Origin of the sequence: Shinella daejeonensis, from assembly GCF_024281235.1 — a bacterium.
Classification (GTDB): domain Bacteria; phylum Pseudomonadota; class Alphaproteobacteria; order Rhizobiales; family Rhizobiaceae; genus Shinella; species Shinella daejeonensis.
On the sequence record NZ_JAHWXY010000011.1, the window covers coordinates 1 to 54,673 of the forward strand.

Sequence of the window (54,673 nt, forward strand, 5' to 3'; positions counted from 1 at the left end):
CCCCGCCCCGACGATCACCACGTCGAATTCCATGCTTTCGCGTTCGGGAAGTTCCATCTCGTCGCTCATTCGTCTTCTCCATTCCGCCGCCCCTCGAAAAGCGCGGAAACCCCTCTTATCGTGTGCCTGTCATGACAAATGCGATCCGGCTTGTCGAGCCGTTGCATGACAGAGCGTCCTCCTTTTGCGCATGACGTCATACGCTTGCGAGCTTGCGGAAAAGTTTTCTTCCCCGCCGTCACGCACGCGTCAGCAGATGCTCCCTCCCCGACCTGCCTCCGTGCAGGCGGAGAAAAACTCCGGGGAGCGGTTTGCGCGGCCGTTTGCGCGCGATGAAATATGCGTTACCCATGGGCCCACCGCCGCAGAGGACCGTTCCATGATGGAGATTATCGCATCGCTTCGCCGCGAACTTGACGGTTTCGGCGAAAATCTTGTCCTCATCGGCGCTGACGCCTTGAGAGAACGGCACCCCGGCGAGCATCCGGACAATTTCGGCGCCGGCGTCATGGCGCAGCCGGCCACGCCGGAAGCGGCAGCGGCCGTGGTGCGCTGGTGCGCGACCCATGGCGTGCCCGTCGTGCCGCAGGGCGGACGCACCGGCCTGGTCGGCGGCGGCGTCAGCCGGCCCGGGGAACTGATCCTGTCCACCGGCCGGCTCACCCGCATCGAAGCGATCGATCCGCTTGCCCGCACTGCGGTCGTCGAGGCCGGCGTGACGTTGCAGGCCTTGCAGGAGGCCGCCGCCGCCTTCGGCCTCGTTCCCGGCATCGATCTCGCCGCACGCGGCAGCGCCACCATCGGCGGCATGATCGCCACCAACGCCGGCGGCATTCTCGCCTTCCGCAACGGCGTCATGCGTCATCAGGTGCTGGGTCTGGAGGCCGTGATGCCGGACGGCAGCCTGTACAGCGACCTGACGCAGGTGGTGAAGGTCAGCGCCGGACCGGACATCAAGCAGCTGCTCATCGGCTCCGAAGGCGCTTTCGGCTTCGTCACCCGCGCCGTCCTCAAGCTGGACCGTTTCAATCCGATGCGCGCCACTGCGCTCGTCGGCCTGCCCGACGCCGCTGCGGCGCTGTCGATCATCGGTCATTTCCGCTCGAACACTTCCGTCGAGCTTGAAGGCGCGGAACTGATGTGGTGGCCGTTCCTGCGCGACAGCGCCACGGAAAGGGGCTTTGCCCTCGACTGGCTGGAGGCCGGAACGCCGGCCGTGCTGCTGCTGGAGATTTCCGCCGCAAGCGAGGCGGAGGCCCGCGAGACGCTGGAAGACGGACTGGCCACGCTCTGGAACGATCTCCGGCTGTCGGGCGCCACTCTCGCCGCCTCGCTCGATCAGTCCCGCCGGTTCTGGGCGCTGCGCGAGGAAAGCGACTTCATCTATCGTTTCGCGCCCGCCGCCCCCTCCTTCGACATTTCCGTGCCGCCGGGTTTGCTCGACACCTATGTTGCCGCCTTGCTCGGGCGGCTGAAGGCGGCCGACCCGGCCTTCGACGCCTATGTCTACGGCCATGCCGCCGACGGCAACCTCCATCTTTCCGTCACCGGTCCCGGCTCGGCGGAACCGGAACGGCGCGACGCCATCGAGGATGCGGTCTATGGCGGCATCGCCGAACTCGGCGGCAGCTTCTCGGCGGAACACGGCGTCGGGCAGGAGAAGCGCCGCGCCTATCTGACCTATGGTAACGCCGCCCGGCGCGCCGCAGCCGGGGCGGTCAAGGCGGCGCTCGACCCGCAGGATCTCTTCAATCGGGGCAAGGCGCCCTATCGCGGGGCGTGACCCCCACGCAAAACGGAAAAAGGACAGTCCCATGGATCTCGGCATTACCGGCAAGCGCGCCCTCGTTCTCGCCTCCTCCCGCGGCCTCGGCAAGGCAATCGCCGTGACGCTGGCGCGCGAGGGCGCGCATGTGCTGCTTTGCGGCCGCAGCGCCGCGACGCTCCAGGCCAATTGCGACGCCATCAATGCGGAAGGCCCCGGCAAGGCCGACTGGATACAGGCGGACCTGACCGACGCAGGCTTCGTCGAGGCGGTGGTCAAGGCAGCCCATGAGAAGCTCGGCGGCGTCGACATTCTCGTCAACAATTCCGGCGGCCCGACGCCGGGCGCCACCGAGGATATGAGCGAAGAGGTGCTGCTTGCCAATTTCCAGGCGATGGTGCTGCGCCTCATCACCCTCACCAACCGGCTTCTGCCCGGCATGAAGGAACGCGGCTGGGGCCGTATCCTCACCGTCGCCTCCTCCGGCGTCATCGAACCGATCCCCGGCCTTGCGCTTTCCAACACGCTGCGTCCGGCGCTTGCCGGCTGGTCGAAGACGCTGGCGAGCGAGGTCGCCGGCAGGGGCATCACCAGCAACCTGCTGCTTCCCGGCAGCATCTTCACCGACCGGCTGAAGAGCCTCGATGCGGCGGCCGCCGAACGGCGCGGCGAAAGCGTCGAGACGGTGCGTGCCGAATCGGAGAAAGCCATTCCCGCCGGCCGCTACGGCACCGTCGAGGAATTCGCCGCCACCGCCGCCTTCCTTTGCAGCCAGCCGGCAAGCTATGTCACCGGCAGCCTGATCCGTTGCGACGGAGGTGCGGCGCGATCGGTCTGACGGACATTATGGGAGGGGCGGATAGAGGCCCGGCCCTTCCCTCGCCTCCGCCGATCCGGTAAGACGCAGGCATGATCTCGTCCAACGACCTCACTCCGGCGGAACTGGCCGCACTTCTGCATTTCCATGCGGACGCGGGCGTGGAATGGCTGCTGGAAGAAGACGCCGTGGACCGTATCGCCGAGTTCACGGCGATGCGCACCGCCCGCGCCATGCCGCCCCGGCCGGACGCGCCCCCCGCGCAACCGGTCGCACGCAAAGCGCCGGCCCGCACGGAGGCATCCCGCCAGGCCGCGCCGGCGGCCGCTCCGGCCCCGGCGATGCCGGTCGTCGCCATTCCCGATAGCGAGGCGATCGCCGAAGCGGAATTCGTCGCCGCCAGCGCCCGCTCGCTGGACGAATTGCGCATCGCGATGGAGGCATTCAACGGCTGCAATCTGAAGGCCAGCGCCCGCGGCCTGATCTTCGCCGAAGGCCATCCCCGGCCGCAGATCATGGTGATCGGCGCGATGCCGAACGCCGAGGACGATCGCGACGGCCTGCCTTTTTCCGGGCGTCAGGGCCTGATGCTCGACCGGATGCTGGCCGGCATCGGCCTCAAGCGCGCCGAACTGCTGCTGACCAATATCGTGCCCTGGCGCCCGCCGGGCAACCGTCCGCCCTCGGCGCGCGAAGCCGATATCTGCCGCCCCTTCATCGAACGGCAGATCGCGCTGGCCGAACCGCAACGGCTTCTCATTCTCGGCAATTTCGCCGCGCGCTTCCTCTTTCGCGCCAGCGAGACCATTCACCAGTTGCGCGGCGAATGGCGCGGCATCGACGTCGCCGGCCGGACGATCCCGGCCTTCGCGACCCTGCATCCGCAGGATCTGGCGATGGCGCCCGTCAGCAAGCGGCTCGCCTGGGCGGACCTGCTTGCCTTCCGCGCCGGCCTGGCAGCCGGCTGACGGTCTCTCGCCCTGCGGCGAGTATGAACAAAATATGTAGAAAGCCATGCAAATCGCACATATCAGCCTGACGAAATGCCGCATTGCAATATTGATGCGGCGGCGCAATATGCCGTTACGGGAGGACAGGATTTAAGGAACCATATCATGATCGCCCGCCTTCGGCCCATCCATTCAAGCTTCGAGACGCTCCGTCATGCCGCCGTCCGCAGCGGCCAGGGCATTCGCGACATCGCGGTTCCGGCCAACGAGCAGCTGACGGCTGCCGGCTTCGCCCGCATCAACCGTCCGACGCAAATCTTTCCGGAATTCATCCAGCGCTGACCTGCTCCTTCGCCTCGGCGCCCCGACGGGTTAGCCCTGTGTCGTCATGTGCTTGCGCGCCGCCCGGCGTTGCAGGCCGAGACGGTGCTCGCGCAGGATGACGAAGATGCCGGCGATGACGACGATGATCGTCCCCGTCAGCATCGGGCCTGTCGGCACATCCCCGAACAGGAAATAGCCGACGAGGATCCCGAACACGATCGAGGTATATTCGAAGGGCGCGATGGTCGAGACGTCGGCGTAACGATAGCTCGCCGTCAGGAGAAGCTGCGCCACGCCGCCGCAAACGCCGGCAAGCGCCAGCAGGCCGAAGGCCTCGAAGCCGATCGGGCTCCAGCCGAAGGGCAATGTGGCAAGCGAGAAGACCGACGCCGAAAGCGAGAAATAGAACACGATGGTCGATGTGCGTTCGGTCTCCGTGAGCTTGCGCACCAGCACCATGGCGCAGGCCCCCAGCGTCGCTGCGACAAGCAGCGCCAGCGCGCCCATCGCCTGTTCGGTTTCCATCGCCCCTTCGCGAAACAGCGTGAGGCGCGGCCAGGTGATGAAGACGACGCCCGTCAGTCCCACCAGAACCGCCGTCCAGCGATAGAGCCCCACCCGTTCCTTGAGGACGAGCGCCGCGATGACGACGACGATCAGCGGCAGGGCGTAGTTGATGGCGATGGCTTCCGGCAATGGCAGCCGCACCAGCCCGTAAAAGCCGCATCCCATCGCCAGAATGCCGATAAAGCCCCGCCCGAGATGCCCCCAGGGATTGTCGGTGCGAAGCGCGTCGCGCATCTGCCCCTGCGCGATGAGATAGACGAGGATCGGCACCATGGCGAAGGCCGAGCGCAGAAAGGTGATCTGCCCGGCTGCAATGCCATTCCCGGCCGCCTTGATCAGCGTCGACATGCAGAGGAAGACGAGCACCGAGGCGACCTTGAGGAAGATCCCCTTCATGGGATTGGCTTGGCGGAGGTTCATCGAAGGACTCTTCACGCCCGGGCCGGACGCGGTATTCGGTGTTGCAAAGCGATCGGGCGCCCGATCCGGACGCGGCAAGCCTACTATGCAATCGCACGATCCGGAATTGATTTAAGCCGTCGGCGAGCACATCTTCAAACCGCCCGGTAGAGGGCGACGCATCGCCGTGGCGATTTCGGGAAAACCGGCCGATACTGTTCGTTCTGGCAATGAGATGTTAAGCCAACAAGCCTATCACTTCCGGTATTTCGGGGACATATCGTCCCTGACAGGGTCTCTCCTTGCTTCAAAACGGGACAGGCCGAGACAGGGGCAGGACAGATCATGCGGACAGAGAACGGCCGAATCATCCATCTGGCGAACTATCGCCGGACAGACTTCGTTCTCGAACGCGTGGACCTGACCTTCGAACTCGATCCGACCGAAACCAGGGTCGAGGCGCGGCTGATCTTCCATCGCCGCGAGGGCGCGGACCGGGCCGCGCCGCTGGTGCTCGACGGCGACGAACTCTCGCTGTCCGGCCTTCTCCTCGATCAGGTGGAGATGGAAGCCGGCCGATACGACGCCACGCCCGACAGCCTGACGATCCGCGACCTGCCGGAAAGCGAACCGTTCGAGATCACCATCACCACGCTGATCAATCCCGAGGCCAACACCCAGCTGATGGGCCTCTACCGGACGAACGGCATCTATTGCACCCAATGCGAGGCCGAGGGCTTCCGCCGCATCACCTATTTCCCCGATCGGCCGGACGTGCTCGCCGTCTATACGGTCAACATCATCGCCGACCGGCAAAGCTGCCCGCTGCTGCTGTCGAACGGTAACTTCCTCGGCGGGGCGGGCTATGGCGAAGAAAAGCACTTCGCCGCCTGGTTCGATCCGCATCCGAAGCCCTCCTATCTCTTCGCCCTTGTCGCCGGCGATCTCGGCGTGATCGAAGATACGTTCACGACCATGTCCGGCCGCGAGGTGACGCTGAAAATCTATGTCGAGCACGGCAAGGAACCGCGCGCCGCCTATGCGATGGATGCGCTGAAGCGCTCGATGCGATGGGACGAGGAAAAGTTCGGCCGCGAATACGATCTCGACATCTTCATGATCGTCGCCGTTTCCGACTTCAACATGGGGGCGATGGAGAACAAGGGGCTCAACGTCTTCAACGACAAATACGTCCTTGCCGATCCGGAAACGGCCACCGATCAGGACTACGCCAATATCGAGGCGATCATCGCCCACGAATATTTCCACAACTGGACCGGCAACCGCATCACCTGCCGCGACTGGTTCCAGCTCTGCCTCAAGGAAGGGCTGACGGTCTATCGCGACCACGAGTTCTCCGCCGACCAGCGCTCACGCGCCGTCAAGCGCATCTCCGAAGTGCGGCTGCTGAAATCCGAACAGTTTCCCGAGGACGCCGGACCGCTGGCACACCCGGTCCGCCCGACGAAGTACCGAGAAATCAACAATTTCTACACGACGACCATCTATGAGAAGGGGTCCGAGGTGACGCGCATGATCGCGACTCTCGTCGGCCGGGACACCTTCCGCAAGGGCATGGATCTCTATTTCGAGCGCCATGACGGCGAGGCCGTGACGATCGAGGATTTCGTCGGGTGCTTCGAGACGGCAAGCGGCCGCGACCTCAGCCAGTTCTCCCTGTGGTATCATCAGGCCGGAACGCCGCTCGTCAGCGTTTCCACCGCCCATGATGCAGTAAACGGCGTCTTCACCCTGTCGCTGGAACAGATGATACCGCCGACGCCAGGCCAGAGCCTGAAGGAGCCGATGCACATTCCGCTGCGCTTCGGCCTTCTGGCGGAAGACGGCAGCGAGATGACGCCTGCCGCGGTCGCCGGCGCCGAGATCACGGGCGATGTGCTGCATCTGACCGGACGGCGGCAGAGCATCACCTTCTCCGGCGTCACCGCCAGACCGGTCCTTTCGCTCAACCGCGATTTTTCCGCGCCGATCAACCTGCATTTCGAGCAGTCCTCCGCCGATCTCGCCCATATCGCCCGGCACGACGGCGACCTGTTCGCGCGCTGGCAGGCCCTTAGCGACCTCGCCCTGCCGAGCCTTGTCTCCGCTGCCCGCGACGCCCGCAACGGCAAGAAGGTCACGCCCGACCCGGCCCTGGCCGACACGCTGCTCGCGCTTGCCGGCGACGAGACGCTGGAGCCGGCCTTCCGCGCGCAGGTTCTGGCCCTGCCGAGCGAGGCCGACATCGCGCGCGAAATCGGCAACGACAACGATCCGGATGCAATCAGGGCGGGACGAGAGGCGGTGTTCGCCGATATCGCCGGACGCGATACGGCGCTCTTCGCAACGCTGTTTGCCCGCCATCGCACGGAAGGCCCCTTCGCGCCGGACGCCGGAAGCGCCGGACGCCGGGCGCTGCGCAACGCGGCTCTCGGGTATCTCGCGGTCGCGGAAGGCACGCCCGCGCGCGCCGTCGCCGCCTTCGAGGCCGCCGACAACATGACAGACCTGAGCGCGGCGCTGACCGTTCTCGTGCATCGGTTTCCCGACGCCCCCGAAGCGGCGGCGGCGCTGGAGGCTTTCCGCGCCCGCTTTACCGACAATGCGCTGGTCCTCGACAAATGGTTCGCCATCCAGGCGACGGTTCCGGGGGAAAGCGCGCTGGACCGGGTGCGCGACCTGATGGAAAACCCGCATTTCACCGCCTCGAATCCCAACCGCGTGCGCGCGCTGATCGGCACTTTCGCCTTCGCCAATCCGACGGGATTCAACCGGGCGGACGGCGCCGGCTACCGCTTCCTTGCCGAACAGATCCTTGCGATCGATCCGAAGAACCCGCAGCTTGCCGCGCGCATTCTCACCGCCATGCGCTCCTGGCGCTCGCTGGAGGGGGGCCGCGCCGATCATGCGTTGAATGCGCTGCGCTCGATTACGGCGGCGGAAAAGCTTTCGTCGGACGTCTCCGATATCGTCGACCGCATGACGAAGGCCTGAGCCACCCGCAAACAAGCCAGCTCCGGCTTGCCCGCCGCCCCTCCCCGCCCGCAAGGCGGGGAAGCCGGCGTGCGGGAAAATTCCCGTCGGCTGCAATTTCTCAACCGTAAGAATTGGTTAACAATCGGTAACCTTTTTCTCTGGACAAGCGGAATCACAATTGATTCATTAAGGCAGATTCGGGCGAGCGGCGCGGCGAATCGCAAGAGAACAGGGTTGGAAGACTATGGCGGACGCGCAACGAGGACGCGCAGCCGACGGACGGATTCGGCTCAAGTTTCCAGGCGCTGCGGCGTTGGAAAGCGAGCTGACGGGACAGGCGCAGATTTTCGCCGGACCGGCGGCGCGGCATCTGTCGCGCGCCGAACCGGTGTTGAAACGATCGATACCGGTGCTGATCGTCGCCTTCCTTCTGGTGGTGGCCGTCTCACGCGTCATCGGCATCATGGTCGAGCACGAGCGGCAGGACACGAGCGTGCGCTACGCCACGTCGCTGACCGCTCTTGCCGTCGACGCCCTTTTCGCCGCACCGGAAATCCCCGGCTTCAAGACGGCGGACCGGCGTCAGGTGGAAACGGCGCTGGGCAGCCGCCTTCCCCAGGATCGCCTGCAACCCGGCGGGCTGGTGCTTTTCGTGGAAGAGAAAGGCCGCGTCTTCGGCGCATCGCTGGCGGGCGCCGGCTATGTCGGCATGTCACTGGCGCGTTTTGCGCCGGAACTGGCCGCCATGCAGTATTTCGGCGAGCCGGGCGGCGTGACGCGCACGGGCATCGGCGGACAGGACTACTACGTCTCGCTGGTGCAGCGGCCGGACCGGTCGGGTTTCATCGTCGTCGCCAATCCTCTCGGCCATCTCGCGGCGATGTGGCGCGACGAGATCGCCCTCAACGTCACGCTGTTTTCCGGCATATCGGCGATCCTGCTCGTCGTCCTCTATGCCTATTACATCCAGGCGAAACGGGCGCGCGACGCCGATTCCATCTTCGCCGAATCCAACCTGCGGGTGGAAACCGCGCTCGCCCGCGGGCGTTGCGGCCTCTGGGATTTCGATCTTTCCAGCCGGCGGCTGTTCTGGTCGCGCTCCATGTACGAGATGCTCGGCATGCCGCCGCGCGAAAGCGTGCTGTCCTTCGGCGACGCGGCCCGCCTGATGCATCCCGACGACGACGGCATCTATCAGGTGGCGCGCGCCGTGGCGCGCGGCGAGGCGCGGCAGATCGACCAGGTCATCCGCATGCGCCACGCGGAGGGCCATTACGTCTGGCTGCGCGCCCGCGCCCAGCTCATCCGCATGGGATCGGGCCGCATGCACATGATCGGCATCGCCATGGACGTGACGGAGCAGCACCGCCTCGCCCAGCGCTATCAGGAGGCCGACCAGCGGCTGGCCGACGCCATCGAAAGCACCTCGGAAGCCTTCGTTCTCTGGGACAAGAGCGATCGGCTCGTCATGTGCAACGCCCATTACCAGCAAGCCTACGGCCTGCCCGACGAGGTTCTGGTGCCCGGTACGGAGCGTCTGGTGGTGCATGCGGCGGCCGCCAAGCCGGTGATCGAGCGCCGGGTGGCCGACGCCGATGGCTCCGGCATTTCCCAGACGCTCGAGGTGAAGCTTGCCGACGAGCGCTGGTTGCAGATCAACGAGCGGCGCACCCGCGACGGCGGCGTGGTCTCCGTCGGCACGAATATCACCATGATGAAGCGTCATCAGGCGCGGCTGCGCGAATCCGAACGCCGCCTGATGGCGACCATCGGCGATCTCTCGGCCTCGCGCGCGACGCTGGAGCAGCAGAAGGCGGAGCTTTCGGTCGCCAACGCCAATTATCTCGCGGAGAAAGACCGCGCCGAAGCGGCCAATCGCGCCAAATCGGAATTTCTCGCCAATATGTCGCATGAGTTGCGAACCCCGCTCAACGCCATCCTCGGCTTCTCGGAAATCCTGCAAAACCAGATGTTCGGCCCGATCGGATCGGAGAAATACCGCGAGTATTCCTGCGATATCCACGAGAGCGGCAAACATCTGCTCAACGTCATCAACGATATTCTCGACATGTCGAAGATCGAGGCCGGCCACATGCGCATCAGTTGCGAGACGGTCGATCTCGCGCCGCTGATCGACGAGGCGCTGCGCCTGACGATGCTTCAGGCCGAAAAGAAGAAGATCACCGTGCGGCAGGATTGCATGTCGACGCTGCCGCTCACCGCCGATCGGCGCGCCATGAAGCAGATCCTGCTCAACCTGCTGTCGAACGCCATCAAGTTCACCAACGGCAACGGCGAGGTCCGCGTGCGCGCCCGCAAGATCGGCGGCGCCGTGACCCTCACCATCGCCGACACCGGCATCGGCATCCCGAAATCCGCGATGCAGAAGATCGGCCAGCCTTTCGAGCAGGTGCAGAGCCAATACGCCAAGAGCAAGGGAGGCTCCGGTCTGGGGCTGGCCATATCGCGCTCGCTCACCCGGCTGCACGGCGGGCGGATGCGCATCCATTCCGTCGAAGGCAGCGGAACGATCATTTCGGTGCGGATCCCGGATCGCGGCCTCGCCGCGGCGCAGGACCGGCCGGCGGCTTGACGGGAACCGCCGTCAGGGCTTGAGCGTCGCCTGAAAGATCTTCCGCACCGCACGCGACAGCCGGCGGATTTCCGCTTCGAGCGTGCGCAGGTCCGGGCATTCCCCCGCCCGGCAGACGAGGTCGATCAGGCCGGCCGGCGCTTCCTTCGGATCGAAGCCGCCATCCACGCACAGCCGGACGATCTGCGAAATCTCCGTGTAAAGGGCGAGCGCCCGCAAAACCGTATCGCGATCGTTCGGGTCCATCAGCGCATCGCCGAGCGCGGCCAGAAGTTCGCCGGTCGGCATGGCGCCCTGCGGCTGCGGCGCATCCTTCGCCGGCGCGATCAGCGCCAGGAACTGGGCGATGAACTCGATGTCGATCAGCCCGCCCGCGATCAGCTTCAGGTCCCAGATATCCTTCGGCGGCTTTTCCTGCTCGATCAGTTCCCGCATCTCGGCGACGTCCCGGGCGATGGCGGCCGGGTCGCGCTTGCGGGCCAGCACGGAGCGGAAGATCTCGTCGGCCTGCCGGCGCAGGCTTTCGTCGCCGCAGATGACGCGCGCGCGCGTCAGCGCCATATGCTCCCAGGTCCAGGCTTCTTCGGCCTGATAGCGGGCGAAAGAGGTGATGCGGGTCGCCACCGGTCCCTTGTTGCCCGAGGGGCGAAGCCGCATGTCGACCTCGTAGAGCACCCCTTCGGCCATCGGCGCGGAGAGCGCTGCGATCAGGCGCTGGGTGAGCCGGGTGAAATAGCGCGTCGTGTCGAGCGGCTTCGGGCCATCGGATTCCGGCATGTCACCGTCATGGTCGTAAAGCAGGATGAGGTCGATGTCGGAACCGGCGGTCAGCTCGAAGCTGCCGAGCTTGCCCATGCCGACTAGCGCCACCCGACCGCCGGGGATTTTGCCGTGCGCCGCCTCGATTTCCAGAAGCACCGCTTTCAGCGCGGCGTCGAGAATGAGGTCGGCGACATGGGTAAAGGCGCGGGCCGCCTGCTTTCCCGTAATTGCGCCGGTCAAAAGCCGGATACCGATGAGAAAACGCTGTTCGGCGGCGATGATGCGCAGCCGGTCGAGGATTTCCTCATAGTCGCGCGTCCCGGAGAGGAAACCGTCGATACGTTCGGACAGGTAGGCCCGGGTCGGCAGTTCGGCAAGCAGGCCCGGATCGAGCATGCCGTCGAAAACATGAGGCTTTGCGGCGATCACCTCGGCAAGGCGCGGGGCCGACGACATGATGTTGACGATCAGGGACAGGAGCGCCGGATTGTTGCCGATGAGCGAGAAGAGCTGGATGCCCGCCGGCAGGCCGGAGATGAAGCTGTCGAAGCGAAGCAACGCCTCGTCCGCCCGCTTGCTGCTGCCGAAGACACGCAGCAGTTCCGGCGTCAGTTCGGTCAGCCGCTCGCGCGCCTCGACGGATTGCGTCGCACGATAGCGGCCGTAATGCCAGGTGCGGATGGTGCGGGAAATATCGGCGGGGCGCTCGAAGCCGAGGCGCTTCAGCGTTTCCAGCGTGTCGGGGTCGTCGTTCTGGCCGGTGAAGACGAGATTGCCCGTCTCGCTGGACAGTTTCGTCTCCTGTTCGAACAGCGCGCCATAGCGCCGTTCGACCGTTTTCAGCACGGCGACGAGGCTTGCCGAAAAGGCCGCGGTATCGGCAAAGCCCATCATGAAGGCGATGCGCTTCAGCTCGGCTTCCGTCTCCGGCAGCACGTGGGTCTGCTCGTCGCGGACCATCTGCACGCGATGCTCGACATCGCGCAGGAACCAGTAGGCGTCGCCGAGTTCGCCGGCCGTGGCCTCGTCGATCCAGCCCGCCTTCGCCAGCGCCTCCAGCATCGGCTCGGTCGCGCGCAGCCGCAGGGCCGGCATGCGGCCGCCGGCGATCAGCTGCTGGGTCTGGACGAAGAACTCGATTTCCCGGATGCCGCCGCGCCCGAGCTTGACGTTATGCCCCTTCACCGCGATTTCGCCGTGCCCCTTGTGGACATGGATCTGCCGCTTGATCGAATGGATGTCCGAAATGGCGGCATAATCGAGATATTTCCGGAAGACGAAAGGCACCAGCCCCTTGAGGAAGGCCTCGCCGGCGGCAAGATCGCCGGCCACCGGCCGGGCCTTGATGAAGGCGGCGCGCTCCCAGTTCTGCCCGCGGCTTTCGTAATAGATCATGGCCGAATCGACGGAGATGGCGAGCGGCGTCGCGCCGGGATCCGGCCGCAGCCGGAGATCCGTGCGGAAGACATAGCCATCCACCGTGCGCTCCTGCATGATGCGGATAAGACGGCGGATCAGCCGTGAATAGGTGTCGACGGCTTCCAGCGGATCGGCGAGAACCCCCGCCATCGGATCGAAGAAGACGACGAGATCGATATCGGAAGAATAATTGAGCTCGAAGGCCCCGAGCTTGCCCATGCCGAGCACCACCAGACCCGATCCGCTGCCGGGACGCGCCGGGTCGGGCAGCGTCAGCTTGCCGCTTTCATGCGCCGAAAGCAGCAGGTGGTCGATGGCGGCGCTGGCGGCGGCCTCCGCCAGTCCGGTGAGAAGCCGCGTCGTGCGGCGCGCGTCGAAAAGGCGGGCGAGATCGCCAAGCGCCAGGAGAAAGGCCACCTCGCGTTTGGCGACCCGCAGCCGGCTCATCAGTTGCGCCTCGCTGACCGCGCCGTCCTTTTCCGCCGGTTTCCACGCCGTGCGGGCAGCGTCGATCGCCGTCTCCACGGCCGGCAGGATCGGCGCGTCGAGCGCGCGGACAAGCAAGTCAGGATCGATCCGGGCGGTATCGCGCAGATAGGGCGAGAGCGTGAGAGCGGCGACGATGAAATCCTTGAGCGCGTTTTCGCCTGCCAGAAGGCGCGCGATGGCCGGATGCTCGCGGCCCCAGTCCCTGAGGTCGGAGAGGACGGATTTTGCTTCCGTCTGGTTCAACGCGCGGATCGGATTTTCCGAAAGATCGGCAAGACGCATCGTATCCGTCACGCTCATGGGGCCTCCTCGCCGCGCCGGTCCGCCCTTTCGCGACCCGGAGGATGCGAGATGTATCAGTCCGCGCCGGCCGGGAAAACCATCCTGACCGTCAGCCCCCGATTGTTTTCCCGCGCTGGATGGCTGGCTTCCAGTTCGAGGTGGCCGCCATGCATTTCCATCACCGCGCCGACGAGGGAGAGACCGAGGCCGGTTCCCGGCTTCGAGCGGCTCTCGTCGAGGCGGACGAAGCGCTTCACCACCTCCTCGCGCTTGTCGTCGGGAATGCCCGGACCGCTATCGGAAACGGAAAGCGAAACCGCGCCGTCGTCACGGCCGAGCGTGACCCGGATTTCCGCCTCGCCGCCGCTTCCTTCCGCATATTTGATCGCATTGTCGATGAGATTGCCGAGCGCCTGGCCGACCAGTTCGCGATTGCCCCGCACCAAAATGCCGTCGGCGATATCGCAGGTGACGCGCAGGCCGCAATCCTCGGCGACCGGTTCGTAAAGCTCGACCCCGTCGCGGGCGATGTCGCTGAGGTCGATGGGGCTCATTTCCGCCGGCGCCTGCCCGGCCTCCACACGCGAGATCATCAAAAGCGCGTTGAAGGTGCGGATCAGCTGATCGGACTCGCCGATGACCTCCTCCAGCGCCGCGCGATAATCGGCGGGCGTCTCGCCGCCGCCAAGCGCGGCTTCCGCCTTGTTGCGCAGCCGTGTCAGCGGCGTCTTCAGGTCGTGGGCGATATTGTCGGACACCTGCTTCAGCCCCTCGTCGAGCTTCTCGATCCGGCCCAGCATGGTGTTGAGCGATTCGGAGAGCCGGTCGAATTCGTCGCCGGACCCGCTCGCCGGCAGGCGTTGCGAAAGATCGCCGGCCATGATGCGCTGGCTTGCTCCGGACATGCGATCCATGCGCTTCAGCGCGTTGCGGCCGATGAGATACCAGATGACGAGCGCTCCGACGCCCATGACGCCGAGCGCCACCATCAGCGCCTGACGCACCAGCACGCGGAAGTGCTCCGGCTCGCCGAGATCGCGGCCGACGAGGAGACGCAGCCCGTTGGGCAGCACCACCACCTGCGCGCGCGCCATGTGACGCTCGCGGCTGCCCTCCTCCAGGAACCGCTGATAGCGGAACGGCGTCTCGGTCCAGCCCTCGTTGTCGAGCACCCCCGGTTGCAGGGCGAGCACATTGCCGGCGAGCACTTCTCCCGTGGGGCTTGCGATGATGTAGAGATTGGCGCCCGGCTGGCGCGACCGGCGCTCGAGCGTCCGCAACAGGCCGTTCATGCCGTTTTTATCGAAGATATTCTCGATGCCGGCCACCTCGGTGGTCACGGCGTCGCGCATCTGCTGCGCCAGCAGACCTTCGGACATGGAGCTGACGTAGAACACGAGAAAGGCTGCGCAAAGCGCGAAAAGCAGCAGATAGAGCGCCGAAAGGCGCACCGCCGTCGTGCGATAGAGCGCTGTCATCCTGCCGAGCAATCCAGGCATCCGCTCAGCCCGCCGCCTCATCCTTCATCATGTAACCCGCGCCGCGCACGGTGCGCAGCAGCGGCTGGTCGAAATCCTTCTCGATTTTCGAGCGCAGCCGCGAGACATGAACGTCGATGACGTTGGTCTGGGGATCGAAATGGTAATCCCAGACGTTTTCGAGCAACATGGTGCGGGTCACCACCTGACCCGCGTTCTTCATCAGATATTCCAGCAGCCGGAATTCGCGCGGCTGCAAGGGGATCTCCCGGCCGGCGCGCTTGACCGTATGGGAGAGCCGGTCCAGTTCCAGATCGCCGACGCGATAGACCATGTCCTGTTCGGGCGTTCCCTTGCGCCGGCCGAGCACCTCGATGCGCGCAAGCAGTTCACTGAACGCGTAGGGCTTCGGCAGATAATCGTCGCCGCCGGCGCGAAGTCCGGTCACCCGGTCGTCCACCTGGCCGAGCGCCGAAAGAATAAGAACCGGCGTGTGGATGTTGCGGGCGCGAAGTTCCGAAATCAGCGACAGGCCGTCGCGGCGCGGCAGCATGCGGTCGACGACGAGCACGTCGTAGCTGTTCTCGGTGGCCAGGAAGAGGCCGCTCTCGCCGTCGCTTGCGTGATCGAGCACGATGCCGGCCTCGCGAAACGCCTTGGCCAGATAGGCCGCCGCTTCCAGATCGTCTTCAACAATCAGTATCTTCATAGCGTGAACCCTAGCGCATTTCCGGAAAAAGTGCGAAGCGGTTTTCCGCCCGGAAATGCGTAAAAACAAAGGCTTGGATCGTTTCACCGATTCTGCGAAAACCGGAACCGCTCTGGCGCAGGGCGCGGCGCGCGGGAACGGAGCCGCGCCCTGTTTCCAAGCGGCGGCGCGCCTTGCGCCTGCAAAAAGCCGCCCTTGTAAAAAAGAGCGCCGCGAGATCCACGGATCCCACGGCGCTCCGGCATTCGGCGGGGCCGGTCAGCCCTCGTCGATGGGCAGCGCGAGGAAGCGGCTGCCGTCACCGGTCTCGATCTGGAACAGCGCCTTGGAGCGGCCGTCCTTGCGGGCGCTGTCGATCACCGACATCACATCGTCTGCGGATGATACCGGCTGGTTGTTGACGGTCGCGATCCGGTCTCCGCTGCGAAGGCCCCGCACGCCGGCTTCGGAGTCGGGATCGACCGAGGATACGACCAGCCCTTCGTCGGACGGCGTAACCGCGATGCCGAGATCGGCGAGCGCCTGTTCACCGTTGTCGTCCGGCTGTACCTGCTCGTCACCGGTGGAGGCCTCGATCTGTTCGCCGGCCAGCGTCCCGATCTCGACCTTCACGGTCTGCGACTTGCCATCGCGCCAGAGGACGACGTCGACGTCCGTTCCGGGCTTGATGTCGGCGACGCGGCGGGCGAGATCGCGCGGGCTCTTCACCGGCTCGCCTTCGAGCGCGGTTATCACGTCGCCCTTCTTGATCCCGGCCTTGGCGCCGGGCGAATCGGCCTGCGGCTCGACGACCAGCGCGCCTGCGGCATCCGCAAGGCCGAGTGAATCGGCGATGTCGCGGGAGACGGGCTGGATCTGCACGCCGAGCCAGCCGCGGTCGACCTTGCCGTCCTTGATGAGTTCGGCGACGACGCCCTTGGCGACCGAGGACGGGATGGCGAAGGCGATGCCGACGTTGCCGCCCGACGGCGAGAAGATAGCGGTATTGATGCCGACCACTTCCCCGCTGAGGTTGAAGGTCGGGCCGCCGGAATTGCCGCGGTTCACCGCCGCGTCCACTTGCAGGTAGTCGTCATAGGGGCCGGAGCCGATATCGCGGCCGCGCGCCGAGATGATGCCGGCCGTGACCGTGCCGCCGAGGCCGAACGGATTGCCGACCGCCACGACCCAGTCGCCGACGCGGATCTTGTTATCGTCGGCAAAGCTGACATAGGTGAACTTGCGCTTGTCCTTCTCGTCGACCTTGAGGACGGCGAGGTCCGTGCGGCTGTCCTTGCCGACGAGCGTGGCGCTCAGCTCCGTGCCGTCGTTCATGACGATGGTGAAGGCCGCGCCGTTGTTGACGACATGGTTGTTGGTGACGATGTAGCCGTCTTCGGAGATGAAGAAGCCGGAGCCTTGGGAGGTCGGGCGCAGGTGACCCTTGCGGTTGCGTCGCTCGCCGCGATCGCCGAAGCGCCGGTTCGGGCCGCGGTCGCCATGGAGTCCGTCCTGGCCGCCGAATTCACGGAAGAAACGCTTCAGGGGATGGTCGTCGGGCAGGTCGTCGAAGCCACGGCCGCCGAAATTGAAGCTGAAGTTGCGTTCGTCGCTCACCGGCTTGGCTTCCGACTGCACACGAACGGAAACGACCGCGGGTGAAACGGCGGCGACCACATCGGCGAAGCTCGCCACCTGCGGCGCGTCCACCGTCACGGCGTCGGCATAGCTGACGGCAACGCGCGCCGGAATGCCGGTCGCAAGCATCACGGCGGCAAGCCCGGCAACGGTCGTCGCTTTCAGGGCGGCCTTGTAACCGGGACGGAATGCGGGAATCTTGGACATTCTGAGCACCTTCTCTTTGCTGCGTGGCCGTCGTGGCGGCCGATGCAAAAGAGATAGTACGCAAGACATTACCATGCACTGTCTGCACGATGAATTTTTGGTAATGTTGGCGCTGCCGGTTATTCGCCTTTCAGCGCCCGCTCCAGCTCCGCCTTCTCCGTCTCGGTCAGCGGGCTTCCGGCCGGCTGACCGGCGCGGCGGCGCACGAAGAGCGCCATCGCCGCAGCCCCCGCCAGAAACAGCACGAGCGGCGCGCCCCACAGAAGCAGCGTCTCGCCGCGCAGACGCGGATTGAGCAGCACGAATTCACCGTAGCGCGAAACGACGTAATCGATCACCGCCGCGTCGCTGTCGCCGCTCTTTAGCCGGTCGCGCACGAGAATCCGCAGGTCGCGGGCCAGCTCGGCGTTGGAGTCGTCGATCGACTGGTTCTGGCAGACCATGCAGCGCAATTCCGCCGAAAGCGCCCGGGCGCGGGCCTCCAGCGCCGGATCGTCGAGGACCTCGTCCGGATTGACCGCCAGCGCCGGCAGCGCCGCCAGCACGAAGGCCGCGGCGACGAGCAGACGGCGCATCATTCCGCCGCCTCCACCGCCGGCTTCATCCTGCGCGCCTTTTGCGGCGCGCCCACCCGCAGGCGACGGTCGCAGAGCGAAACGGTGCCGCCCGCCATCATGATCAGCGCGCCGAACCAGATGCAGAGGATCATCGGTTTCCACCAGACCCGCACGACGATGCCGCCGCCGGTCATCTCGTCACCGAGCGACACATAGAGCTGGCTCAGGCCGAAGGTCCGGATGCCCGCCTCCGTCGTCGGCATGCGGCGCGCGGTGTACATGCGCTTCGAAGACCAGATCTCGGTGACTGCCACGCCGCCGCGCGCCACGGTGAAATGAGCGGAATCCTCGCTGTAATTCGGTCCCTGTCCGCTGCGCATGCCATCGTAGGTCAGGACGAAGCCGCCGGCTTCCACCTGCATACCCGGCTTCATCTCCACCACATGCTCGGTCTCGAAGGCCGTGACGGCCACGATGCCGACAAGCATGACTCCCACCCCCAGATGGGCGAGCGCCGTGCCGAAAGCGGATCCCGGCAGCCCCTTGAAGCGCCGCCAGGCGACGGACGGCGCGACCTTGCCGATGCCGGCGCGCAGCCACAGGTCGGTCAGCGCGCCGACGATGAGATAGACGCCCGTGGCGATGCCGAAATAGGCCATGATCGGGCCGCCGCGCTCGATATAGAGCGCGATGGCGGCGACGGTAAGACCGATGCCCGCCGCCGCGAAAAGCCGCTGGCCGGCGGCGAGAAGATCGCCGCGTTTCCAGGCCAGCAGCGGCCCGAAGGGCACGGCGAGGAGAAGCGGGATCATCAGCAGGCCGAACGTCAGGTTGAAGAACGGCGGGCCGACCGAGATCTTCTCGCCGGTCACCGCCTCCAGCATCAGCGGATAGAGCGTGCCGGTCAGCACGGTCGCCGCCGCCGTCGTCAGGATGAGGTTGTTGAGGACGAGCGCGCCCTCCCGCGAGATGGGCTGGAAAAGACCGCCCGCCTTCAGCGTCGTGGCGCGGAAGGCGAAGAGCGACAGCGCGCCGCCGATGAAGAACACGAGGATGCCGAGGATGAAGATGCCGCGCGTCGGATCGGTCGCGAAGGCATGCACCGAGGTCAGCACGCCGGAGCGCACGAGGAAGGTGCCGAGCAGCGACATCGAGAAGGTCAGGATCGCCAGCAGCACGGTCCAGATCTTCAGCGCCTCGCGCTTTTCCATGACGATTGCGGAATGAAGCAGCGCCGTGCCGGCAAGCCAGGGGATGAAGGAGGCGTTCTCCACCGGGTCCCAGAACCACCATCCGCCCCAGCCGAGTTCGTAATAGGCCCAGTAGGAGCCCATGGCGATACCGGCCGTCAGGAAGCTCCAGGCGGCGAGCGCCCAAGGACGCACCCAGCGCGCCCAGGCGGCGTCGATGCGTCCGTCGATGAGCGCGGCGATGGCGAAGGAGAAACAGAGGGAAAAGCCGACATAGCCGAGATAGAGAAGCGGCGGGTGGATCGCCAGCCCGATGTCTTGCAACACCGGGTTGAGGTCGCGCCCTTCCGCGGGTGCGGGGGAAAGCCGCAGGAACGGATTGGAGGTGAGCAAGATGAAGAGCCCGAAAGCCGTGGAGATCAGCCCCTGCACCGCCAGCACGTTGGCGCGCAGCCGCTCGGGAAGGTTGGAGCCGAAGACGGCGACCAGCGCGCTGAAGATGGCGAGGATCAGGAGCCAGAGCATCATCGAGCCCTCATGGTTCCCCCAGACCCCGGAGATCTTGTAGATCATCGGCTTCAGCGAATGGGAATTTTCCCAGACGTTCACGACCGAGAAATCGGAAACAACATAGGCGAACGTCAGGACGCAGAAGGAAAAGAGCACGAGCAGGAAGCCGGCGAGCGCCGCCGCCGGCGCCACGGCCATCAGCGCGCGGTCGTTGCGCAGCGTGCCGGCCAGCGGCAGAAGACACTGGATGATCGTCGTGGCAAGCGCCAGGACCAGCGCGTAATGGCCGAGCTCGATGATCATTTTATGGTTTCCTTGCCGCTCAGTTGCACGCCCTGCGCCTCGAGGCGGTCGGCGACGTCCTTGGGCATATAGGTCTCGTCGTGCTTGGCGAGAACGGTGTCCGCCACGAAGAGCCCGTCACCGCCGAGCGCCCCTTCCGCGACCACGCCCTGCCCTTCCCGGAACAGGTCCGGCAGGATACCCGTATAGGTCACGGGCACCGTGGCGAGCGTATCCGTCACCGTGAAGGTGATGGTGGATCCCTCGCCGCGCCGCACCGAGCCGGCCTCCACGAGGCCGCCGAGCCTGATGCGCGTGCCGGGCGCGACATTCTCGGTCTGGAGATCGCCCGGAACATAGAAATAGGCGATGGACTGACTGAAGGCGAACATCACCAGCAGCACGGCCGCCAGCAGGAAGGCGACGCCGCCGCCGATGACCACGAGGCGTTTCTGTTTACGTGTCATTGTCCGACATCCTCAACCGGAATCGACAGATCGCGAGCGAGCGCCAGGAGCGTCCGGCCGTTCTGGCTTTCCGCGGGGAAACGCTTCAGCGCCGTTCTTAGCGCGGCTTGCGCCTGCGGCCTTTGATCCAGCACAACATAGGAACGGATGAGACGCTGCCAGCCTTCCAGATCGGCGGGATCGTCCGCAAGCTTCGCCGCAAGGCTTTCCACCATGCCGGCGATCATCTGTCCGCGGTCCTCCGTCGACATGTCCTGCGCCGCCGCGATGTCGGCGGCGGTCGGATTGCCGGCGGCCGTATCCGCGGTTTCGCCGGAAAGGCCGGCGATGTGCCGGTTGACGAGCGACAGCCAGGGCGCGTCGGCGGGCGAGCCCTTCGCCAGCGCTTCGTAGGCGGCGCGCGCCGCGTCGCGGTCGCCTTCCTGCTCCAGCGCCAGCGCCAGATAGTAGCGGGCGCGCGGATTGTCCGGCGCAAGCGACACGGATTGCTCGAACAGCTTGCGCGCCTCGTCGGTGACGATGCCGTCCGCCAGCATGATCAGCGCCTCGGCGCGGCCGTCCAGCCGCTCGGGACTGGCGCCAAGCAGGCGCGCGGCCTGCGCATAGGCGTTTACCGCATCCTCCAGCCGGCCGTTGCGGACATAGATCGGCGCAAGCACTTCCCATCCCGCACCGTCGCCCGGGTTGCGGGCAAGGTGATTTTCCGCCTTGGCGATGAGGATGCTGACGTCGTTGCCGGGATCGGCGAGGCGCTGGGCGAGCGGTTGCGACGGCAGATCGGGCCGGCCGGTCGCAAGGTAGAGACAGAGCCCGAGGGCCGGCAAAAGCAGGATGACCACCGCCTGCGCCAGCCGGTTGCGGCGTCCTGCGGGGTCGATCGTGCCTGTATCGGCGTTCCTGGTGGCGGCGATCAGCCGGCGCGCCACCTCGGCGCGGGCGATTTCCGCCTCGCCGGAGCCGATGAGGCCCGCCGCCTCGTCGCGCTTCAGTTCCTCGAGCTGGTCGCGATAGACGGCGACGTCATGGCTTCCCCCGGCCGCGACCGTTTCGGTCCGGCGGAGGAGCGGCAGGATAAGGGCGACGGCGACGGCTGCCGTCAGGATGGCGACGAGAATCCAGAAAAGCATAGTGCTGGATTACTGGAACACCGGAGCGTTTCCAATTCCAAAAGCAGCGATGACGCGAATTTGAGGCGTTTCGCCGCAATGCCGCCCCTTCCGGAGGCTTCTCAGGAAAGCGGCGTCCAGCTTCCGTCCGGATTGCGGCAGGCCGCCCCCCGGTTGACCGTGTCGCGCCCGTCGACCGTCACCGTATGACTGTACTGGCGGCAATTCTGCGAGCCTACCTGATAGGGTGCGGCCGCCACCACCGATCCGGTGACGCCTGATCCCTGCCAGGTCACCGGCTGGCCGCCGCGCGCGCCTTCCAATGCGCGATATTCCGCCTCGAGCGCCCGCTGGCTATCGGCCCGCGACAGGTTCGCACCGGCGATCCGCCCCACAAGCCCGCCTTGAAGGGCCGTGATGTAATCTGCGGAACTTTTCGATGCGCCGGGAATGATCGAGCCGCCGATCACGGGGCCGCCCTTCGTCGAGGCGCATCCGGATGCGATTGCCGCCGCGACAACGAAGGGAAGAAAAGCAACGCGCAAACCCGTTTTCATACGCTGGAACCGTCCTCTCCATACCGGCCGATATTCGCCATTCAACCTGCCGCCGCCCTTTGTGACAGACCGACCATTTCTTTTTGCACTGTCCGCCGCATCAGGCAACATCCTTTGTCGCCGGCAGCACGAGGCGCGCCAGCAGCCCCCCCGATGAACCCCGCGACAAGGCGAAGGTTCCCTTGTATTCCGACGCGATCTCGCTGACGATCGAAAGCCCGAGGCCCGTACCCGGCTTGCTTTCGTCAAGCCGCCTGCCGCGCTTCAGCGCCTCGCGAATCTGGTCGGGTTCGAGCCCCGCGCCGTCGTCCTCGACCTCGATGACCGCCCAGTTCCTGCGTCCCTCGTCGCTGCCGCGCACATCGGGCGGTGCAAGAACGACGCGCACGGTCACCGTCATGCGCGCATGGCGCGCGGCGTTTTCCAGCAGGTTGCCGACGGTTTCCTCCACGTCCTGCTGTTCCATCGCCAGAACCAGCCCCGGCGGGTCGATGGACAGGGGAAACCGCTTGTCGGCATTGAGCCGCCGCATCACCCGCACCAGCCGTTCGAACGTCGGAAGGGCTTCCGTGCGCGCCAGCACGGAATCGCGCTGGGCGGCGATGCGCGCCCGGTTCAGGTAGGATTGCACCTGGCTCTGCATGGCCTCGGCCTGCGTGCGCACGAGTTCGTCCTGCGGCGCGGCGATGGCGCGCGATTCGTTGAGCAGCACGGCGATCGGCGTCTTCAACGAATGGGCGAGGTTGCCCACCTGCATGCGGGCGCGCTCGACGATGCGGCGATTGCTGTCGATCAGCGCGTTGACTTCGCTCGCCAGCGGCTGGATCTCGCGCGGGAATTCGCCGTCGAGGCGCTCGCTTTCGCCGGCGCGGATCTTCTCCAGCGCCTTGCGGGCATGGTCGAGCGGCCTGAGGCCGATCAGGATCGCCACGACGTTGAGCAGCAGGCTGCCGAGGCCGAAGCCGGCCAGCGCCAGATAGAGGTTGCCCGTGAAATCGTCGATATCCGCTTCCAGCACGTCGCGGTTGCCGACCACGCGGAAGCGCGCGGTGCGCCCGTCGTCATCCAGGACGACTTCCGTCTCCACGACCTCCACCTCGTTGGTGAAGGAATCGCGCGTCGTATAGAAGCGCTCGTAGCGCGTGTCGAAGGGGATGCCGTCGGTGTCGGGAATGGGAATGCTGCCGCTGCCGAGCGAGGCGGAGGTCAGCGGCTCGCTGGAAAAGGTCTCGCCGATCGGTTCGACGATCCAGTACCAGCCGGACTGGGGCTGGAAGAAACGCAGGTCCCCGAGCTGCGGCGTACCGGCAAGCCGCACCTCTTCGTCGGCGGAGACGGAATTGATGACGTTGTAGAGCTGGGCGCGCAGGAGATCGCGGAAGCTCTTTTCCGCGCTCTGGCGGTAGAGCGTCGAGATCACCACCGCGATGACGAGCAGCGCCAGCGCCGACCAGAGGGTCGCAAGGAAGAGGACGCGAAAGGTAAGCGAACGGGATCGCTTGGCGCTAGTTGCCATCGGCGGACGCTTGCATCCGGTAGCCGAGGCCGCGCACCGTCTCGATCAGGTCGACCCCGATTTTCTTGCGCAGGCGTCCGACGAACACCTCGATCGTATTGGAGTCGCGGTCGAAGTCCTGATCGTACATATGTTCGACCAGTTCCGTGCGCGAGACCACCTGTCCCATGTGATGCATGAGATAGGAAAGCAGCCGGTATTCATGCGAGGTGAGCTTCAGCGGCTCGCCGTTGACGGTCGCCCTGGAGCCGTTGGTGTCGAGGCGCACCGGACCGCAGACGATATCGGGGCTTGCATGGCCGGCGGCGCGGCGGATGAGCGCGCGGATACGCGCCAGCACTTCCTCGACGTGGAAGGGTTTGGCCACATAGTCGTCGGCGCCCGCGTCGATGCCGGCCACCTTGTCGCTCCAGCGGTCGCGCGCCGTCAGGATCAGCACCGGCATGTTCTTGCCGTCGGCGCGCCATTTTTCCAGCACCGTCAGGCCGTCCATCTCCGGCAGGCCGATATCGAGGATGACCGCGTCGTAAGGTTCCGCGTCGCCGAGATAATGTCCCTCTTCGCCATCGAAGGCCTGATCCACCACATAGCCGGCTTCCTTCAGGGTTTCGCTCAGCTGCCGGTTCAGGTTGATGTCGTCCTCGACCACCAGGATCCGCATTCGTCTTCTTCCTCGCCTTCCATCCGTCCGCGCCGCCGAAGCGGCCTTGGAGCATTTCCAGCAAAAGTGTGAAACGGTTTTGCGTCCGGAAATGCGTCTAAAACAAAGAGAGTGAGCGGTTCCACCGAACCTCTTAAAACCGGAACCGCTCTAGATCGGCACGCGCACCGTCACCTTGCGGGGCCGGGCGTTGCCCTTGCCCGGCACCAGCACCGTCACGACGCAGGTGTCGCCGCGCGGCTGCGCCGAGAGAAGTTCGCCGCCGGTCTGGGCCACCACCTGGGCGGCCGCGGCGCTGCAATCGCCCGACACCGGCATCGCATGGGTGCCGGCCGCAACGTCGAGCCCGCCGGGAGAGATCAGGCTGGTCGCGAAAGCGGCTGTAATGAGAAGCGAAGCCATGAACGTACTTTCAGGTGTGGATCATCCTGACGCAAGTACTTAAACGATCCACGCTGAATGGCAAATGAATGCGGCCGCTATGGTTGCCGCCCGCGCCGGCGGGCGAGAAGATGGCCGACCAGCGCCACCAGACCGCCCGCCGCGCCGGCCAGAGCGACGAGAAGATCGGCCAGTTGCCCCTGTTCGGCGGCCGACATGTCGAGGCCGAAGGCATGGGCCGCCGAGGCGAAAATGGCGATCAGCGCGCCCCAGACGGTGCGCGAGCGATACCAGGCTTTGACGTCGTCCATCGGTCTTTCCTCTCTTGGGTCAAACGGGTCGAACGGCGCGATGCGCCTCATGGGCGGATCGTCGCCCGCAGGGGAAGACCGAGCGGAACCGCCCGGCCGAGCTGGCGCACGCGTAGCGAGATCGCCGTCTGCGGCGCGCCGAAATCCGCGATTTCCTCGCCGGCGGCATAAAGATGCTGCGGCGCGGTGGTCTCCACGGTGCGCCGCACGGTCTCGCCGGCAAGGATTTCCAGCCGGTAGGCCTCGAAAGGCTCGTCGAGCGGAATTTCGGAGGCGTGCCAGCTGTCGGCGTCGATCCGGCCGCGCCGCACCCAGGAAAACCGGATGCCGCCCGCTTCGCGCCGGCCGCGCAGATGCACGGGCGCAAGCGGCGTCATGGCCCGCAGGCCGCCGGAAAAATCGTATGGCCCGGCCCGCCCGGTCCCCGGCAGGCCGACCGGCTCGGCGATCCATCTGGCCGCAAGTCCCGCCTCCTCGGCCGCAAGTCCGAGCGGCAGGACCGCTTCGTCCAGCATGACGACGGCCGCCCCCGTTTCGTGCCCGGCGAGCATCGCGTCCTCCGTTCCGGCAAGCGCCCGCAGAAGCCCGGAAAGCCGCCAGCGGCGCGGCGCGATTTCGCTTGCCTGCCGGAACGCAAGGACTTCCCAGCCGCCGTCGGTCGCCGCGACGGCGATCCGGTTGGCGTCCGCCAGGACGGCCAGCAGGTCGACGGAGGACAGCCCGCCGAACGGCAGGTCCACGAGCACGACCGCCGAACGGTCGAACAGGCCGACGCTGCCCGGCGGCAGCGGCGCGGCGAGCGTGCCGATGCGCGCCGGCCGTTCCAGCCGGACCCTGGGACGAAACCCCTCGTTCACCGGCGAACTCGAAATCAGCATCCCCCGCCAGGGATCGGCATAGGCGGCGACACAGGCGAAATCGCGCTCGCCGCCGGCCTTGTGCATCGGCAGGTCGAGGAACAGCAGCTCCGGCATGAAGGCGTCGGAGGGTACCGCCCCGCCGACGCGCATCCGGGTTTTGTCGCGCACCAGTGGCGCAGGACTGCCGCCGGTGGCGATTTCCCGCGCCTCGACTTCGCGCACCAGCCCGTCGGCGATGCCGGTGATCAGGAACCGGCCGTCCGGTCCGTCGGCAAGCCGGATCACATCGCCCGGCGTATGACCGATCGCCGTCGGCGGCAGGCGGAAGGAAATCCGGCGCTGGCCGGCGCGCTGATCGCGCAACGCAGCTTCCGCCGCCTCCGCAGCGGCGCCCTCGTGCAGAACCGCCGGCAGCGCAAGACGCAGCGCCCGGTCGCTTGTCGACGCCGCCCGGCGCGAGCGCGCCGTCACCCGTGCATAGGCCCCCGCCTCTCCGAAATGGTCGAGGATCGCCTCGCCGGCGAAGTCGCTGTCGTGCCCCCGGCTTTCCTCGAAGGCCAGCTCGTCGGGACGTTCGGCAAGCACGGAAATCTCCACCGCCGGCCGCGCGGAACGCAGCCGCGACCGGAAGACGAGCCTGCCGCCCTCTTCCGTCGCATCGATCTGGAAGGCGTGCATCAGCGGTTCCAGCAACGTCCGGGCGGATGTCTGTTCCGCCTGCACGAAGCCCTGGAGGTCACCCGCCACCCCCGAAACGTCGAACTCCGAAAATCCATGATCGGCAAGGATGGCGGCGATCACGTCGGCCGCCGTGCCAGCACCCAGCCGCCCGTTCAGCCAGTGGCCGCGCTGCCAGTTGTCGCCGTCCGCCCAGAGCGCCGTCTGCTCGGGAAAGGCCGGATAAGGTCGCGCGTCCCAGGTCCACAGGAAGATGTGACCGGGATCGACCATGCCCGTTTCCGCGCCGCCTTGCGGCCACCAGCCGAGATGCGCGTCGAGGAAGCGGCGCTGCGCCGCATCGCTGCGCGCGCCGCCGGAATGGTGGGGCAGCCCGTCCTCGGAGCTTTTCGGGTCGGAGAAGACGTTCGGCTGGTTGGTCCCCTTGTCGATCGCCGGACAGCCGAGTTCGATGAACCAGACCGGCTTCGAGCGCGGCGTCCAGACGGTGGGCGACGGCTTCTCGCTACCGCCGGGACCGCGCTCATGGTGCCGGTTCGTCCACCAGCCGGCGACGTCCTTGTAGCGGAAGACCCATGGTTTTCCGGCGGCCCCGTCGGTGATCGGCGTGCGCAGCCGCGTCCGCCGGTCGGCGGCGCTGGCGTAATACCAGTCGAATCCTTCGCCGCCGGCGATCATCGCGCGCATCGCCGCCATGTCTTCCGCATGGCGGAAGCCGTCCGGATTGCCGGACGACAGGTCGGCGTCCTGCCAGTCGGAAAGCGGCATGTAATTGTCGATGCCGATGGCGTCGATATGCGGTGAGGCCCAGAGCGGATCGAGGTTGAAATGCACCGATCCGTCCTCCGGCTGATAGCCGAAATATTCGCTCCAGTCCGCGCCGTAGGTGAGTTTCGTCGCCGGACCGACGACGGCGCGCACGTCGGCGGCAAGCGCCCGCAGGGCATCGACGAAAGGAAACCCGCCGCTGCCGTCGCGAAGCCGGGTCAGCCCGCGCATCTCCGAGCCCATGACGAAGCCGTCGACGCCGCCTGCCGCCTGCGCCAGCAGCGCGTAATGCAGGATATGCCTGCGAAAGCCGGTATCGGCCGCCGGCCCCGTCACCTGCGTACCCGCCACGCTGAAATCCTCGGCCCGGGCCTCGCCCATGAAAGCCTCCGCCTGGCTGCGCGCCGCCGCCGTCCTGTCTGCCGACTGGGGATGGCAGGTGATGCGTCCGCGCCAGGGATAGGCCGCCTGCCGCGCGCCGCCGTAAGGATCGGGCAGCGTGTTGTTCGCCGGAACATCCATCAGCAGGAAGGGATAGAGGTACACCTCCAGCCCCCGCGCCTTGAGGTCGGCGATGGCCGCGACGACGCTGGCGTCGGAGGGCGTGCCGCCATAGGCAGGGCCGCCGCCGGCGCGGCTGACGCGATAGGCGGCGGCGCGCGAGACGCCGCAGACGCGCCACGGCAGGCTTTCGGCGAGGCGCAGCGGCTCCTCCACGCCCGGCACGATGCGGCACTGTCCTGCCCTGAGGTCCGACCCGAACCAGGCGACGACGAGGCCGACCCTTTCCAGATTGGGACAAAGCGCCTGCAATTCGTCGATGGAGGCGTGCCAGTCGGTGGCCGCCGTCAGCGTGTTGCGGTTGATGTTGCGGCCCTTGCCGGCCGAAAGCTTCTCCGTCACCAGCCGTGGATCGTAGCCATGCTCGCTCGATCCGGGAATGATCGTCACCGCCCTGATCTTCTTCTCCAGCGAGCCGACCGGCTTCAGCACCTCGAACTGGATCACAGGGATACGGTTGCCGAAACTGTCGAGCGGCAGCCGTTCGAAGACGGCATAGGCGAGGCCGCGATAGGCGGGCGTGTTGCCGCTTCCCTGTTTCGCCTCGATCAGCGGATCGGGGGCCTGGGCCGCCGTTCCGCGATGCAGCCGCATCTCGATACCGGTGAGATCGAGTTCCCGGCCGTCGACCCAGACCCGCCGGACGCCGGCGATCGGCCCCTCGCAGATGCCGACCGCCAGATTGGCGAAATAGCGGTAGGTCTCGATGCGCGGCCCGCTCGCCTTGCCGCCGGAGCGTTCGACGATCATCTGCTCCTCGAAGCGCGTCGCCCAGATCAGGGTGCCGCCGACGCGGGCCGTGCCGTAGACGCGGCTGATCGCCGTTCCCTCCTCCGCGCCGGGAATGCGCGCGTCGTTGAGCCTTGCGCCGGATATCGTCGCCGCGCCACCGATGAGTGAACGGTCGATGGCCGATCCGGCGAGCGCGCCGGCCGCACGGCCGATCACCGCGCCGATCGGCCCGAAGATGCCGCCGAGTGCCGCGCCTGCGGCCTGGAGAAGAAGCGTGGCCATGGATCAGCAGGACTCCGGGAAGCGGAAGACGCCGGCGATGCGCCGTTTCCAGAGAAGGACCAGCGGCGATTCCACGACCGCCGCCTGTTCATAGGCATGGATGAACCGGTCGCCGGGCGTGGCGATACCGGCATGTTTGGCCGCGCAATCGGCCCGGAAACGGAAGATCATGAGGTCGCCCGGCGCAAGGTCGGCAAGCGGCAGCGGCGGCCCGCAGTGCCGTTCCGCCGCCAGAAGCAGCCGCTCCTCGCCCGACCGTTCCGCCCAGTCGGGCGCATAGGCGGCCGGCCTTTCGGGTTCGCAGCCGTAAAGCTCGCGCCAGACGCCGCGCACCAGTCCGAGACAATCGCAGCCGACCCCCTTCAGCGCGCCCTGATGGCGATAGGGCGTGCCGATGAAGCCGCGCGCTATGGCGACGACGCGCGCGCCGTGATCCTCACGCATGGAGCGGCCTCCCGTCGTGCACCGTGTCGCCATCGGCGTAGCCATAGGCGAAGTCGCTGCCGGGCATATGCGGAAACCCCTGGAAATTGAGGATATTGCCGAATTTCTCCTTGCAGGTGGAGAGACGCTTGTCGCAGCCCGCCGTGATCGAAAAGGCGTCTCCCGTCTTCACGCCGGCGGGCAGCGGCAGCCATGCCGTCAATTCGCTCGCCCCGCCCGGCCGGCGATGGTCCTCGATATCCGCCGAAAGCCCCTCGGCCGCCCCGCTGGTGAACGTGAGAACGCCGTAGCGGAAGAACCGTTCGGCAAAGCCCGAAAGCCCGCTCACGCGCAGGCGCGCCCCCGCCATCACGGCGTTGACCGTCCCCGTCGCCTGATAGGCAGGCGCGGAAAGTGCAACGCCGCAACGCCGGTCGCCGAGCACGGCGTCGCAACGATGGCCGTAGACGCGGCCGCGCACCGCATCGAGCCGATGGGTGAGCCGGCGCAATTCCGCGCGGAAGGCCCCGCCCTCGCGGCGCACCTCGCCCAGTTCGGCCGTCCGCAGCAGCAGCCGCTCAGCCGGAGCCTGCCAGTTGACGAGGTAGATATCCACCCTCGCCCCGTCGTAGCGGCCCGCCGACAGGTCTTCGGTACGGATCGCCGCATCGGAGAAACCGCCGATGATCTCGCCGCCCTCCGCCGACAGGCCGTTGCCGTCCTCCGTCTCGCTGGCCGCAAAGCCGCTCGCCGCCGCATAGGCCGTCCCGCCGAAGGAAAGATCGCGGTCGTGGTCGGTGAAGCCCTGCACCGCGCCGTCGCGCCGGGTGACGCGCCAGGCATGGCAAAGCGTCGTGACGTCGCCGGCCAGATGGGCGGCGAGATTGGCCGGGATGGTCCTCATGGCCGGATCTCCACCAGCGGGATCGATGGAATGCGTCCCGCTTCGAATTGCGCCAGATCGATGTCGATGCGATCGGTATCGAAGCGCACCGGCACGTCGAATTCGTAACCGGCGGTGATGGCGCCCGAGGCCGGCAGTCTTCCCGCCTCGAAGGTCACGAGGCCGGTGGCGTGATCGACCGTGAAATCGTTTGCCGGCACCGGCGTCCCGGCCACGGCGACGATCACCGTCCCGGCGACCGGCTTCTCGATGGTCCGCACGGTCTGGCCGCCGGCATCCGCATAGCGTTTGACGAGCTGGAAACCGGCCCGGCTGCCGTTGCCCGTGCCGATGCGATGATCCGTCGCCTTCGGTGTCGCGCCCGGCGGGCACGATTTATGGTCCACGGGATCGTGGAAGCGGAACCCGTGGAACTGTCCAGCGCGCGCCTCGAAGAAGGCGAGCACCGCATAGAGATCGTCGAGCGAGCGCACGCCCGATCCGGCGTCATAGCGCCGCCGCGCATCCTGCCAGCGCCGGTTGCGGTTCTCCCGGCCGTTGGAAAGGCTGACGATATCCGTCCGCCGCACCGGCCCGCCGCTCGTGCCGAGCGCCACCCGCAGGGGAAAGCGCACCTCGTGAAATCCCGTCATCGATGCGTCTCCATCGTCTTGTCTTTTCATGCGTCCCACGTCCGTCCCCGGCAGCGCGCCGGAAACGCTCACAGGCTGCGCTGTCCGCGTCCCACCGCCCGCGTCAGCATGGCGGCGATCTGGCCCTCGGACTTGCGGAAGCTTGCGGCATCCTGCGCCGTGACGTTGAAGACGATGCTGGTCGCCCGCCCGCCCTCCGCCGCCACCCCGAGGGATCCGTCCGGGCCACGCCGCAGCGGCAGGATCGCCTCGGCCCCGGCCTCGCCCATCAGCCCGAGGCCGCCGTCGCTGCCGAAATAGGTGGGGGCGGCCACCACACCGCCCTTGGCGAAGGGCGTCGCGCCGCCGAGAAGACCGGACACGCCGGAGGCGATCAGCCCTTCCAGCGGTTTCAGCCCGACGGAAAGCGCGATGTCGCTCATCCGCCGCGCCAGTCCGGTCAGCACGCTTTCGAGGCCGCGGCCATCGACCGTGGCTCCCCGGAGCGCGCCGGTCAGCGCGCTCCCGAAGGAGCGTGACCGCGCTTCGAGATCGTCGAAGACATCCTTCAGGTGCTCGGCCTGCGACAGCGTATCGACAAGCCGCGTTTCATCGGTTCCGGCCATGGTTCACTCCTTCTCGTCGGGAAAGGCGCGCATCAATACGGCAAGCTGCGTCCGGCCGGGCGCAACGGGCGCGGGGCGCGTGAGGCCGAGCACGACGGCCAGTTCACGCGGCGTCATCGCCCAGAAATCCTTCGGGGAAAGCCGCATCCGGCACAGGCCGGCATGAAGCGCCGCCTCCCAGGGGAAGGCGGCAGCGCCGCTTGCGCCGGATGCGGCCGTCAAGGGTTTTCGCCCGGCGCCCCTCCCCGGTCCCTTTCGCCGAAGGTCGCCGCCAGCAGGCTCGCGACGATCCCGGCGAAACCCGCGAGCCCCTCGGCGACGGCCATTTCCCCCACCTCCTCGTCGGAGAAGATATTGCCGCCGCCGCGAAGCCCCGCGCCGACGATGCGGATCAGGTCCAGGGCCTTCAGCCGGCCGGAGGAGAAGCGCTCGGCAAGCCCGGCCAGACTGTCGACGGCGAAAGCCGTCTCCAGTTCGGCGAGCGCGCCCAGCGTGAGGCAGAGCACCCGGCGCTCGCCGTCGATGATCGCCTCGATCTCGCCGCGATGGCGGTTGGCCCGCGCGCCCGTCATCACAACGCCCCGAAGGTGAGCGCGCCGGCCGATTCCAGTGCGATTTCGAACAGCACCTCGCCGTCATGCGCGCCGGAATAATCGAGCGCGGCGATCTGGAACGGCCCGGCGATCGTGCCGAAGTCCGGCACCACGATCTGCCAGCGGGCGATCGTTCCGGCGAAGAACAGCGAGCGCACCAGCGCATCGGACGCCTGGTCCTTGAAGATGCCGCCGCCGCTGACCGAGGCGCGCTGCACGCCCGCGCCCTCCAGAAGCTCGCGCCAGCGGCCGGCCGATTCCGCATCCGTCGCATCGACGATCTGCGCGTTGAACGACAGCCGCTTCGAGCGCAGGCCCGCCACGGTCGAAAATGTCGCGCCGTTCTCGATCTTCAGGAGCAGGTCCCGCCCCTTCTGTGCCACCATGGCCAAATCCTTTCGGTCGGTTCGTGTTTCAGGAGGCGAGCGGCTCCGTCACCGCGTGAAAATGCATGTCCGCACGGTGAAACCGGCTGCGGGCATCGCGGCGGATCCGCGTTTCACGATGCAGCAGGAAAACGAGATGGTGGCCGGCGAGCGGCAGCGTCGCGTCGTGCAGCGCCGCGCGGGCCGCCGCAGCGATCGCCTGCGCCTGCCGTTGTCCCGCCGCGCCGGACCAGATTTCCAGCGTCACCCGATGGTCCTCGCCCTCTTCCGTCGCGGTGGAATGGTCGCGGCTGTCGATGGCGGCGAGAACGAGAAGCGGCTCCACCGGTCCGTTCGGCCGGCTATCGACGATCCCCTTCGCCCCCAGCAGCGCCGCAAGCGTCGCATCGGCGGACAACCGCAGGAAGATCGCCTTCTGCAAGGCGGATGCGGCGCTCATGGCTTTTCCTCCTCGCAGTCGCAGACGCGATAGCGGCCGCTTTCATCCGGGTCGAAAACCGTATGGATCGAGAACAGCCGCCCGCCCTTGCGAAAGCGCATGGCGGCGCGAAGATCGTCGCGCGCCCGCAGGTGGATGCGATGCGTCACCGTCATTCGCTGCGATCCGGCCGTCTCGCGGGCAAGGGCCGTCACCGGCTCGATGCGCGCCCAGACAGCGGCGAGCGGTTCGAACGTCCGCATGACGCCGCCCTGTCCGTCCGGCGTCTCGACCGGCCGTTCCAGCACCAGCCGCGCGGCAAACGCCCCGGGGTCGTGAACCCGCCGCCGCCTCATAGCCTGCGCATCCGGTAGGGCGCGATCAGCCGGTCGTAGCCCTGCGGCACCGCGCCCGGCTGGTGCTCCACGGCGACGACGCCGCGCAGTTCGTACATCGCCGCCACATGCAGCAGCAGCGCCCGCTTCAGCGTATCCGGCACGTCGGCGCCGCTCTCGCCGAAACCGGCGGTGAAGTCGATCTCGATCCCGTTGACCGCCCGTTCCGCCACGGGCGTCTGCGGCAGCACGAGCCGCGCCGGGCGCGCCGCGCCGTCGAGCACATAGCCGGCCGCATCGACTTCGAGCGGCATGCCAACGGCATCGTAAACGGTAACCGATTCAATGGTTTGAACCGGCCCTCTGGCAATCTGAATCACCCGCCCCTCCGGCCAGCCGTCGAGATAGAGACGGAAGGGGCGGACGATCAGGCAAAGCCCGGTCTCGCTTTCAAGATGGATGCGGGCGGCGGCAAGCAGCACCGTCAGCAAGAGGTCCTCGTCGCTCCCGTCGAGGCGCAAATGCGCCTTCGCCTCGGCAAGCGTGACCGGCTCGGCGGCCGGCGGCGTCAGTTCGGCAATGGTCATCGGGTCCTGTCCGTTTGCTGGAAAAGGAATGGCGGCCCCCGCCGCAGGCAACGGCCGACGGCGGGGGGATCGGTGCGTCCTCGCCTCAGTCCTCGGCGAATTTCACCAGCTTGATCGCCTCGAAGTTCTGCACGCCGCCGCCGACGCGCTTGGTGGTGTAGAAGAGCACATAGGGCTTTGCGGAATAGGGATCGCGCAGCACGCGGACGCCGGTGCGGTCGACGACGAGATAGCCGGCCCGGAAGTCGCCGAAGGCGATGGAGACGCTGTCGGCGGCGATGTCCGGCATGTCCTCGGCCTCGGCGACGACGAAGCCCATCAGCGATGCCGGCTGGCCGGGGCCGGCCGGCGGACGCCAGAGGTAGTTGCCGTCGGCGTCCTTGAACTTGCGGATCGCCCCTTGCGTCTTCCGGTTCATGACGAAGCTGGCGTTCTGCCGGTGTCCCGCCTTCAGCGCATAGACCGTGTCGATCAGCGTGTCGGAGGGATTGCTCGCCTTGAAGGCCCCGGCCGCGCCGGTGGCGATATAGCCGATGTTGCCCCAGCTCCAGCCCGCGTCGGCGACGGTCGTATAGGAGAGGAAGCCCCGGGGCCGGTTGACGCCGTCGCCGCCGACGAAGGCCGCCCCCTCCTGTTCGCCGAAGACGATGTCCACTTCCGAGGCGATCCAGCTCTCCACATCCACCGCCGCATCGTCGAGCAGCGCGGGGGTGGCGGCCGGCATGGCGTAGAGTTCCATGGTCGGGAAGGAGAGTTCGGCAAGCTGCGGCGTATTGGTCTGCGGGCGCACGGCGGTCTCCGCCACCCATCCGCAAGCCATGCCGGAGGTGGCGAAGGGCTTCTTCAGCACCGAGCCGGAGACCTGCCGCACGGTGGACAGCGCCCGGATCGGCGAGACGGCGGAAAGCCGCCGGCCGATTTCGGTATCGGTTTCCGGCGGCACGAGATAGCCGCCGTCGGCCGCCGAGCCGACCGACATCGCCTTTTCCTCCAGCGTCCTCAGCGCGCTTTCGTCGCCCCGGCGCAGATAGGCCGAGAAGGCCGCCTTGTGTTCGGCCGTCTCGGGGGTTTCCGCGCCGCCGCCGAGCGCCGGGCGCGCCTTCTTCAGCGCAAGCTGGTCCATGGCCCGCTTCTGCTCGTCGAGCGCGCTGTTGATGCGGTCGAGCTTGTCGCGCGTCACCACGTCGGCGGTCAGCTTGTGCTCGATTTCGCCGAGCCGGCGATCGTTGGTCTCCCGGAAGGCCTCGAAGGCCTCCATGAAGTCGTCGAAGACGGCCGTCATCGTATCCGGCGTGGCCTTGGTTTCCGGTGCGCTCTTTTCGCTCTGCGTCATGTCGATCCTCTTGGTTGGCTGGGTTGGGGTGGAGGCGGGGAGGCCCGCCCTATCGCTTCAGGAGACGGACGGCCCGGCGCATGGCGCGCAGGAGTTCCGTCTCCCCGTCACGGAACCAGCGGGCGTTCTTGACGTTCGAAACGCGCGCCGATGGCAGCATCGGGAAGGTGACGATGGAAATCTCCCAGAGATCGGCCTCCAGGATGCGGCGCACGCCGCTTGCCCGGTCGGTCTTCGAGCGCCGGGTCTGGAAGCCGATGGACAGCCCGTCGAGCGCGCCGGATTTCATCAGGCTCAGCACCTCGCGGGCCCGTTCGACGTCGGGAGAAAGAACGCCCTCCACATAGAGCCCGCGCCGGTCCTCGCGGATGGTGCGCCAGCGGCCGAGCGGCTCGGACGGATCGTGCTGGTAGAGCATGCGCACGCCGGCCGCGCCGCGCTTGTCCAGCGAGCGGGCGAAGGCGCCCGGCGCGATCGCGTCCTTGCCGAGGTCCACCTCGCCGAAGACGCTGGCGTAACCGCTGAAGACGCCGCTGCCGGAGACCCCGGCCAGCGTCAGATCGGCATATTTCTTCGTCCGCCGGACCGGCAGGTCGTCGGTTGTCATGAAGCTCTCCGCATGTTTGAGAAGAAAGGTCCCCGGGCTCCGGCGCGGTGCCGGTTATCGCCGCATCCGCTCGGCGAAGCGCGCCAGCACGCCAAGGCCCCACCAGGCCGAAAGGCTTGCCGCCGCCGAGCCGGCCAACAGGATTTCCGACGGGCCGAGGTGGCCGGAAATGCCGAGCCGGAGCGCGATCCACAGCCCCATCGGTCCGCCGAAGACGATGCCGCAGGTGACGCCCGTCAGGAAACGGCAGGCGGCCTCGCGGCGGCTTTTCGGCAGGAGATAGATGATCGAGACGGCCGCGCCGGCGAGTGCGCCGGCAAGGCGCGCCGTCCACAGCCCGCCGTCGTTTCCAAGATCAGCCATTCGTTAAGCCTTTCCGGTTAGGATGAAATCCGAGGCCATCGCGGCACACGGGTCGCAAAGACCGATTTCCCGAATCTTTCGAATCCCTTGCGCGGCGCTCTTTCCGCCTCGATTCAACACCTTCACAAGATGATTCCACGCGATCGCGGGGCGATTCACGAAATCGCGCCAACCATTTGATTTCCTTTGAAATGACCGGGATTCAGTATCCGACCGCCTGCCGTTTTTCCTCGGCGGTGAGGAAGTCCGCCGCCCCGACGCGTGCCCAGATTTCGGAACGCTCGGCCGATAGGCCGCTGATCTGGTCGAGATCGGGCACCAGCCGGATCGCCGTTTCCGGCCGTTCCGAAAGCCAGGCGGTGAAGGCGGCGGCGGTGCGGAAGATCAGCGGCAGAACGGTGAGCCGCCAGAAGGCGCGGTTGGCCTCCTGATAGTTGGCGTAGGTGGCGTCGCCCGGAATGCCGATCAGCATCGGCGGCACGCCGAAGGCGAGCGCGATATCGCGGGCCGCGCCATTTTTCGCCTCGACGAAATCCATCTCGCGCGGGCTGAGGCCCATGGCCTTCCAGTCGAGCCCCCCTTCGAGCAGCATCGGCCGGCCGGCCCGGGCGGGACCGGAATAGCCTTCCTCCAGTTCCACCTTCAGCCGGTCGTACTGGTCGGCGGAAAGATTGCCGCCCTCCTTCGGCTGATAGACCAGCGCGCCGGAGGGACGCGCCGAATTGTCGAGCAGAGCCTTGTTCCAGACGGCGGCCGCATTGGAAAGATCGAGCGCCATCGAGGCGGCTTCGAGCGGCGCGAAGCCCAGCCGGTCGTCGAGCGGGTGGAACAGCCGCAGGTGCAGGATCGCCTGCCCCTCGCCCGCCGGGTGCCGGCGCAGATGATTGCCCGCCCGGTATTCATAGGCCTCCGGCCAGCCGTCGCGGCCTTCGACGATGCGCATCCGGTCGGGCCGCAGCAGATGCAGTTCGCGCAGGTCCGCACCGATCTTCACGCCCTCCACGAAGGCGTTGCCGGACAGCAGCAGATGCCCGTAGAGCGTCTCGAAGAAATCGGTGCCCGCCATGCGGCCGTTCGGCCGGGCGAGAAGCGACAGCAGCGGGTCGTCCGGCCGCTCCTCTTCGCCGGCATAGGCGAGCCAGGGCACGGAGGCCGCCGCCTCGGCGATCATCCGCACCGCCCTGTGCGCCACCGGGTTCTTCATGAACCCCTCGCGGGCAAGCGCGGCGTAGCTGCGGCTTGTCCAGCGCGCGCGCCCCTCCGCCGTCAGGGCGAAGAAGCCGGACGCCTTGGTTTCCGCCGCCGCGGGGCGACGCTGGGGGAAGAAAGGTAGCTTCATGATATCCTCGATTTGCCAGTTGCCGGATGGCCGAGGCGGCCATCGGAGCCTGTGAGACCGGGGCCCGGCGCAGGCGTCATTGCCCGCAGCGCGCCGGTTGCGCCGTATCGCCGATCGCCGCGTGGTAGGCCCGGGCGTAGCCGGCGACGAGAGCGGCGCGTTCGGTGCCGTTGACGATGCGGCGGGCGTTGATCCAGTCTTCCCGTCCGGGAGAGAAATAGTCGGCGAGCCGCCGGCCGGTGAAAGCGCCGCCGGTCATGCCGGTGAACATCACCGTGACGGCAACGGAAAGCTCCATGGCGCGGGCGGGATCGGCCACCAGGTCGATACCGGTCTCCTGCGTCATGCGTTGATAATTGGCCTTGTGCGTCAGTTGCACGAGGCCCCGCCCCAGCCAGCTCCGGCCGTCGCGGTCCTTGCGCCAATAGGGTGCGCGGACGAAGGCGAGCCGGCCATCGCGAAACGCCTTGTCGAGAATGGCGATGGCCCGCTCGTCGCTTGCGGCGAAGGTCTCGCGCACCGCCTGCATGGTGCGGCCGGTCTCATGATGGGCGGTGCCCAGCATATAGGCGAGCCACCGGCGGTCACCCGTCGGCATCTCGGCCTCCCACCGGTCGAGGATCGCCGTAAGACCGTCCACCTGCGCCTGCCGCAGACGGCCGTCGAACAGGCGCTCACGCACCCGATCGAAGAAGACCTTGCGATCGATCGCCATGCTTTTCTCCCGTCGGCTCGATGTTTTTCAGATTTCCCGCACGCGCGGCTCGCCGCGCCGGTCGAGAACCAGCGCCGTCAGCGCCCAGACGAGCGCGTCGAGCCGGTCGGGCGAACGGCCGGAGGAAAGCCCGTCCGGACCGAAGTCGCACATCTGGTCCTCCAGTTCGGGAAAGGCGGCGGCATGGGCCACCCGCCCCTGTTCGTAAAGGGCGGCCACCGGCTCAGCGCGCAGGAATTTTCCGCGCGTCGCCCGGACGGTCGAAACAGGCAGGTCCGTGTCGATGCTCCTCAGCATCGCCGCCACCATGTCGCCGCCCTGGTTGACCTCGGCCACCACCCGGTCCGCGTCGAAGCGGCGGAAGGCGCGCACCACCGCCGTCGCCCAGCCGGCGGGGCTTGCGCCGCTCACCGAGCAGTCGGCGAGCACCACCGCCCGTCCGGCGCCGTCGAGACCCGCCACGACGATGCCGCAGACGGACGCGGCCGAGGCGGTCGCCGGCGGGTCCACGGCCACGACGATGCGTGCAAGCGGCCCGGTCTGGCGCAGTCGCAGCGTGTCCAGCCGCCCCCGGCTCCACAGCGCGTCCTGCCGGTCGGCGATCAGTTCGCCGTCCAGCTCCTGCCGGCCGAGCCGCGTGCCGCCGTAACGCTCGGCCATCGCCGTGAGAAACCCCGGCGAGAGATTGCCGGCGTTGTCCCCTGTCCGAATGCGGCGCACCGCCGTCTTCGGATCTTCCGCAAGCGCCCGCACCAGAGCCGTCGGCCGGGGCGTCGTCGTCACCAGCACGCGCGGCCGCTCGCCCAGCCGCAGGCCGAATTGCAGCATGTCCCAGGTTTCCTGCGCATGCTTCCACTTGCCGAGTTCGTCGCACCAGCCCAAATGGAACTGCGGGCCGCGCAGGCTTTCCGGATCCTCGGAGGAAAAGATCTGCCCGATGGAGCCGTTCGGCCAGACGAGCCGCCGGCGCGAAGCCTCGAAGACCGGCCGCCCCGGCCCGGCGATGCGGCAGATGCCGGAAACGCCGTCGATCATCACCTCCCGGGCGTCGCCCAGGGTCTCCGCCACCAGCGCGATCCGCAAGTCCCGCGTCGCCGAGGCGATCGCATGCACCCATTCCGCACCGGCCCGCGTCTTGCCGGAACCGCGCCCGCCCATCAGCAGCCAGACCCGCCAGTCGCCCGGCGGCGGCTGCTGTGCGTCGCGTGCAACCAGACACCAGCTCCGCAAGGCCCGGCGGGAAAGGGAAAGCGTCGGCGACGCCGCCGCCGGTCGCAGCGGTGAGGAACGGGAAACCGGCGGCGCTATCCGCCGGCCTTCCACCGGCCCGTCACCGTCCCCGCAGGCCGGCGGGCTTTCGGCCGCAGCCGTCCGCCGTGCCAGTCCCGCCTCCATCTGCTCCGCGGCGAGACGCAACGCCTCGGTCGCCCGCTGTCCTTCGTTCATCCGCAAGCCCGCCGCCGCCGTCCTCATCGCCATCGCGGCCTTGCGGGCCGCCCTGCGGTTCCGTCTCCGGGCCTTACGGTCCGTCGCCGTCCCCGCCCCCGCCCCCGGCCCCGGCGTCAGGGCCTCGATCATCGCCCTCAGGCCGTCCATCGGCGTGTTCGCCTTGCCTGATCCAGGCCTTGATCCGGGCATCGAGGCGCTCCTTCACCCGTTCCTCCACCAGCCGTTCGAATTCCGCCTTCAGCGCCACGGCGTCCTCCGATCCGGCCTGCGCTTCCTCCGCCTCCAGGCGTTCGGCGATCAGGATGCGCTGGAGACTGTCGATCTTTTCCAGCGTGCGCACGATCAGCGACACGGCCTCGATGGCCGCCTTGGCGTCGGTCTGGGCGAGCTTGCGGGCGGTGTCGTCGGCGGTCGCCGCGGCATCCGCCTCGGCATGGGCCTTCTGGCTCTGGAAGCGCTGGAAGCGTTCGCGCAATTCCTTGGTCATCTCGATCAGCATCGCCTGCATGTCGAGGAAGGGGTCGGCCGGCGTCGCCTTGATGTCGAGCACCTGCACGGGCTCCCCCTCGAAGGGATCGTCCACTGCCCGGACCAGCCCGTCATAGCGCCTGCCATCGGCCGTCACGCCGAACAGCCGCCAGTCGATTTCGAGATCTTCATCCATCGCCGCACCCTGAAAAGCACAAGGCGCCCGATCCGTCAGGAACGAGCGCCTTTGCAACAATCCGTGAAATTCCAAAGCCGGAGGCGGCCGATGCCGCCATCCGTCCGGTCATCGGGAACGAAGCGGACCCGCCGCCCGCACCTTTCCGACTATGCCATGATCCTATCAAAGCACCGTGACGCCGTCAAGGACTATTTTCCTATTATTGGCATTTTTTCCTATTTAATGCTGACACGTCGTTCGTGGCAGCGCCGCCGCGGCTTCGCATCAGGTGTCTTTCCCCACCTCCAGCGGCCAGGTCACGAGGTAATCCTCAAAATCGTCGATATCGATGCCGTCCTCGCTGATGGTGCGCCCGCGCGCCGAGATCCCGGCCTGATGCACGGTCTCCGGATCGCCCGAGACCAGCGGATGCCACCAGTAGAGATCGTGGCCGTCGCGGATCAGGCGGTAGCCGCAGGTCGGCGGCAGCCAGGAGATCGACTGCACGCTCTCCAGCGTCAGCCGGATACAGTCGGGCACCGTCGCCTGCCGGTTCTCATAATCCTTGCAGCGACAGCTGTCGCCGTCGAGCAGCGTGCAGCGGATCGAGGTCCAGGCGATTTCGCCGGTTTCCCAATCCTCCAGCTTGTTGAGACAGCACAGGCCGCAGCCGTCGCAGAGGCTTTCCCATTCCGCTTCGGTCATTTCGGCCAGCGTCTTGGTCTTCCAGAAGGGCGCGGCGGTGGTTTCGGCATTCCGGATCGTCATGCCCGACCCCTGGACCCCAATCGGCGAAAGGTCAAGTCGAAAGCGCCTTCAGGCCTTCTCATCGGGTTGTTCTATCCTTTGCAAAAGCCTGCTACGCTCGGGCGACGACCGTTCCTCACGGGACGTTAACCGGAAACGGGCAGGTTCGCGCCGTTTCTTGTCATGGCAGGCGCGATACGTGGAAGACGAAAGCCAGAGACCCGGCAAACCAGGGCGGCGAAAGCGGCACATCCTGCTGCGCATCGATTCCTGGATCGATTCGACGGTCTGGAACGCGGGTTTCCGGGCGGGCGAATTGTGGGAGGAGATCACCATCTTCTTCCGCCGCTTCCATGTGAAGGGCTGGAAGAAGGCGGTCTTCGAGCTTGCCGGCGAGGGCATGAACCTCGGCACGGCGGGTTTCGTGCTGCTGCTGGCGCTGGCGCTGCCGGCCTTCGAGGAAACCAAGGGCGACTGGCGCGCGCAGGGCGATTTCGCCGTCACCTTTCTGGATCGCTACGGCGCCGAGATCGGCCACCGCGGCATCATCCACGAGGATTCCGTACCCGTCGACGAATTGCCGGATCATCTGATCAAGGCGGTGCTGGCGACGGAGGACCGGCGCTTCTTCAGCCATTTCGGCATCGACTTCCTCGGCCTTGCGCGCGCCATGAACGAGAACGCGCGCGCCGGCAGCGTCGTGCAGGGCGGCTCGACGCTGACCCAGCAGCTCGCCAAAAACCTGTTCCTCACCAACGAGCGCACCATCGAGCGCAAGATCAAGGAGGCCTTCCTGTCGCTGTGGCTGGAGGCGAACCTTTCGAAGACGGAAATCCTGCGGCTTTATCTCGACCGCGCCTATATGGGCGGCGGCACCTTCGGCGTGGCGGCGGCGGCGCAATATTATTTCGGCAAGAGCGTGACCGATGTGAACCTTGCCGAATCCGCCATGCTGGCGGGACTGTTCAAGGCGCCGGCGCGCTATGCGCCGCACGTCAACCTGCCGGCCGCCCGCGCCCGCGCCAACGAGGTGCTGACCAATCTCGTGCAGGGCGGCCTGATGACCGAGGGCCAGGTGATCGCTGCAAGGCGCAATCCGGCAAGCGTCATCAACCGCAACGAGAAGACGGCGCCGGACTTCTTCCTCGACTGGGCCTTCGAGGAGGTGCGCCGCATCGCAAAGCCGCTTGCCCAGCATTCGCTCGTCGTGCGCACGACGATCGACATGGGGCTCCAGGCGGCGGCCGAAGAAGCGGTGGAAAGCTCGCTGCGCCAATATGGCGAGAGCTACCGCGTCCGGCAGGGCGCGCTGGTGATGGTCGAGAACGGCGGCGCGGTCAGGGCCATGGTCGGCGGGCGCGACTATGGCGAAAGCCAGTTCAACCGCGCCACGAGGGCGCTGCGCCAGCCGGGGTCCTCCTTCAAGGTCTATACCTACGCGGCGGCGATGGAGGCCGGCATGACGCCGGAAACGACCATCGTCGATGCGCCGATCTACTGGGGCAACTGGTCACCGCAGAACTACGGCCGCAGCTTTGCCGGCCGCGTGACGCTGCTGAGCGCGCTCGCCCGCTCCATCAATACCGTCCCCGTCCGGCTGGCCAAGGAGAAGCTCGGCACGCAGAGGATCGCCGACATGGCGAAGGCGATGGGCGTGGAGACGCCGATCCGCACCGACAAGACCATGCCGCTCGGCACGTCCGAGGTGACGGTGCTCGATCAGGCGGCAGCCTATGCCGTCTTCCCGGCGGGCGGCCTGCAATCGCGCCGCCACGGCATCAGCCAGATCATGAACTACGATGGCGACATCCTCTACGATTTCAGCCGCGATGCGCCGCCGCCCGAACGGGTGCTGTCGGAAGAGGCGATGTCGTCGATGAACCGCATACTCGTCACCATTCCCGTCAGCGGCACGGCGCGGCGCGCGGCCCTCGACGGCGGCATCGTCTCGGGCGGCAAGACCGGCACCACCCAGGCCTATCGGGATGCCTGGTATGTCGGCTTCACCGGCAATTATACGACCGCCGTCTGGTTCGGAAACGACGACTACACTTCGACCAACAACATGACCGGCGGTTCGCTTCCGGCGATGACGTTCAAGCGGCTGATGGACTATGCCCATCAGGGCATAGAGCTGCGTCCCATTCCCGGCATCGAGAAGCCGCTGCCGGCGGCGGGCGAGCGGGTGGCCGCGACAACGGCGAAGGACGGGGACAATCCCCTGCCCCGGCTCGTCCGCCCGCGCACGCTGTCTCCGGACGTCACGCGGCTTATCCGCGATATCGGCCGCCGCTTGCGCGAAGCCGCCCCTCTCGAAAGCGGGGGCCGGGTGGCCGCGCTTGACGCCGCCGTTTCAAAGCGGACAGATTGACGTCAACCTGATTCGGACGGTGAACCCGCATTGTTTCGCATTCCGCTCGTCATCGCCATCGCACTTGCCGTCGCCTTTGGCCTCGGCGTGACGGGCTCCCTTTGGGCGCTGCGGGCGACGGTCGGTTTCGGCGCCATCGCGCTCGGACCGTGGACGGCCTTTCCCACGGCCCAGACCGTCGACGCCGATCCCTATGCGAAGGCCCACCGGGCGCGCGACGGCAGGCTGCTTTTCGGCAGCGCCGAGGGCCTTGTCTTCGCCGCCACCCGCGACAGTGAGGGCCGCCGGCTCAGCGAGCGCTGCCGCTACCGCATTGCGGGGCTGACGCCGCCGGCCCGGCTCTGGACGCTGCACGCCGCCGACCGTAACGGCAATCCGCTTCCCGCCTTGCGCGACGGCCTACCGGCGGGCCTCAACGCCTGGACGGTGCTGCGCGAGCCCGACGGCTCCTTCGTCATCGATATCGCGGCGGCGGCGACGGCGGGCAACTGGCTCGCCGTGCCCTCCGGCAGCGCCGCCTTCATGCTCGTCATGACCCTGCTCGACACGCCGACGGCCGGCAGTTCCGGGGTCGTCGATCTCGCCATGCCGGGGATCACCCGGCTGGGGTGCGCCGATGCGTAGCATTCTCTACGCCCTCCTCGTGGGTCTGATCGGCGCGGCGCTGCTGCACATCGTCATCATCCTCGCCCTGCCAAGCTTCACCGGCCGCGACGCCTATACCCGCGTCCAGTCCTTCGGCGAGGCGAACCGCTTCTTCGCGCTTTCCGACCGCTCCGACGGCGTCCTGCCGGCCAACGACGATCCGGCGCTGAAGTCGGCGGTCTGCGCCTTTTCCGTCGGCACGGCGCCGGTGCGCCTCTTTGCCGCCGGCGAGGTGCCGTTCTGGTCCCTTGCCGTCTACGACAGCGGCTCCAACGAGGTTTTCAGCATGAGCGACCGGACCTCGGTCGGCGGCGCGCTGGATGTGCTGGTCGCCACGCCGGTGCAACTCATCGCCGTCCGCAAGGCGGTGCCGGAGACGCTGGCGCAGAGCATTCTTGTGGAGATGCGGGGCGAGGAAGGCTATGCGGTGCTACGCACCTTCATCCCGGCCGAAAGCCGCCGCGAGGCCGCCAGAACCTTCCTCGCCGGCGCCGCCTGCGACGCCTTCGTTCCGGAATAGCCGTCCGGCGACCGCTCGCCCCTCAATTGTTGTGCGAGGGAAGCTCGATCTCGGCCGCCTGTTTCTTGCGGGCCTTCAGCCGGCTGGCGATTACGCCCGGCGTCTGCCGTTCGTAACGCACCCCGGTGAAAAACAGCACTTCCGCCGGTCCGAAGACGGGCGAAAAGGTTTCGCGCCGCGTCTGCCGCGCCATCCATTCCCTTATCTGTACGATCTCTGCCATTCTCGCCTCCACGAAAAGGTTCGAGACGGATGAAGCACTGTACAATATCCACCCCGCCCGTCGATAGCGGGCTTCGCCGGTTCCTGTCACACGCTCGCGCGGGGAGCGATCCGGCGTCCGAAATTTATGGCCCCATGGTTAACAGGCTGTTAACGGCGTTTTCCGCACGGCCGGCGCGCTTCCGCCCACCTTCCGAAAACAGCCGCGCACGCCGTCCCGGCCGGCGGCAATTTCCTGTAAACATTCACCTTTCCCCCGCAGCAGGGTTAACGGCCCGCTAACGTTTCTGCTCTAATTTTCATCAATCATCGGTGCGCACGGTAAAAGGCTGCTGCGCCAGGGACGACAGGGTGCTTCGTGGCGGAACGGTTTCGCGATCTGGAAAGGCTGCAAAAGGGCCGGCCGAAAGATATCGTGCTGATGGCGACGGTCTCCAGCTTCGAGAGCCTGCGCTTTCCCTCCCGCGCGGAGATGCAGCAGTTTTCCGAACTGTTCGAGCCGCTGTACCAGGCCTCCTCGGAAGACGCCCGCCGGCAGGCCGTCGCCGCGCTGTCGCAAAGCCCGCATGTGCCGGACCGCGCCGCCCGTTTCATCGGCACCCGGCCCATCGATGTCGCCGCCCTTTTCCTGACCCGCGCGCCGGCGCTTGGCGACGAGACGTTGCTGCACATCCTGGAGACGACCGGACCCGATCACGCGCGCGCCGTCGCCCGGCGCGCCAGCCTGTCGCCGAAGATCGTCGAGGCGCTTGTCGACCGCCACCATGAGACCCACAGCCGGAAAAGCGGAGAAGAGCGCATCGCCACCCGCCACCAGGCCGAGCGACTGGCACGCGAGGAAGCGGTGCGGGACGAGCTTCGCGCCCTGATGCAGGCCGAAAGGCCCGCCGAAAACGGCCCGCCGCCGCTTGCGCCGGCCAGCGAAATGCATCAGGCGCTCTTCGTGCGCTTCGCGCGGGCAAGAGAGACCGGCATGCTGGCCGTCGCGCTCGCCGACGCGCTTTCCTCCAGCCAGTGGCTGTCCGAGCGCATCCTGCTCGACCTCTCCGGCCGGCAGCTGGCCGAGACGCTGCTGGCGCTGGCGGTGCCGGCGGACGATTGCCGTTTCATCCTTGCACGGCTTCATTCCCATATTACGGAGAACGACGGGCAGGCGCTGCTGACCGGCATCGACGCCGCCATGGCCGTGGACCGGGTGGAAAGCTGGCGACGGGCCGATTGCTATAGCAATGGCGGCAGCCTGCCGCAGGCCGCCAACAGCGCGGACGCGCCCTCCCCCCTCGCCGACCGCAGCCGCGCCGTGGCCGGCTGACCGGACCTCGAAGCGCTCTCGCCCCGGCTGGACATGCCCGGCCTATCGCCGTGTGCGGAAGAACCCGTCATCCTTCGTCTCTTCGCCGGCGAAATCGATGAGATCGCCGATATCCTCGGCTTCCAGCGCGACGATCCACAGGTCGTCATCGAAACGCTGCTCGCGGGCCAGCGCCTCGGCGATGCGTTCGGGCTCCACCTGCGAAAGCCGGGTCTCGAACAGCCGGCGGCCGCCGTCGTCATCATCGAACAGGCTTTGCGGCGCCGGCCCATACAGGCTTTCGCCGCCGTCGCGGCGGATCTGGCGCACGAAGAGCGCGCCCGCTTCCTCCGCTCCCTTCCGCTCCACGGCTCCATAATCGCCGCGTGCGAAGACGCGGCGCAACAGGGCGGAGACGAAAAGGTCGGTGCGAAGGCGCATGGGCCGGACATACAGGCCGGCGCGTCACGAGGCAACGGCCTCTGGCGATCCCAAGCGTCTCCGGTTTTCACGGAATCGGCAGCGCCGCTCTATTTCTTTGATGGAGCCGCATTCCCGGACGCAAAACCGCTGCGCACGTTTGCTGGAAATGCTCTAAAGCGCGCCGATATCCTTCAGCTTGGCGAGCACCCGGCCGTTCGGTTCCCCGGTCACCGGCAGGCGATAGTGCTTCTCGAAATGGCGGATCGCCGAACGCGTCTTTTCGCCGATCAGCCCGTCGACGGCGATATCCGCATAGGCGATATTGCTCAGTCCCTTCTGGATCTTCATCACGAGATCGTCGGAGATTTGAGCCACGGCCGGGGCCGGTCTTTCGACCGCCGATGTGACGGCCGGATCGGCTTCCGCCTGCCGGATCGCCGCGGCCACGGGATCGGCCGGAGCCGTGGCATTGCTCGCCACTTCGTCGAACGGCCGTTCGGCCGGCGTGATCTCCACGACTTCCGGCAGCGGCTGGTCCGCGTCCGCGCGCTCGATGACGAAGGTGGTGACGTCTTTCGGATCGGGCTTGGTGGCGGTGAAGCCGAGGGAGTTGTCGGCGGTGCGCATCCGCAGGATCGGCGCGGGATGTCCGCCCGGCTGATACCAGAGCGCATTGGCCGCCACGAAGGAGAAGGTGACCGCGAAGGCGCAGACGCCGCCGATCGCGCCCGGATGACGCACCACGAACCGCCCCACGCCGGCAAGAGCGGCCGTCAGCAGGCCCGGCCGCGCCTCTTGCCGGAGACGGCCGCCACGGGCGCCGTTGCCCGGCGAGCGCCGTTCAGGCTGTTTTCTGGCGCGCGCGCTCATCGTTCCTTGCTTTCGTGAAGCCCGGGGCTTCGTCATCTCCTGCCGCATGGGCAAGGGGGTAGACGGTTTGGGCCGCCGGCGTCAAGCGCGGCGGAAAATCCACGGGGGCGGCAGCCGCAAGCGTCTCGTCGTCGCGCACCATGCCGGAGCCGTCGGCCGGCAGGCGAACGGTGATCACCGTGCCCTGGCCCGGCTCGCTGTGGATCGAGAAGCCGCCGCCATGCAGCGCCACCAGCCCCTTGACCAGCGACAGGCCAAGGCCGGTGCCTTCGTATTTGCGGGTGTATTCGTTCTGCACCTGCATGAAGGGCTGGCCGATGGCGTCGAGCTTGTCGGCGGGAATGCCGATGCCGGTATCGCTGACCACCAGCAGGAGATCGCTCCCCTCGCGCATCGCATCGATGGTGACGACGCCGCCGCGATCGGTGAACTTGATCGCGTTGCCCACCAGATTGATGAGGATCTGCTGGACCGCGCGCAGGTCTGCGACAGCCTCGCCAAGGGCGCGCGGCACGCGGCTCGTCAGCGTCAGCCCCTTCTCGCGGGCCTGCAAGCCGAGCATCTGCTCGCAGGTGCGCACGCTGTCGGCGACGGGGAAGGACTCGGCGATCAGTTCGTAGCGCCCCGCCTCGATCTTGGAGACGTCGAGCATCGTATTGACCACCGACAGGAGATGGCTGCCGGACTGATGGATCAGCGCCACATATTCGCGCTGGCGGTCGTTCTCCAGCTTGCCGAAATATTCGCCGGCGAGGATGTCGGAGAAGCCGAGAATGGCGTTGAGCGGCGTGCGCAACTCGTGGCTGACGGCCGCGAGGAAGCGGGTCTTGGCGTCATTGGCCGATTCCGCCTCGGCGGCCTTGCGGGCGGTCTCGCTGCGCGCCAGCGCCTCGCCCGACATGTCGCGCGACTGGGCGACGACCGCCTTGAGGACGCCATCGGCCGTCCGGTGCGCCGTCATTTCCACGCGCATATGCGCGAACTGGTCGGCATCGGGCTGGAGACGCGGCCGGTCGAGACGCAGGTCGACAGTCTCCTGCTCGCCGCCCTGGCGCAGGCGGTCGATCGCCGCCAGGAAGGCGAGACGGTCGGACACATGGATCTGGTCGATGAAACCGCGCCCCATCGGATCGCGCATCCAGGCGAAAGCCCCGGCGCGGTCGCGCCCGTGCACGGAGGTCACATAGCCGCGCGCGTCGTGCAGCGTCACGAGGCCCGCAAAGAGGTCATAGGGCGAGACCGGCTCCGGCTTGCGAGGGTCGCGATCCTCCGCCACGGCCTGCGGAACGATGGCCTTGCGGCGGCGGGCCGAGGTGGCCGCGGCGGCAAGCAGGGCAGCCGCGCCGGCGAAGGCGACGCCGGCGGGAAGGGCCGCGGACGCCGGCAGGACGGTGGACAGGACGAGCGGCAGGCCGGGGACGCCGGCCAGCAGCGCCAGCGACGCCACGCGCAGAGGCGTGGCCGGCCGGCTTCCCGCCGCCAGCACACCGCCGCCACCGGCAACGGCGCCCAGACGGGAAGCCATTCTGTCAGTGATGGTGGTGAATTGGCGCAACGCAAAACCCTGCTGTTCTTCGTTTTTTATCTGGGTCCAAAATCGCACCGGCGGCTTAAGGAAAGGATAAACGACAGGGGTCGGAAAGGGCCGGGAAAGCCCGAAAAGTCCCATTTCGGGCCAAATGGAGCGGCATTCGCGAAGCGTGGTTAATAGGGGGTAAGCGCCTCAATTCATGGCATTTTTCGGTTCTTGTTAAGAAGTTTGGCACGCCGCGCGGACGGCCTTTGCCGGCAAACCGGGCGCTTCGGCCGCCGCCGTCCGCCATCATCCTTAACGCGGATCGCTAAAATCCGCCGCAAATCCCGGTCATCACCCCGATCGTTCGAATTTTATTCAAATATGGGCAAAACCCGAATGATTCCCGCAAAGGGGAATTTCCTTCCCGGCGCTAGTCTCGCATCATGGTTCGAACGGGATTTTGCCGGCGGGAGCCGCAAGGGTCCGGTTCGGGATAGAAAGAGGATGGCAAGCGATGTGGTTTCTGATCAAGGGAACGTTCTGGTTCTCACTGGTTCTGGTCCTGCTCCCCTTCCTGAACGCGGAATCCTCCGCCAAGCTGGAAAGAGGCCCGGCCGTCGAGATCGGCGATACTCTCACCGCCGCCAGCGAAGCAGTCCATTATCTGACGGCGCTGTGCCTGGAAAAGCCGGACGTCTGCCGGAAGGGCTCGGAAACCTTCGTGGCGCTCGGCCATCGGGCCCGTGAGGGCGCGCTGATCGCCTATCAGTTCCTCGATCATCAGTTCGCCGACGAGGACACCGTCACCGCCACGGCAGAGGCCGAGGCCACCCGGACGGAGGCGCTCGATCAGCCGTTGCCGGAAACCGCATCGGCCGTAATCGAGGCCGACAGGCTGGTCACCGGCACCATCGCCATTCCCACCCGCCGGCCCGACCGCAACGGCTGACGGTCCCACGAATCGCATGCCTGCCAACTCGTTGTCCCTGCAACCGCCGCCCGGAGCCTTTTCCCGGCGGCGTTCTTTTTGCCCGGCTTTGCGGTTCAAATCCGCCGTCGCCTCGCCTATATCAGGATGAAACCGTTCGGGGACTGACATGACCACGCTTGCCGGCATTATCGACGACTTCGCCTTTCTCGACGAGTGGGAGGACCGCTACCGCTACGTCATCGAACTGGGCAAGACCCTGCCGGACCTTCCGGAAGACCAGCGCACCGCCCAGAACAAGGTGCAGGGGTGCGCAAGCCAGGTCTGGCTCGTCAGCCACATCGGCTCCGGCGCCGATCCGGAACTGACCTTCGAGGGCGATTCCGACGCCCATATCGTGCGCGGCCTCGTCGCCATCGTCCTCGCCATCTATTCCGGCAAGCGCGCGTCGGAGATCAGCCGGCTCGACGCGATCGACACCTTCAACGAGATCGGCCTCGTCGAGCATCTGTCCTCCCAGCGCGCCAACGGCCTGCGCTCGATGGTGCGCCGCATCCGCGAGGAGGCCGGCCGCTACGTTCCCGCCTGAGGCGTTCGCGGGCGGGTCATCCGCCCCCGAACCCCGATGCGTCCGGCCGGAAACCCTCTCCGCCCCAGGCATGGGCGCGGCGAACGGGGCTTTGAGGCGCGTAGTGGCGGGCAAGCGCCAGGAGCGCCGTCCGCAGCATCAGCTTGGCGGAACGGGCCGGCCATTGCCGCTCCCGCTCCACCGTTTCCAGCCCCTTCGCGAAGCAGCAGACGTCGAGCGCGATGCCGGAAAGCTCCGGTCCCATGGCCTCGACGGCGCTTGCCACCCGAGCCCGGGCGGCAAGCGCCGTATCGGCGATCTCCCGCCCCGCTCCCGCCTCCCCCTTGAGACGACCGGCGATGCGCGGCTCCCAGTTCATGGTCATGCGCGGCTGCAATCCGCCACGCATGAAATCGGCGTGCAGGCGCTCGCCCGCCGCAATGGCCGCTTCCGGCAGGTAGGGCGCACCGGATTTCTCCTTCAGCCGCGCCAGAGCCGCAAGCGGCGATTCCAGCCGGTTGACCAGCGCCCGCTCGCGGTGGCCGTCGCGCAGCACCGTCACCGTCTCCAGCACGCGATGCTGGTCGGCAAAAGGCGTTTCCTTCTCGCAAAGCTGCCGCTTCAGATAGGTCCGCGCCGACGCGCCGGCATGAATGCGCCCTTCGGACCGATGGGCAAGGCCGAGACGCAGCGCCTCTTCCGCCACCTCCCGCGCCACCGCGAGAGGCTTGCCGTCCGCGGCGGAAAGCGTCGCATCGCCATCCCGCAGCAGGGCGGGACCGCGCAGCAAGAGGCGCAACAGGCGCGCAAGGGCCGCCGCCTCGGCTCCGGCCGGAAGGCCTGTCACGGCCGGTTTTCCGCCTTTCCGTTCAATCATGGCCGCCAAACCCCGCCGGACCGAAGACCGCCACGACGAGCCGCTCGATCGTGGCGACGAAATCGTCAAAGGCCGCATCGTCGCGCCGGTCCTCCACCACATTGCAGGCATGGCCCGCCGTGGTGCGGTCCCGCCCGAAGGCCGCCCCGATATCCGAAAGGGAAAGCTGTAGCACGACATGGCAGACATACATGGCGATCTGGCGCACATGGCAGATATGGCGGCGGCTGTCGCGGCGGTGGACCGGCGGCTCCGAGGCCAGCCCCACCGCCTCCAGCACGATCTGCCGGACGATGCGGCAGGTGTTGCGCGGCGGCAGCGAAAGAACGGCGGGGCAAGCGAGCGGACGGGCCGCACGGACCCGTTTCCGTCCGGGGACGGTCTTGGTTTCGGGGGCCGCGCCCTCCGGCGCATTCGCAGGCAAGGCAGCCCTTCCGGGATGGTTGGCCGCAACGATGGACTGATGCATGAAAGACCCCTCCATTTATAGGAATTTATTCATACACCTTGGAGGGTGACCGGGGAAGACGGAAGACGCTCCCTCACTTCATTCCTTGAATATCCTCAATAATCCCGAATGCCCATCCCCCAAATATAGGTATATTTTCCAATGTCGCTTCCCCGCCCTTTCCGGGCTGCAATCCGCGGCGAAACGGCGGACGGCGATTTCGCGGTCTGTTCGGCCCCTCCAGAACGCAAGAGGCCGGGATCTGCGACCCCGGCCTCTTGCTGACGATTTCGTCCGTCCCGCCGCATCGGCGGCTGCCGACGACTACGTCTTGTTCTTGCGGCGCTGGCCGAGGCCCATTTCCTTGGCGAGCCGCGAACGGGCGGCGGCATAGGCGGGCGCGACCATCGGATAATCCGCCGGCAGGTCCCACTTCTCGCGATACTCCTCCGGCGTCAGGCCGTGATGGGTCATGAGGTGGCGCTTCAGCGACTTGAACTTCTGGCCGTCTTCCAGACAGACGATATAGTCGTTCTGGACGGACCTGCGGACCGGAACCGGCGGCTTGGGCTTTTCCTGGGCGACCGGGGCTTCCACCGCAGCCAGCGGCTGGTTGGTGTTGTTGAGCGCGGCATGGACATCGGCGATCAGTCCCGGCAGCTCGGCGACCGGTACGACATGGTTGCCGACATAGGCGGCGACGATGTCGGCGGTCAGCTCGACGAGTAGGTTGGAGCCGGCTCCAACGGTGGTTTCGGTCATGTCTTTCTCCTATCGGACAATAAAGTGGCCGACACTTCCCAGCCGGCCGGAAAATTCATGCGGTAATATGCCGGATTCCGGCGCGCGAACGATCAGCGCGAAGTTCAATCACCCACCACAGCCACCCGGCCCCCGACAACTTCTTGTCAAGACACACGCCACTCAACCAAGAGTTCCGCGATAACTCAACCTAAGCAGGAATTCAGGGGTAAAGAGAATTCATCATCGATGCTTTACTTGGCCTGAAATATCATTTCTGAAAACAATGTCCAATATTATTTTGGATAAAATAAGGACAAGCACGGACATTCGAAAATAATCCATTCCTAATGTCCGTGCTACTTCCAAACAACGGAGAACATAGTAAAGGGAGCGTTAGCCCCGGCGTTTACTCCGCTCCGCACGTGCATCGCGCATCTCGTCCAGCACGGTGAAACGCGTCAGCCTGTAGCCGGCCTCATGCGCGGCCTTGGCCACCAGATGCGCGGCGATGGGCGCCGTCAGGATGAAAAAGACGAAGCCGGCGATCGCCCGGGCGAAGACGACGATATCGAGCGAATGGATGCCGGCGGCAAGAAGCATCAGTCCGGAACCGACCGTTCCCGCCTTGGAGGCGGCGTGCATGCGCGTGTAGACGTCCGGCAGGCGCAGGAGGCCGAGCGCCGCGAGGAAGGTGAAGATCCCGCCCGCCACCAGCATGGCGGCGACAAGGAGCGCCAGCAGCATCCCGGTCATCGGCTTTTCCTCCCCGCCCGCGCCGCGCCGGCCCGGCGTCTTCTGCCGGGAGGCGCGTCCGGCGGTCCTTCCTCACCCGGCTGCATGCCCTGCGTCATCAGGAAACGCGCAAAGGCGACCGTCGCAAGGAAGCCGACGAGGCCCAGCGTGATGGCGACGTCGATATAAAGCGTGAAGCCCGTCCGGATCGCCACGACGGCGATGAAGCCGATGGCGATCGCCACCAGCATATCGAGCGCGACGATACGGTCCGGCAGGGTCGGCCCGCTGATCACCCGGCAGACGGTGAGAAAGAAGGCCGCGCACATCATGAACAACGCGAATGCCGAGGCGGCGGAAATGACGGTTACGGCGCTCATCGGCGGAAGGCCTCCAGGATCTTCTTCTCGAAGCCGTTGGCGATATCGCGTCGCGCGGCGGCAGGGTCGGAGCAGTCCAGCGCATGGACGTAGAGGACGCGCCGGTCCGCCGAAACGTCGACGGAAAGCGTTCCGGGCGTCAGCGTGATCAGATTGGCGAGCAGCGTGATCTCGAAGTCCCGGTCGACGGTCAGCGGAAAAGCGAAGATGCCGGGTTTCAGCTCCATGCGGGGGCTGGCCACCAGAATCGCCACCTTCCAGGCGGAAAGCGCCAGTTCGCGAAAGAACAGCAGGACGAGCGACAGTATCTTCCATGCCTGCATGAAATAACCGCGGGAGCCCGCATGGCCGCGGATCAGCACCAGCGCGAAAGCGCCGAGCACGAAGCCGAAAGCGAAGTTCAGCGCGGTGAAGCTGCCGGAAAACGCCGCCCACAGCAGCGCGAGCACCACATTTGCCAGAAACAGCCGCATCGTCAGGTCACCCCCGGAAAGACGGAACGGATATAGGCGGCGGGATCGATCAGCCCCCGCGCCGCCGATTGCGCGACCGCCAGAAGCGGCTCGGGCAACAGCCCGAACAACAGGGCGAGCGCCGCGAAGGCGGCGATCGGCAGCATCGCGCTTGCCGGGATCCGCCCGTCGCCGGCCGGCCGGCCCGCGCCGGCCGGCCGCCAGTAGGCAAGCAGATAGACGCGGCCGAAAGCGATCGTCGTCAGGAAACCGGCCAGAAGAATGGCGGCCGCAAGCCACCAGGCCCCGATATCAAGCGCGGCCTTCACCACCATGACCTTCGGCCAGAAGCCGGAAAACGGCGGCAAGCTCGAGACCGCGAAGAACAGCATCAGCGACAGGCCCGAAAACAGCGCCGAGCGCTGATGGAGGCCGCCGGCCCCGTTAAGGTCGAACGTGCCGGCAAGCCGCCCGGCGACGCCCGCCGCGAGATAAAGCCCGGTCATGACGATCATCGAATGCAGCGCATAGAAGATCGCGCCGCCCAGTCCGCCGGGGCTGCCGAGCGATACGCCCGCCAGCATGACGCCGATGCCCGAGATCACCGCATAGCCGAGCAGCCGGCGAAGATCGCTCTGGGCGAGCGCACCGAGCGCGCCGAGGATCATCGTGGCCGCGCCGGCGGCGGCGATCAGCAGGCTCAGTTCCTCCCGCTCCAGCGGAAAGAGCGTCATCATCACCCGCATCATCGCATAGATCCCGACCTTGGTCAGCAGCGCCGCGAAGAGCGCCGACACCACGATGCGCGGCGTGTGATAGGAGGCCGGCAGC

Annotated in this window: 57 protein-coding genes (1 of these 57 cut by a window edge); 12 read left to right on the top strand and 45 right to left on the bottom strand. The window is 66.9% G+C overall.

What is annotated here, in order from left to right:
- The first annotated feature begins 379 nt into the window (after positions 1-379).
- The 4 genes from KYK29_RS18935 (at position 380) to KYK29_RS18950 (ending at position 3,874) form a co-directional block, all read left to right on the top strand.
- Positions 380-1,783, top strand: coding sequence for an FAD-binding oxidoreductase (locus KYK29_RS18935; RefSeq protein WP_254692458.1), 1,404 nt, complete (start codon positions 380-382; stop codon positions 1,781-1,783).
- A gap of 31 nt (positions 1,784-1,814) precedes the next feature.
- Positions 1,815-2,603 (top strand): SDR family oxidoreductase, encoded by a 789-nt coding sequence (locus KYK29_RS18940; protein WP_254692459.1) that lies wholly within the window; start codon positions 1,815-1,817, stop codon positions 2,601-2,603.
- A 71-nt stretch (positions 2,604-2,674) separates the two neighbouring features.
- On the top strand, positions 2,675-3,550 hold the full coding sequence (locus KYK29_RS18945; protein WP_254692460.1) for a uracil-DNA glycosylase: 876 nt from the start codon (positions 2,675-2,677) through the stop codon (positions 3,548-3,550).
- Between the two features lie 147 nt (positions 3,551-3,697).
- Entirely contained in the window at positions 3,698-3,874 is a 177-nt protein-coding gene (locus tag KYK29_RS18950; protein WP_254692461.1) for a hypothetical protein, read from the top strand.
- 30 nt (positions 3,875-3,904) lie between these two features.
- On the opposite strand, the gene KYK29_RS18955 is transcribed toward KYK29_RS18950, so the two are convergent.
- Positions 3,905-4,843, bottom strand: a complete 939-nt coding sequence (locus tag KYK29_RS18955) for a DMT family transporter (protein WP_254692462.1) — start codon at positions 4,841-4,843, stop codon at positions 3,905-3,907.
- Between the two features lie 324 nt (positions 4,844-5,167).
- Here KYK29_RS18955 and pepN point away from each other — a divergent pair, with 324 nt between their 5' ends.
- Entirely contained in the window at positions 5,168-7,816 is a 2,649-nt protein-coding gene (gene pepN, locus KYK29_RS18960) for an aminopeptidase N (RefSeq protein ID WP_254692463.1), read from the top strand.
- Between the two features lie 226 nt (positions 7,817-8,042).
- On the top strand, positions 8,043-10,391 hold the full coding sequence (locus tag KYK29_RS18965; protein ID WP_254692464.1) for a PAS domain-containing sensor histidine kinase: 2,349 nt from the start codon (positions 8,043-8,045) through the stop codon (positions 10,389-10,391).
- Between the two features lie 12 nt (positions 10,392-10,403).
- Here KYK29_RS18965 and KYK29_RS18970 read toward each other — a convergent pair whose 3' ends face one another.
- From KYK29_RS18970 to KYK29_RS19130, 33 genes are all read right to left on the bottom strand, one after another.
- Complete coding sequence (locus KYK29_RS18970; protein ID WP_254692465.1) at positions 10,404-13,361, bottom strand: bifunctional [glutamine synthetase] adenylyltransferase/[glutamine synthetase]-adenylyl-L-tyrosine phosphorylase; 2,958 nt, start codon at positions 13,359-13,361, stop codon at positions 10,404-10,406.
- Between the two features lie 56 nt (positions 13,362-13,417).
- Positions 13,418-14,821 (bottom strand): sensor histidine kinase, encoded by a 1,404-nt coding sequence (locus KYK29_RS18975; RefSeq protein ID WP_254692466.1) that lies wholly within the window; start codon positions 14,819-14,821, stop codon positions 13,418-13,420.
- A 25-nt stretch (positions 14,822-14,846) separates the two neighbouring features.
- A complete protein-coding gene (locus KYK29_RS18980; protein WP_254692467.1) occupies positions 14,847-15,530 on the bottom strand; it encodes a response regulator transcription factor in 684 nt (227 codons plus the stop codon).
- A gap of 10 nt (positions 15,531-15,540) precedes the next feature.
- Positions 15,541-15,753, bottom strand: coding sequence for a hypothetical protein (locus KYK29_RS18985; protein WP_254692468.1), 213 nt, complete (start codon positions 15,751-15,753; stop codon positions 15,541-15,543).
- Between the two features lie 35 nt (positions 15,754-15,788).
- Positions 15,789-17,354, bottom strand: a complete 1,566-nt coding sequence (locus tag KYK29_RS18990; protein ID WP_254692469.1) for a Do family serine endopeptidase — start codon at positions 17,352-17,354, stop codon at positions 15,789-15,791.
- 119 nt (positions 17,355-17,473) lie between these two features.
- A complete protein-coding gene (locus tag KYK29_RS18995; RefSeq protein ID WP_254692470.1) occupies positions 17,474-17,932 on the bottom strand; it encodes a cytochrome c-type biogenesis protein in 459 nt (152 codons plus the stop codon).
- The gene (locus KYK29_RS19000; protein ID WP_254692471.1) at positions 17,929-19,914 is read right to left on the bottom strand and encodes a heme lyase CcmF/NrfE family subunit; all 1,986 of its coding nucleotides are present in this window, start codon (positions 19,912-19,914) and stop codon (positions 17,929-17,931) included. The genes KYK29_RS18995 and KYK29_RS19000 overlap by 4 nt, the downstream gene beginning before the upstream one ends.
- The gene (ccmE, locus tag KYK29_RS19005; protein WP_254692472.1) at positions 19,911-20,360 is read right to left on the bottom strand and encodes a cytochrome c maturation protein CcmE; all 450 of its coding nucleotides are present in this window, start codon (positions 20,358-20,360) and stop codon (positions 19,911-19,913) included. Before ccmE ends, KYK29_RS19000 begins: the two co-directional genes overlap by 4 nt.
- The gene (gene ccmI, locus KYK29_RS19010) at positions 20,357-21,487 is read right to left on the bottom strand and encodes a c-type cytochrome biogenesis protein CcmI (protein ID WP_254692473.1); all 1,131 of its coding nucleotides are present in this window, start codon (positions 21,485-21,487) and stop codon (positions 20,357-20,359) included. The genes ccmE and ccmI overlap by 4 nt, the downstream gene beginning before the upstream one ends.
- A gap of 101 nt (positions 21,488-21,588) precedes the next feature.
- Complete coding sequence (locus tag KYK29_RS19015; protein WP_254692474.1) at positions 21,589-22,023, bottom strand: RT0821/Lpp0805 family surface protein; 435 nt, start codon at positions 22,021-22,023, stop codon at positions 21,589-21,591.
- 100 nt (positions 22,024-22,123) lie between these two features.
- On the bottom strand, positions 22,124-23,539 hold the full coding sequence (locus tag KYK29_RS19020) for a sensor histidine kinase (protein ID WP_254692475.1): 1,416 nt from the start codon (positions 23,537-23,539) through the stop codon (positions 22,124-22,126).
- Positions 23,529-24,200 carry a response regulator transcription factor gene (locus KYK29_RS19025; RefSeq protein WP_254692476.1) on the bottom strand — a complete coding sequence of 224 codons (672 nt, stop codon included), beginning with the start codon at positions 24,198-24,200 and terminating at the stop codon, positions 23,529-23,531. The genes KYK29_RS19020 and KYK29_RS19025 overlap by 11 nt, the downstream gene beginning before the upstream one ends.
- Positions 24,201-24,350: 150 nt before the next feature.
- Positions 24,351-24,602 carry a hypothetical protein gene (locus tag KYK29_RS19030; protein ID WP_254692477.1) on the bottom strand — a complete coding sequence of 84 codons (252 nt, stop codon included), beginning with the start codon at positions 24,600-24,602 and terminating at the stop codon, positions 24,351-24,353.
- A gap of 77 nt (positions 24,603-24,679) precedes the next feature.
- On the bottom strand, positions 24,680-24,892 hold the full coding sequence (locus tag KYK29_RS19035) for a hypothetical protein (RefSeq protein WP_254692478.1): 213 nt from the start codon (positions 24,890-24,892) through the stop codon (positions 24,680-24,682).
- A gap of 47 nt (positions 24,893-24,939) precedes the next feature.
- Positions 24,940-28,773, bottom strand: coding sequence for a baseplate multidomain protein megatron (locus KYK29_RS19040; RefSeq protein WP_254692479.1), 3,834 nt, complete (start codon positions 28,771-28,773; stop codon positions 24,940-24,942).
- 3 nt (positions 28,774-28,776) lie between these two features.
- Entirely contained in the window at positions 28,777-29,217 is a 441-nt protein-coding gene (locus tag KYK29_RS19045) for an NlpC/P60 family protein (RefSeq protein WP_254692480.1), read from the bottom strand.
- Positions 29,210-30,100, bottom strand: a complete 891-nt coding sequence (locus KYK29_RS19050; RefSeq protein WP_254692481.1) for a phage/gene transfer agent baseplate hub protein — start codon at positions 30,098-30,100, stop codon at positions 29,210-29,212. Before KYK29_RS19050 ends, KYK29_RS19045 begins: the two co-directional genes overlap by 8 nt.
- Positions 30,097-30,732, bottom strand: a complete 636-nt coding sequence (locus tag KYK29_RS19055) for a DUF2460 domain-containing protein (RefSeq protein WP_254692482.1) — start codon at positions 30,730-30,732, stop codon at positions 30,097-30,099. Before KYK29_RS19055 ends, KYK29_RS19050 begins: the two co-directional genes overlap by 4 nt.
- Before the next feature lie 68 nt (positions 30,733-30,800).
- Entirely contained in the window at positions 30,801-31,337 is a 537-nt protein-coding gene (locus KYK29_RS19060) for a phage tail tape measure protein (RefSeq protein WP_254692483.1), read from the bottom strand.
- 3 nt (positions 31,338-31,340) lie between these two features.
- Entirely contained in the window at positions 31,341-31,559 is a 219-nt protein-coding gene (locus KYK29_RS19065; protein WP_254692484.1) for a rcc01693 family protein, read from the bottom strand.
- A complete protein-coding gene (locus tag KYK29_RS19070; RefSeq protein WP_254692485.1) occupies positions 31,556-31,909 on the bottom strand; it encodes a gene transfer agent family protein in 354 nt (117 codons plus the stop codon). Before KYK29_RS19070 ends, KYK29_RS19065 begins: the two co-directional genes overlap by 4 nt.
- Positions 31,909-32,316: a phage major tail protein, TP901-1 family gene (locus tag KYK29_RS19075; protein ID WP_254692486.1), complete on the bottom strand. Its 408-nt coding sequence runs from the start codon at positions 32,314-32,316 to the stop codon at positions 31,909-31,911. The genes KYK29_RS19070 and KYK29_RS19075 overlap by 1 nt, the downstream gene beginning before the upstream one ends.
- Positions 32,317-32,344: 28 nt before the next feature.
- Positions 32,345-32,755, bottom strand: coding sequence for a DUF3168 domain-containing protein (locus KYK29_RS19080; protein WP_254692487.1), 411 nt, complete (start codon positions 32,753-32,755; stop codon positions 32,345-32,347).
- Complete coding sequence (locus tag KYK29_RS19085) at positions 32,752-33,090, bottom strand: phage head closure protein (protein WP_254692488.1); 339 nt, start codon at positions 33,088-33,090, stop codon at positions 32,752-32,754. Before KYK29_RS19085 ends, KYK29_RS19080 begins: the two co-directional genes overlap by 4 nt.
- Positions 33,087-33,656, bottom strand: a complete 570-nt coding sequence (locus KYK29_RS19090) for a head-tail connector protein (protein WP_254692489.1) — start codon at positions 33,654-33,656, stop codon at positions 33,087-33,089. Before KYK29_RS19090 ends, KYK29_RS19085 begins: the two co-directional genes overlap by 4 nt.
- An 85-nt stretch (positions 33,657-33,741) precedes the next feature.
- On the bottom strand, positions 33,742-34,989 hold the full coding sequence (locus tag KYK29_RS19095; RefSeq protein WP_254692490.1) for a phage major capsid protein: 1,248 nt from the start codon (positions 34,987-34,989) through the stop codon (positions 33,742-33,744).
- Positions 34,990-35,038: 49 nt separating this feature from the next.
- Positions 35,039-35,596: an HK97 family phage prohead protease gene (locus tag KYK29_RS19100; RefSeq protein ID WP_254692491.1), complete on the bottom strand. Its 558-nt coding sequence runs from the start codon at positions 35,594-35,596 to the stop codon at positions 35,039-35,041.
- A gap of 54 nt (positions 35,597-35,650) precedes the next feature.
- The gene (locus tag KYK29_RS19105) at positions 35,651-35,959 is read right to left on the bottom strand and encodes a DUF6107 family protein (RefSeq protein WP_254692492.1); all 309 of its coding nucleotides are present in this window, start codon (positions 35,957-35,959) and stop codon (positions 35,651-35,653) included.
- A gap of 202 nt (positions 35,960-36,161) precedes the next feature.
- A complete protein-coding gene (locus KYK29_RS19110; RefSeq protein ID WP_254692493.1) occupies positions 36,162-37,298 on the bottom strand; it encodes a phage portal protein in 1,137 nt (378 codons plus the stop codon).
- Positions 37,299-37,374: 76 nt separating this feature from the next.
- Entirely contained in the window at positions 37,375-38,013 is a 639-nt protein-coding gene (locus KYK29_RS19115) for a hypothetical protein (RefSeq protein WP_254692494.1), read from the bottom strand.
- A 27-nt stretch (positions 38,014-38,040) separates the two neighbouring features.
- Positions 38,041-39,609, bottom strand: a complete 1,569-nt coding sequence (locus tag KYK29_RS19120) for a DNA-packaging protein (RefSeq protein WP_254692495.1) — start codon at positions 39,607-39,609, stop codon at positions 38,041-38,043.
- A complete protein-coding gene (locus KYK29_RS19125) occupies positions 39,533-40,126 on the bottom strand; it encodes a hypothetical protein (protein WP_254692496.1) in 594 nt (197 codons plus the stop codon). Before KYK29_RS19125 ends, KYK29_RS19120 begins: the two co-directional genes overlap by 77 nt.
- Before the next feature lie 267 nt (positions 40,127-40,393).
- On the bottom strand, positions 40,394-40,876 hold the full coding sequence (locus tag KYK29_RS19130; protein WP_254692497.1) for a YcgN family cysteine cluster protein: 483 nt from the start codon (positions 40,874-40,876) through the stop codon (positions 40,394-40,396).
- 178 nt (positions 40,877-41,054) lie between these two features.
- Here KYK29_RS19130 and KYK29_RS19135 point away from each other — a divergent pair, with 178 nt between their 5' ends.
- From KYK29_RS19135 to KYK29_RS19145, 3 genes are read left to right on the top strand one after another with little or no spacing between them, the layout of a single operon-like run.
- The gene (locus KYK29_RS19135) at positions 41,055-43,226 is read left to right on the top strand and encodes a transglycosylase domain-containing protein (RefSeq protein WP_254692498.1); all 2,172 of its coding nucleotides are present in this window, start codon (positions 41,055-41,057) and stop codon (positions 43,224-43,226) included.
- 30 nt (positions 43,227-43,256) lie between these two features.
- On the top strand, positions 43,257-43,850 hold the full coding sequence (locus KYK29_RS19140) for a DUF1214 domain-containing protein (protein WP_254692499.1): 594 nt from the start codon (positions 43,257-43,259) through the stop codon (positions 43,848-43,850).
- A complete protein-coding gene (locus tag KYK29_RS19145; protein ID WP_254692500.1) occupies positions 43,843-44,391 on the top strand; it encodes a DUF1254 domain-containing protein in 549 nt (182 codons plus the stop codon). The genes KYK29_RS19140 and KYK29_RS19145 overlap by 8 nt, the downstream gene beginning before the upstream one ends.
- A gap of 22 nt (positions 44,392-44,413) precedes the next feature.
- On the opposite strand, the gene KYK29_RS19150 is transcribed toward KYK29_RS19145, so the two are convergent.
- Positions 44,414-44,614, bottom strand: coding sequence for a hypothetical protein (locus KYK29_RS19150; RefSeq protein WP_254692501.1), 201 nt, complete (start codon positions 44,612-44,614; stop codon positions 44,414-44,416).
- A 357-nt stretch (positions 44,615-44,971) separates the two neighbouring features.
- On the opposite strand from KYK29_RS19150, the gene KYK29_RS19155 reads away from it, so the two are divergent.
- Positions 44,972-45,925, top strand: a complete 954-nt coding sequence (locus tag KYK29_RS19155; RefSeq protein WP_254692502.1) for a DUF2336 domain-containing protein — start codon at positions 44,972-44,974, stop codon at positions 45,923-45,925.
- Between the two features lie 42 nt (positions 45,926-45,967).
- On the opposite strand, the gene KYK29_RS19160 is transcribed toward KYK29_RS19155, so the two are convergent.
- From KYK29_RS19160 to KYK29_RS19170, 3 genes are all read right to left on the bottom strand, one after another.
- Positions 45,968-46,345 (bottom strand): DUF1491 family protein, encoded by a 378-nt coding sequence (locus KYK29_RS19160; RefSeq protein WP_254692503.1) that lies wholly within the window; start codon positions 46,343-46,345, stop codon positions 45,968-45,970.
- A 153-nt stretch (positions 46,346-46,498) separates the two neighbouring features.
- Positions 46,499-47,197 (bottom strand): peptidoglycan-binding domain-containing protein, encoded by a 699-nt coding sequence (locus KYK29_RS19165; RefSeq protein WP_254692504.1) that lies wholly within the window; start codon positions 47,195-47,197, stop codon positions 46,499-46,501.
- A complete protein-coding gene (locus tag KYK29_RS19170; protein ID WP_254692505.1) occupies positions 47,169-48,722 on the bottom strand; it encodes a sensor histidine kinase in 1,554 nt (517 codons plus the stop codon). The genes KYK29_RS19165 and KYK29_RS19170 overlap by 29 nt, the downstream gene beginning before the upstream one ends.
- A 505-nt stretch (positions 48,723-49,227) precedes the next feature.
- Between KYK29_RS19170 and KYK29_RS19175 the strand changes: the two genes are divergently transcribed.
- Both KYK29_RS19175 and KYK29_RS19180 read left to right on the top strand, forming a co-directional pair.
- On the top strand, positions 49,228-49,662 hold the full coding sequence (locus tag KYK29_RS19175; protein ID WP_254692506.1) for a DUF5330 domain-containing protein: 435 nt from the start codon (positions 49,228-49,230) through the stop codon (positions 49,660-49,662).
- Between the two features lie 148 nt (positions 49,663-49,810).
- A complete protein-coding gene (locus KYK29_RS19180) occupies positions 49,811-50,230 on the top strand; it encodes a SufE family protein (RefSeq protein WP_254692507.1) in 420 nt (139 codons plus the stop codon).
- A 16-nt stretch (positions 50,231-50,246) separates the two neighbouring features.
- Here the strand turns inward: KYK29_RS19180 and KYK29_RS19185 are convergent, their stop codons facing one another.
- The 7 genes from KYK29_RS19185 to KYK29_RS19215 form a co-directional block, all read right to left on the bottom strand.
- Complete coding sequence (locus tag KYK29_RS19185) at positions 50,247-51,056, bottom strand: DUF6456 domain-containing protein (protein ID WP_254692508.1); 810 nt, start codon at positions 51,054-51,056, stop codon at positions 50,247-50,249.
- A gap of 22 nt (positions 51,057-51,078) precedes the next feature.
- Positions 51,079-51,555, bottom strand: a complete 477-nt coding sequence (locus KYK29_RS19190; protein WP_367881008.1) for a helix-turn-helix domain-containing protein — start codon at positions 51,553-51,555, stop codon at positions 51,079-51,081.
- 303 nt (positions 51,556-51,858) lie between these two features.
- Positions 51,859-52,296: a Ros/MucR family transcriptional regulator gene (locus KYK29_RS19195; RefSeq protein WP_254692509.1), complete on the bottom strand. Its 438-nt coding sequence runs from the start codon at positions 52,294-52,296 to the stop codon at positions 51,859-51,861.
- A 375-nt stretch (positions 52,297-52,671) separates the two neighbouring features.
- Positions 52,672-53,031, bottom strand: coding sequence for a monovalent cation/H(+) antiporter subunit G (gene mnhG / locus KYK29_RS19200; protein WP_254692510.1), 360 nt, complete (start codon positions 53,029-53,031; stop codon positions 52,672-52,674).
- Positions 53,028-53,390 carry a cation:proton antiporter gene (locus KYK29_RS19205; RefSeq protein ID WP_254692511.1) on the bottom strand — a complete coding sequence of 121 codons (363 nt, stop codon included), beginning with the start codon at positions 53,388-53,390 and terminating at the stop codon, positions 53,028-53,030. Before KYK29_RS19205 ends, mnhG begins: the two co-directional genes overlap by 4 nt.
- Positions 53,387-53,863: a Na+/H+ antiporter subunit E gene (locus tag KYK29_RS19210; protein ID WP_254692512.1), complete on the bottom strand. Its 477-nt coding sequence runs from the start codon at positions 53,861-53,863 to the stop codon at positions 53,387-53,389. Before KYK29_RS19210 ends, KYK29_RS19205 begins: the two co-directional genes overlap by 4 nt.
- Before the next feature lie 2 nt (positions 53,864-53,865).
- Positions 53,866-54,673 carry the 3' portion of a Na+/H+ antiporter subunit D gene (locus KYK29_RS19215; RefSeq protein WP_254692513.1) on the bottom strand. Its footprint extends 740 nt past the window's final position, so the window shows 808 of its 1,548 coding nt (coding positions 741-1,548); the start codon falls outside the window, past its right edge — the gene reads right to left on this strand; the stop codon is at positions 53,866-53,868.

What these genes read in the sequence shown, in the direction of transcription:
- KYK29_RS18935 (WP_254692458.1), top strand. Translation starts at nt 380, where the DNA reads ATGATGGAGATTATCGCATCGCTTCGCCGCGAACTTGACGGTTTCGGC.
- KYK29_RS18940 (WP_254692459.1), top strand. Translation starts at nt 1,815, where the DNA reads ATGGATCTCGGCATTACCGGCAAGCGCGCCCTCGTTCTCGCCTCCTCC.
- KYK29_RS18945 (WP_254692460.1), top strand. Translation starts at nt 2,675, where the DNA reads ATGATCTCGTCCAACGACCTCACTCCGGCGGAACTGGCCGCACTTCTG.
- KYK29_RS18950 (WP_254692461.1), top strand. Translation starts at nt 3,698, where the DNA reads ATGATCGCCCGCCTTCGGCCCATCCATTCAAGCTTCGAGACGCTCCGT.
- KYK29_RS18955 (WP_254692462.1), bottom strand. Translation starts at nt 4,843, where the DNA reads ATGAACCTCCGCCAAGCCAATCCCATGAAGGGGATCTTCCTCAAGGTC.
- pepN (WP_254692463.1), top strand. Translation starts at nt 5,168, where the DNA reads ATGCGGACAGAGAACGGCCGAATCATCCATCTGGCGAACTATCGCCGG.
- KYK29_RS18965 (WP_254692464.1), top strand. Translation starts at nt 8,043, where the DNA reads ATGGCGGACGCGCAACGAGGACGCGCAGCCGACGGACGGATTCGGCTC.
- KYK29_RS18970 (WP_254692465.1), bottom strand. Translation starts at nt 13,361, where the DNA reads ATGAGCGTGACGGATACGATGCGTCTTGCCGATCTTTCGGAAAATCCG.
- KYK29_RS18975 (WP_254692466.1), bottom strand. Translation starts at nt 14,821, where the DNA reads ATGACAGCGCTCTATCGCACGACGGCGGTGCGCCTTTCGGCGCTCTAT.
- KYK29_RS18980 (WP_254692467.1), bottom strand. Translation starts at nt 15,530, where the DNA reads ATGAAGATACTGATTGTTGAAGACGATCTGGAAGCGGCGGCCTATCTG.
- KYK29_RS18990 (WP_254692469.1), bottom strand. Translation starts at nt 17,354, where the DNA reads ATGTCCAAGATTCCCGCATTCCGTCCCGGTTACAAGGCCGCCCTGAAA.
- KYK29_RS18995 (WP_254692470.1), bottom strand. Translation starts at nt 17,932, where the DNA reads ATGATGCGCCGTCTGCTCGTCGCCGCGGCCTTCGTGCTGGCGGCGCTG.
- KYK29_RS19000 (WP_254692471.1), bottom strand. Translation starts at nt 19,914, where the DNA reads ATGATCATCGAGCTCGGCCATTACGCGCTGGTCCTGGCGCTTGCCACG.
- ccmE (WP_254692472.1), bottom strand. Translation starts at nt 20,360, where the DNA reads ATGACACGTAAACAGAAACGCCTCGTGGTCATCGGCGGCGGCGTCGCC.
- ccmI (WP_254692473.1), bottom strand. Translation starts at nt 21,487, where the DNA reads ATGCTTTTCTGGATTCTCGTCGCCATCCTGACGGCAGCCGTCGCCGTC.
- KYK29_RS19015 (WP_254692474.1), bottom strand. Translation starts at nt 22,023, where the DNA reads ATGAAAACGGGTTTGCGCGTTGCTTTTCTTCCCTTCGTTGTCGCGGCG.
- KYK29_RS19020 (WP_254692475.1), bottom strand. Translation starts at nt 23,539, where the DNA reads ATGGCAACTAGCGCCAAGCGATCCCGTTCGCTTACCTTTCGCGTCCTC.
- KYK29_RS19025 (WP_254692476.1), bottom strand. Translation starts at nt 24,200, where the DNA reads ATGCGGATCCTGGTGGTCGAGGACGACATCAACCTGAACCGGCAGCTG.
- KYK29_RS19030 (WP_254692477.1), bottom strand. Translation starts at nt 24,602, where the DNA reads ATGGCTTCGCTTCTCATTACAGCCGCTTTCGCGACCAGCCTGATCTCT.
- KYK29_RS19035 (WP_254692478.1), bottom strand. Translation starts at nt 24,892, where the DNA reads ATGGACGACGTCAAAGCCTGGTATCGCTCGCGCACCGTCTGGGGCGCG.
- KYK29_RS19040 (WP_254692479.1), bottom strand. Translation starts at nt 28,773, where the DNA reads ATGGCCACGCTTCTTCTCCAGGCCGCAGGCGCGGCACTCGGCGGCATC.
- KYK29_RS19045 (WP_254692480.1), bottom strand. Translation starts at nt 29,217, where the DNA reads ATGCGTGAGGATCACGGCGCGCGCGTCGTCGCCATAGCGCGCGGCTTC.
- KYK29_RS19050 (WP_254692481.1), bottom strand. Translation starts at nt 30,100, where the DNA reads ATGAGGACCATCCCGGCCAATCTCGCCGCCCATCTGGCCGGCGACGTC.
- KYK29_RS19055 (WP_254692482.1), bottom strand. Translation starts at nt 30,732, where the DNA reads ATGACGGGATTTCACGAGGTGCGCTTTCCCCTGCGGGTGGCGCTCGGC.
- KYK29_RS19060 (WP_254692483.1), bottom strand. Translation starts at nt 31,337, where the DNA reads ATGGCCGGAACCGATGAAACGCGGCTTGTCGATACGCTGTCGCAGGCC.
- KYK29_RS19070 (WP_254692485.1), bottom strand. Translation starts at nt 31,909, where the DNA reads ATGACGGGCGCGCGGGCCAACCGCCATCGCGGCGAGATCGAGGCGATC.
- KYK29_RS19075 (WP_254692486.1), bottom strand. Translation starts at nt 32,316, where the DNA reads ATGGTGGCACAGAAGGGGCGGGACCTGCTCCTGAAGATCGAGAACGGC.
- KYK29_RS19080 (WP_254692487.1), bottom strand. Translation starts at nt 32,755, where the DNA reads ATGAGCGCCGCATCCGCCTTGCAGAAGGCGATCTTCCTGCGGTTGTCC.
- KYK29_RS19085 (WP_254692488.1), bottom strand. Translation starts at nt 33,090, where the DNA reads ATGAGGCGGCGGCGGGTTCACGACCCCGGGGCGTTTGCCGCGCGGCTG.
- KYK29_RS19090 (WP_254692489.1), bottom strand. Translation starts at nt 33,656, where the DNA reads ATGACCATTGCCGAACTGACGCCGCCGGCCGCCGAGCCGGTCACGCTT.
- KYK29_RS19095 (WP_254692490.1), bottom strand. Translation starts at nt 34,989, where the DNA reads ATGACGCAGAGCGAAAAGAGCGCACCGGAAACCAAGGCCACGCCGGAT.
- KYK29_RS19100 (WP_254692491.1), bottom strand. Translation starts at nt 35,596, where the DNA reads ATGACAACCGACGACCTGCCGGTCCGGCGGACGAAGAAATATGCCGAT.
- KYK29_RS19105 (WP_254692492.1), bottom strand. Translation starts at nt 35,959, where the DNA reads ATGGCTGATCTTGGAAACGACGGCGGGCTGTGGACGGCGCGCCTTGCC.
- KYK29_RS19110 (WP_254692493.1), bottom strand. Translation starts at nt 37,298, where the DNA reads ATGAAGCTACCTTTCTTCCCCCAGCGTCGCCCCGCGGCGGCGGAAACC.
- KYK29_RS19115 (WP_254692494.1), bottom strand. Translation starts at nt 38,013, where the DNA reads ATGGCGATCGATCGCAAGGTCTTCTTCGATCGGGTGCGTGAGCGCCTG.
- KYK29_RS19120 (WP_254692495.1), bottom strand. Translation starts at nt 39,609, where the DNA reads ATGGACGGCCTGAGGGCGATGATCGAGGCCCTGACGCCGGGGCCGGGG.
- KYK29_RS19125 (WP_254692496.1), bottom strand. Translation starts at nt 40,126, where the DNA reads ATGGATGAAGATCTCGAAATCGACTGGCGGCTGTTCGGCGTGACGGCC.
- KYK29_RS19130 (WP_254692497.1), bottom strand. Translation starts at nt 40,876, where the DNA reads ATGACGATCCGGAATGCCGAAACCACCGCCGCGCCCTTCTGGAAGACC.
- KYK29_RS19145 (WP_254692500.1), top strand. Translation starts at nt 43,843, where the DNA reads ATGCGTAGCATTCTCTACGCCCTCCTCGTGGGTCTGATCGGCGCGGCG.
- KYK29_RS19150 (WP_254692501.1), bottom strand. Translation starts at nt 44,614, where the DNA reads ATGGCAGAGATCGTACAGATAAGGGAATGGATGGCGCGGCAGACGCGG.
- KYK29_RS19160 (WP_254692503.1), bottom strand. Translation starts at nt 46,345, where the DNA reads ATGCGCCTTCGCACCGACCTTTTCGTCTCCGCCCTGTTGCGCCGCGTC.
- KYK29_RS19165 (WP_254692504.1), bottom strand. Translation starts at nt 47,197, where the DNA reads ATGAGCGCGCGCGCCAGAAAACAGCCTGAACGGCGCTCGCCGGGCAAC.
- KYK29_RS19170 (WP_254692505.1), bottom strand. Translation starts at nt 48,722, where the DNA reads ATGGCTTCCCGTCTGGGCGCCGTTGCCGGTGGCGGCGGTGTGCTGGCG.
- KYK29_RS19175 (WP_254692506.1), top strand. Translation starts at nt 49,228, where the DNA reads ATGTGGTTTCTGATCAAGGGAACGTTCTGGTTCTCACTGGTTCTGGTC.
- KYK29_RS19180 (WP_254692507.1), top strand. Translation starts at nt 49,811, where the DNA reads ATGACCACGCTTGCCGGCATTATCGACGACTTCGCCTTTCTCGACGAG.
- KYK29_RS19190 (WP_367881008.1), bottom strand. Translation starts at nt 51,555, where the DNA reads ATGCATCAGTCCATCGTTGCGGCCAACCATCCCGGAAGGGCTGCCTTG.
- KYK29_RS19195 (WP_254692509.1), bottom strand. Translation starts at nt 52,296, where the DNA reads ATGACCGAAACCACCGTTGGAGCCGGCTCCAACCTACTCGTCGAGCTG.
- mnhG (WP_254692510.1), bottom strand. Translation starts at nt 53,031, where the DNA reads ATGACCGGGATGCTGCTGGCGCTCCTTGTCGCCGCCATGCTGGTGGCG.
- KYK29_RS19205 (WP_254692511.1), bottom strand. Translation starts at nt 53,390, where the DNA reads ATGAGCGCCGTAACCGTCATTTCCGCCGCCTCGGCATTCGCGTTGTTC.
- KYK29_RS19210 (WP_254692512.1), bottom strand. Translation starts at nt 53,863, where the DNA reads ATGCGGCTGTTTCTGGCAAATGTGGTGCTCGCGCTGCTGTGGGCGGCG.